Origin of the sequence: Ferruginibacter sp. SUN106 (assembly GCF_050611765.1) — a bacterium.
Classification (GTDB): Bacteria; Bacteroidota; Bacteroidia; order Chitinophagales; family Chitinophagaceae; genus Ferruginibacter.
The window spans coordinates 115,344-173,014 of the sequence record NZ_JBODJC010000002.1 but is presented as its reverse complement, the minus strand read 5'-3'; the positions used below and the strand labels follow the sequence as shown (position 1 = coordinate 173,014).

General features: G+C 38.9%; 54 protein-coding genes (2 of these 54 cut by a window edge). 28 read left to right on the top strand and 26 right to left on the bottom strand.

Features of this window, described 5'->3' with window-relative positions:
* The 4 genes from ACQ334_RS06785 to ACQ334_RS06770 form a co-directional block, all read left to right on the top strand.
* Nucleotides 1-543, top strand: the 3' portion of a protein-coding gene (locus ACQ334_RS06785) for a response regulator (protein WP_430987425.1). Its footprint begins 123 nt before the window's first position; 543 of the gene's 666 nt are visible here — the last part of the coding sequence; its start codon lies beyond the left edge, outside the window; the stop codon is at nucleotides 541-543.
* Nucleotides 544-746: 203 nt separating this feature from the next.
* Nucleotides 747-1,433, top strand: a complete 687-nt coding sequence (locus tag ACQ334_RS06780) for a response regulator transcription factor (protein WP_430987424.1) — start codon at nucleotides 747-749, stop codon at nucleotides 1,431-1,433.
* A 152-nt stretch (nucleotides 1,434-1,585) separates the two neighbouring features.
* Nucleotides 1,586-2,425: an aminotransferase class IV gene (locus tag ACQ334_RS06775; protein WP_430987423.1), complete on the top strand. Its 840-nt coding sequence runs from the start codon at nucleotides 1,586-1,588 to the stop codon at nucleotides 2,423-2,425.
* A 21-nt stretch (nucleotides 2,426-2,446) separates the two neighbouring features.
* Nucleotides 2,447-3,754, top strand: coding sequence for a cryptochrome/photolyase family protein (locus tag ACQ334_RS06770; RefSeq protein WP_430987422.1), 1,308 nt, complete (start codon nucleotides 2,447-2,449; stop codon nucleotides 3,752-3,754).
* An 86-nt stretch (nucleotides 3,755-3,840) separates the two neighbouring features.
* On the opposite strand, the gene ACQ334_RS06765 is transcribed toward ACQ334_RS06770, so the two are convergent.
* From ACQ334_RS06765 to mqnB, 3 genes are read right to left on the bottom strand one after another with little or no spacing between them, the layout of a single operon-like run.
* Nucleotides 3,841-4,623 (bottom strand): hypothetical protein, encoded by a 783-nt coding sequence (locus ACQ334_RS06765; RefSeq protein WP_430987421.1) that lies wholly within the window; start codon nucleotides 4,621-4,623, stop codon nucleotides 3,841-3,843.
* An 18-nt stretch (nucleotides 4,624-4,641) separates the two neighbouring features.
* Nucleotides 4,642-5,472 (bottom strand): 1,4-dihydroxy-6-naphthoate synthase, encoded by an 831-nt coding sequence (locus tag ACQ334_RS06760; RefSeq protein WP_430987420.1) that lies wholly within the window; start codon nucleotides 5,470-5,472, stop codon nucleotides 4,642-4,644.
* A 39-nt stretch (nucleotides 5,473-5,511) separates the two neighbouring features.
* Nucleotides 5,512-6,141: a futalosine hydrolase gene (gene mqnB, locus ACQ334_RS06755; RefSeq protein ID WP_430987419.1), complete on the bottom strand. Its 630-nt coding sequence runs from the start codon at nucleotides 6,139-6,141 to the stop codon at nucleotides 5,512-5,514.
* Between the two features lie 75 nt (nucleotides 6,142-6,216).
* On the opposite strand from mqnB, the gene ACQ334_RS06750 reads away from it, so the two are divergent.
* The 4 genes from ACQ334_RS06750 to fabD all read left to right on the top strand — a co-directional run bounded on the left by ACQ334_RS06750 (nucleotide 6,217) and on the right by fabD (nucleotide 8,966).
* The gene (locus ACQ334_RS06750) at nucleotides 6,217-6,627 is read left to right on the top strand and encodes a 6-pyruvoyl trahydropterin synthase family protein (protein ID WP_430987418.1); all 411 of its coding nucleotides are present in this window, start codon (nucleotides 6,217-6,219) and stop codon (nucleotides 6,625-6,627) included.
* Between the two features lie 233 nt (nucleotides 6,628-6,860).
* Complete coding sequence (locus ACQ334_RS06745; RefSeq protein ID WP_430987417.1) at nucleotides 6,861-7,277, top strand: 6-pyruvoyl trahydropterin synthase family protein; 417 nt, start codon at nucleotides 6,861-6,863, stop codon at nucleotides 7,275-7,277.
* Nucleotides 7,278-7,306: 29 nt separating this feature from the next.
* Complete coding sequence (gene folE / locus ACQ334_RS06740) at nucleotides 7,307-7,903, top strand: GTP cyclohydrolase I FolE (RefSeq protein WP_430987416.1); 597 nt, start codon at nucleotides 7,307-7,309, stop codon at nucleotides 7,901-7,903.
* A 172-nt stretch (nucleotides 7,904-8,075) separates the two neighbouring features.
* Nucleotides 8,076-8,966 carry an ACP S-malonyltransferase gene (gene fabD, locus ACQ334_RS06735; protein WP_430987415.1) on the top strand — a complete coding sequence of 297 codons (891 nt, stop codon included), beginning with the start codon at nucleotides 8,076-8,078 and terminating at the stop codon, nucleotides 8,964-8,966.
* Nucleotides 8,967-9,026: 60 nt separating this feature from the next.
* Here fabD and ACQ334_RS06730 read toward each other — a convergent pair whose 3' ends face one another.
* From ACQ334_RS06730 to mdh, 3 genes are all read right to left on the bottom strand, one after another.
* A complete protein-coding gene (locus tag ACQ334_RS06730) occupies nucleotides 9,027-11,513 on the bottom strand; it encodes a T9SS type B sorting domain-containing protein (RefSeq protein WP_430987414.1) in 2,487 nt (828 codons plus the stop codon).
* Between the two features lie 138 nt (nucleotides 11,514-11,651).
* Nucleotides 11,652-14,483 carry a choice-of-anchor L domain-containing protein gene (locus ACQ334_RS06725; RefSeq protein ID WP_430987413.1) on the bottom strand — a complete coding sequence of 944 codons (2,832 nt, stop codon included), beginning with the start codon at nucleotides 14,481-14,483 and terminating at the stop codon, nucleotides 11,652-11,654.
* A gap of 104 nt (nucleotides 14,484-14,587) precedes the next feature.
* Nucleotides 14,588-15,598 carry a malate dehydrogenase gene (gene mdh / locus ACQ334_RS06720; protein WP_430987412.1) on the bottom strand — a complete coding sequence of 337 codons (1,011 nt, stop codon included), beginning with the start codon at nucleotides 15,596-15,598 and terminating at the stop codon, nucleotides 14,588-14,590.
* Between the two features lie 88 nt (nucleotides 15,599-15,686).
* Here mdh and ACQ334_RS06715 point away from each other — a divergent pair, with 88 nt between their 5' ends.
* The gene (locus ACQ334_RS06715; protein ID WP_430987411.1) at nucleotides 15,687-16,289 is read left to right on the top strand and encodes a T9SS type A sorting domain-containing protein; all 603 of its coding nucleotides are present in this window, start codon (nucleotides 15,687-15,689) and stop codon (nucleotides 16,287-16,289) included.
* Nucleotides 16,290-16,292: 3 nt separating this feature from the next.
* Here the strand turns inward: ACQ334_RS06715 and ACQ334_RS06710 are convergent, their stop codons facing one another.
* Both ACQ334_RS06710 and ACQ334_RS06705 read right to left on the bottom strand, forming a co-directional pair.
* Nucleotides 16,293-16,787 (bottom strand): TlpA family protein disulfide reductase, encoded by a 495-nt coding sequence (locus ACQ334_RS06710; protein WP_430987410.1) that lies wholly within the window; start codon nucleotides 16,785-16,787, stop codon nucleotides 16,293-16,295.
* A complete protein-coding gene (locus ACQ334_RS06705; protein WP_430987409.1) occupies nucleotides 16,787-17,281 on the bottom strand; it encodes a TlpA family protein disulfide reductase in 495 nt (164 codons plus the stop codon). The genes ACQ334_RS06710 and ACQ334_RS06705 overlap by 1 nt, the downstream gene beginning before the upstream one ends.
* Before the next feature lie 215 nt (nucleotides 17,282-17,496).
* Here ACQ334_RS06705 and efp point away from each other — a divergent pair, with 215 nt between their 5' ends.
* From efp to accC, 3 genes are all read left to right on the top strand, one after another.
* Nucleotides 17,497-18,063, top strand: coding sequence for an elongation factor P (gene efp / locus ACQ334_RS06700; protein ID WP_430987408.1), 567 nt, complete (start codon nucleotides 17,497-17,499; stop codon nucleotides 18,061-18,063).
* A 228-nt stretch (nucleotides 18,064-18,291) separates the two neighbouring features.
* The gene (gene accB / locus ACQ334_RS06695) at nucleotides 18,292-18,768 is read left to right on the top strand and encodes an acetyl-CoA carboxylase biotin carboxyl carrier protein (protein WP_430987407.1); all 477 of its coding nucleotides are present in this window, start codon (nucleotides 18,292-18,294) and stop codon (nucleotides 18,766-18,768) included.
* 132 nt (nucleotides 18,769-18,900) lie between these two features.
* A complete protein-coding gene (accC, locus tag ACQ334_RS06690; protein ID WP_430987406.1) occupies nucleotides 18,901-20,238 on the top strand; it encodes an acetyl-CoA carboxylase biotin carboxylase subunit in 1,338 nt (445 codons plus the stop codon).
* 49 nt (nucleotides 20,239-20,287) lie between these two features.
* Here accC and rfbD read toward each other — a convergent pair whose 3' ends face one another.
* The 8 genes from rfbD to ACQ334_RS06650 all read right to left on the bottom strand — a co-directional run bounded on the left by rfbD (nucleotide 20,288) and on the right by ACQ334_RS06650 (nucleotide 27,837).
* Nucleotides 20,288-21,160: a dTDP-4-dehydrorhamnose reductase gene (gene rfbD / locus ACQ334_RS06685; protein WP_430987405.1), complete on the bottom strand. Its 873-nt coding sequence runs from the start codon at nucleotides 21,158-21,160 to the stop codon at nucleotides 20,288-20,290.
* Nucleotides 21,161-21,167: 7 nt separating this feature from the next.
* Nucleotides 21,168-21,722, bottom strand: coding sequence for a dTDP-4-dehydrorhamnose 3,5-epimerase (gene rfbC, locus ACQ334_RS06680; RefSeq protein WP_430987404.1), 555 nt, complete (start codon nucleotides 21,720-21,722; stop codon nucleotides 21,168-21,170).
* 120 nt (nucleotides 21,723-21,842) lie between these two features.
* Nucleotides 21,843-22,826 carry an SDR family oxidoreductase gene (locus ACQ334_RS06675; protein ID WP_430987403.1) on the bottom strand — a complete coding sequence of 328 codons (984 nt, stop codon included), beginning with the start codon at nucleotides 22,824-22,826 and terminating at the stop codon, nucleotides 21,843-21,845.
* 27 nt (nucleotides 22,827-22,853) lie between these two features.
* The gene (locus ACQ334_RS06670; RefSeq protein WP_430987402.1) at nucleotides 22,854-24,143 is read right to left on the bottom strand and encodes a nucleotide sugar dehydrogenase; all 1,290 of its coding nucleotides are present in this window, start codon (nucleotides 24,141-24,143) and stop codon (nucleotides 22,854-22,856) included.
* A gap of 30 nt (nucleotides 24,144-24,173) precedes the next feature.
* Nucleotides 24,174-25,151, bottom strand: coding sequence for a UDP-glucuronic acid decarboxylase family protein (locus ACQ334_RS06665; protein ID WP_430987401.1), 978 nt, complete (start codon nucleotides 25,149-25,151; stop codon nucleotides 24,174-24,176).
* 6 nt (nucleotides 25,152-25,157) lie between these two features.
* On the bottom strand, nucleotides 25,158-25,382 hold the full coding sequence (locus ACQ334_RS06660; RefSeq protein WP_430987400.1) for a PLDc N-terminal domain-containing protein: 225 nt from the start codon (nucleotides 25,380-25,382) through the stop codon (nucleotides 25,158-25,160).
* Between the two features lie 4 nt (nucleotides 25,383-25,386).
* Nucleotides 25,387-26,703, bottom strand: coding sequence for a UDP-glucose dehydrogenase family protein (locus ACQ334_RS06655; RefSeq protein WP_430987399.1), 1,317 nt, complete (start codon nucleotides 26,701-26,703; stop codon nucleotides 25,387-25,389).
* A 3-nt stretch (nucleotides 26,704-26,706) separates the two neighbouring features.
* Nucleotides 26,707-27,837, bottom strand: coding sequence for a DegT/DnrJ/EryC1/StrS family aminotransferase (locus ACQ334_RS06650; RefSeq protein WP_430987398.1), 1,131 nt, complete (start codon nucleotides 27,835-27,837; stop codon nucleotides 26,707-26,709).
* Between the two features lie 189 nt (nucleotides 27,838-28,026).
* On the opposite strand from ACQ334_RS06650, the gene ACQ334_RS06645 reads away from it, so the two are divergent.
* Nucleotides 28,027-29,298, top strand: coding sequence for a 3-deoxy-D-manno-octulosonic acid transferase (locus ACQ334_RS06645; RefSeq protein ID WP_430987397.1), 1,272 nt, complete (start codon nucleotides 28,027-28,029; stop codon nucleotides 29,296-29,298).
* Here ACQ334_RS06645 and ACQ334_RS06640 read toward each other — a convergent pair.
* Nucleotides 29,271-29,987, bottom strand: a complete 717-nt coding sequence (locus ACQ334_RS06640; RefSeq protein ID WP_430987396.1) for a hypothetical protein — start codon at nucleotides 29,985-29,987, stop codon at nucleotides 29,271-29,273. The genes ACQ334_RS06645 and ACQ334_RS06640 overlap by 28 nt on opposite strands.
* Nucleotides 29,988-30,077: 90 nt before the next feature.
* Here ACQ334_RS06640 and ACQ334_RS06635 point away from each other — a divergent pair, with 90 nt between their 5' ends.
* From ACQ334_RS06635 to ACQ334_RS06625, 3 genes are all read left to right on the top strand, one after another.
* Nucleotides 30,078-30,641: a thymidine kinase gene (locus ACQ334_RS06635; protein WP_430987395.1), complete on the top strand. Its 564-nt coding sequence runs from the start codon at nucleotides 30,078-30,080 to the stop codon at nucleotides 30,639-30,641.
* Nucleotides 30,642-30,735: 94 nt separating this feature from the next.
* A complete protein-coding gene (locus ACQ334_RS06630) occupies nucleotides 30,736-31,395 on the top strand; it encodes a porin family protein (RefSeq protein WP_430987394.1) in 660 nt (219 codons plus the stop codon).
* Between the two features lie 55 nt (nucleotides 31,396-31,450).
* Nucleotides 31,451-31,945: a hypothetical protein gene (locus ACQ334_RS06625; protein ID WP_430987393.1), complete on the top strand. Its 495-nt coding sequence runs from the start codon at nucleotides 31,451-31,453 to the stop codon at nucleotides 31,943-31,945.
* A gap of 75 nt (nucleotides 31,946-32,020) precedes the next feature.
* Here ACQ334_RS06625 and ACQ334_RS06620 read toward each other — a convergent pair whose 3' ends face one another.
* Nucleotides 32,021-34,984, bottom strand: coding sequence for a M4 family metallopeptidase (locus tag ACQ334_RS06620; protein ID WP_430987392.1), 2,964 nt, complete (start codon nucleotides 34,982-34,984; stop codon nucleotides 32,021-32,023).
* 203 nt (nucleotides 34,985-35,187) lie between these two features.
* On the opposite strand from ACQ334_RS06620, the gene ACQ334_RS06615 reads away from it, so the two are divergent.
* The 5 genes from ACQ334_RS06615 (at nucleotide 35,188) to ACQ334_RS06595 (ending at nucleotide 39,300) form a co-directional block, all read left to right on the top strand.
* Nucleotides 35,188-35,847, top strand: a complete 660-nt coding sequence (locus tag ACQ334_RS06615) for a heme exporter protein CcmB (RefSeq protein ID WP_430987391.1) — start codon at nucleotides 35,188-35,190, stop codon at nucleotides 35,845-35,847.
* A 96-nt stretch (nucleotides 35,848-35,943) separates the two neighbouring features.
* The gene (gene ccsA / locus ACQ334_RS06610; RefSeq protein ID WP_430987390.1) at nucleotides 35,944-36,672 is read left to right on the top strand and encodes a cytochrome c biogenesis protein CcsA; all 729 of its coding nucleotides are present in this window, start codon (nucleotides 35,944-35,946) and stop codon (nucleotides 36,670-36,672) included.
* Nucleotides 36,638-36,868 carry a CcmD family protein gene (locus ACQ334_RS06605; RefSeq protein ID WP_430987389.1) on the top strand — a complete coding sequence of 77 codons (231 nt, stop codon included), beginning with the start codon at nucleotides 36,638-36,640 and terminating at the stop codon, nucleotides 36,866-36,868. Before ccsA ends, ACQ334_RS06605 begins: the two co-directional genes overlap by 35 nt.
* A gap of 84 nt (nucleotides 36,869-36,952) precedes the next feature.
* Nucleotides 36,953-38,371: a Glu/Leu/Phe/Val family dehydrogenase gene (locus ACQ334_RS06600; protein WP_430987388.1), complete on the top strand. Its 1,419-nt coding sequence runs from the start codon at nucleotides 36,953-36,955 to the stop codon at nucleotides 38,369-38,371.
* 158 nt (nucleotides 38,372-38,529) lie between these two features.
* Nucleotides 38,530-39,300 (top strand): 3-keto-disaccharide hydrolase, encoded by a 771-nt coding sequence (locus tag ACQ334_RS06595; protein ID WP_430987387.1) that lies wholly within the window; start codon nucleotides 38,530-38,532, stop codon nucleotides 39,298-39,300.
* A 71-nt stretch (nucleotides 39,301-39,371) separates the two neighbouring features.
* On the opposite strand, the gene ACQ334_RS06590 is transcribed toward ACQ334_RS06595, so the two are convergent.
* The 4 genes from ACQ334_RS06590 to ACQ334_RS06575 form a co-directional block, all read right to left on the bottom strand.
* The gene (locus ACQ334_RS06590) at nucleotides 39,372-40,103 is read right to left on the bottom strand and encodes a 3-keto-disaccharide hydrolase (protein ID WP_430987386.1); all 732 of its coding nucleotides are present in this window, start codon (nucleotides 40,101-40,103) and stop codon (nucleotides 39,372-39,374) included.
* Between the two features lie 3 nt (nucleotides 40,104-40,106).
* The gene (locus ACQ334_RS06585) at nucleotides 40,107-40,472 is read right to left on the bottom strand and encodes a c-type cytochrome (RefSeq protein ID WP_430987385.1); all 366 of its coding nucleotides are present in this window, start codon (nucleotides 40,470-40,472) and stop codon (nucleotides 40,107-40,109) included.
* A 23-nt stretch (nucleotides 40,473-40,495) separates the two neighbouring features.
* A complete protein-coding gene (locus tag ACQ334_RS06580; RefSeq protein ID WP_430987384.1) occupies nucleotides 40,496-41,551 on the bottom strand; it encodes a sugar phosphate isomerase/epimerase family protein in 1,056 nt (351 codons plus the stop codon).
* A 138-nt stretch (nucleotides 41,552-41,689) separates the two neighbouring features.
* Nucleotides 41,690-42,847 carry a Gfo/Idh/MocA family protein gene (locus ACQ334_RS06575; protein WP_430987383.1) on the bottom strand — a complete coding sequence of 386 codons (1,158 nt, stop codon included), beginning with the start codon at nucleotides 42,845-42,847 and terminating at the stop codon, nucleotides 41,690-41,692.
* 217 nt (nucleotides 42,848-43,064) lie between these two features.
* Between ACQ334_RS06575 and ACQ334_RS06570 the strand changes: the two genes are divergently transcribed.
* Genes ACQ334_RS06570 through ACQ334_RS06550 form a run of 5 tightly spaced genes read left to right on the top strand, consistent with a single transcriptional unit; the run spans nucleotide 43,065 to nucleotide 49,351 of the window.
* Nucleotides 43,065-44,357, top strand: coding sequence for an MFS transporter (locus ACQ334_RS06570; protein ID WP_430987382.1), 1,293 nt, complete (start codon nucleotides 43,065-43,067; stop codon nucleotides 44,355-44,357).
* A 20-nt stretch (nucleotides 44,358-44,377) separates the two neighbouring features.
* Nucleotides 44,378-45,271, top strand: a complete 894-nt coding sequence (locus ACQ334_RS06565) for a hydroxypyruvate isomerase family protein (RefSeq protein ID WP_430987381.1) — start codon at nucleotides 44,378-44,380, stop codon at nucleotides 45,269-45,271.
* A gap of 51 nt (nucleotides 45,272-45,322) precedes the next feature.
* Nucleotides 45,323-47,005, top strand: a complete 1,683-nt coding sequence (locus ACQ334_RS06560) for a GMC oxidoreductase (RefSeq protein WP_430987380.1) — start codon at nucleotides 45,323-45,325, stop codon at nucleotides 47,003-47,005.
* A 32-nt stretch (nucleotides 47,006-47,037) separates the two neighbouring features.
* Nucleotides 47,038-48,714, top strand: a complete 1,677-nt coding sequence (locus tag ACQ334_RS06555; RefSeq protein ID WP_430987379.1) for a GMC oxidoreductase — start codon at nucleotides 47,038-47,040, stop codon at nucleotides 48,712-48,714.
* A 19-nt stretch (nucleotides 48,715-48,733) separates the two neighbouring features.
* Complete coding sequence (locus ACQ334_RS06550) at nucleotides 48,734-49,351, top strand: gluconate 2-dehydrogenase subunit 3 family protein (RefSeq protein ID WP_430987378.1); 618 nt, start codon at nucleotides 48,734-48,736, stop codon at nucleotides 49,349-49,351.
* A 113-nt stretch (nucleotides 49,352-49,464) separates the two neighbouring features.
* Here ACQ334_RS06550 and mgtA read toward each other — a convergent pair whose 3' ends face one another.
* The 3 genes from mgtA to ACQ334_RS06535 form a co-directional block, all read right to left on the bottom strand.
* A complete protein-coding gene (gene mgtA / locus ACQ334_RS06545; protein WP_430987377.1) occupies nucleotides 49,465-51,978 on the bottom strand; it encodes a magnesium-translocating P-type ATPase in 2,514 nt (837 codons plus the stop codon).
* A 120-nt stretch (nucleotides 51,979-52,098) separates the two neighbouring features.
* Nucleotides 52,099-52,560 (bottom strand): DUF4395 domain-containing protein, encoded by a 462-nt coding sequence (locus tag ACQ334_RS06540; protein WP_430987376.1) that lies wholly within the window; start codon nucleotides 52,558-52,560, stop codon nucleotides 52,099-52,101.
* Nucleotides 52,561-52,568: 8 nt separating this feature from the next.
* On the bottom strand, nucleotides 52,569-53,777 hold the full coding sequence (locus ACQ334_RS06535) for a peroxiredoxin family protein (RefSeq protein WP_430987375.1): 1,209 nt from the start codon (nucleotides 53,775-53,777) through the stop codon (nucleotides 52,569-52,571).
* 234 nt (nucleotides 53,778-54,011) lie between these two features.
* Here ACQ334_RS06535 and cysM point away from each other — a divergent pair, with 234 nt between their 5' ends.
* Nucleotides 54,012-54,893 carry a cysteine synthase CysM gene (gene cysM, locus ACQ334_RS06530; protein WP_430987374.1) on the top strand — a complete coding sequence of 294 codons (882 nt, stop codon included), beginning with the start codon at nucleotides 54,012-54,014 and terminating at the stop codon, nucleotides 54,891-54,893.
* A 57-nt stretch (nucleotides 54,894-54,950) separates the two neighbouring features.
* On the opposite strand, the gene ACQ334_RS06525 is transcribed toward cysM, so the two are convergent.
* The gene (locus tag ACQ334_RS06525) at nucleotides 54,951-55,703 is read right to left on the bottom strand and encodes a hypothetical protein (protein ID WP_430987373.1); all 753 of its coding nucleotides are present in this window, start codon (nucleotides 55,701-55,703) and stop codon (nucleotides 54,951-54,953) included.
* 226 nt (nucleotides 55,704-55,929) lie between these two features.
* Between ACQ334_RS06525 and ACQ334_RS06520 the strand changes: the two genes are divergently transcribed.
* On the top strand, nucleotides 55,930-57,671 hold the 5' portion of the coding sequence (locus ACQ334_RS06520) for a M14 metallopeptidase family protein (RefSeq protein ID WP_430987372.1). The gene runs 838 nt beyond the window's last position; the window shows 1,742 of its 2,580 coding nt (coding positions 1-1,742); the start codon lies at nucleotides 55,930-55,932; its stop codon lies beyond the right edge, outside the window.

Below are 57,671 nucleotides of genomic sequence, written 5' to 3'. Positions count from 1 at the left end.
AAGGATATGATGCATAAGATTGCTATTAAAAAACCCGAGGTTTTATTAATGGATATCAGGATGCCCGAAATAGATGGCATTAATGGCATTCAGCTGATACGCAAAGAATACGAGGATATCAAGATCATTGTGCTTACTATGTACGACGATCAGCAGATGATCAGCAAAATGATGGAAATGGGTGCCAACGCCTATCTTACCAAAACCACCGACCCCGAAGAAATTTACGAAGCCATACTCACCTGCATGAATGACGACTTTTATTTTAACGACCTGGTGAATAAAGCAGTGATGGGAAAGTTGATGCAGAAAAAAAATGTACGTCAGCATTACGGTACCAATACGCCGGTAAATTTTAATGAGAAGGAATTAAAAATACTCAAACTGCTTGCCGAGGATAAAACCACTGAAGAAATATCTAAAATAATTTTCCTTAGCCCACGTACTATTGAAACCATACGCCAGAATATGAAGACCAAGGTGGATGCTAAAACTATTGGCGGGCTAATAATGTACGGGATGAGGAATAAGTTGATTGAGTAATAATTCTATTTTTTGGAATAGAAATCAATCAATTCAAAACAATTAGTGATATTATATAACGGGCAATCCCATACTACATCGTAAAATTCCCATCCAAAACATAGGGTAATTACACGCTTTCTTATGTTTCATTATAATTTGAACTTGCAGTTCGGCGTTAATAGATAGCAAATCTACTAATCCAAACCAAGACAAATTATATTATGATTCCCAAAAACGATAGTGACGAGCCGATAAGAGTGATTATTGCAGATGATCATGTGCTGTACCGTGCAGGTGTTAAAACCGCTTTAAGTGCCAAGAAGGACATTAAAGTAATAGCAGAAGCCGACAATGGCATGCACTTACTGAACATGCTTAAAAATATAGCAACAGATGTAATATTGCTGGATATTCAGATGCCGGTAATGGATGGTATAACTACGTTGCCCGAAGTGAAAAAACTCTATCCCAACATTAAAATAATAATGCTGACGATGATGGATGATCACAGTATGATCACCAAACTAATGGAACTGGGTGCTAACAGTTACCTTACCAAAACCAGCGACAGCGAAATTATTTACGAAGCAATTAAAACCTGTTACGAACAGGAATATTATTTCAATTCTCTTACCAACAAGGCCTTACTTACCAACCTGAAGCAAAGGAATTTTGTAACCCCCCAAAAATTAATGCAGCAGGAAGCACAGCTGAACGATAAGGAAACCCTTATCTTAAAACTGATGTGCGAAGAAAAGAGTACCAAAGAAATTGCAGATATTGTTGATTTAAGTCCCCGTACTGTGGAAGCAATAAGGGATAAGCTGAAAGTGAAAACGGGTGCCAAAAGTACTGCAGGCCTTATTATGTATGCTGTAAAGCATAAGATATTGGATGAAGAAATGTAAATTCAATACTTAAAACTAAGTCTCTAAAACTGTAATGAAGAGGTAAATCCCGCCAGCAATGGCGGGATTTTACTTTGTATCAGTGATAAGTAAAAGAATTATAACCATCGCCAGGGGGCAACCGCTGACGGGGTTTAAGGTATATTTGCATTATGAGTTGGTTTAATTACAATGGAAAGGTATATACAGAGAATACACCAATAATTGGAGCGGCCAGCCGTGGCCTCAGGTATGGTGATGGTTTATTTGAAACCATGAAAATGAAGAAAGGGCAACTTATTTTAGATAATGAACATTTTGCCCGTTTGTGGAAAGGCATGACGGTATTGCAATTTGCCATTCCCAAACATTTTGCCCCCGAAAAACTAATCGCAGAAGTATTGCAACTGGCAAAAAAGAACGGGCATGAAAAAGCAGCCCGGGTAAGAATCACTGTTTTCAGAGGAGATGGTGGTTTATACGATGCTGCCGATCATACACCCAACTATATAATAGAAACATGGGCATTACCGGATAGCAATGGTGAACTTAACAGCAATGGATTGGATATGGGTATTTATACAGCCGTAAAAAAAAGCTGCGATATACTCAGTAACTTAAAAACCAATAATTACCTGCCCTATGTAATGGGAGCATTGGAAGCCAAAAAACAAAAATGGAATGATGCTGTGGTGCTTAATAGTTTTGACAGGATTTGTGATACTACGATTGCCAATATTTTTATTATTAAAAATGAAATGATCTATACGCCGTCATTAACCGAAGCTTGTGTAGCAGGTGTGTTTAGAAAATATATTATTGACCAGATTCCTGCTACCGGTTTTTTCTGTAAAGAAAAAGAAATAACTATAGATGAATTACTGGATGCAGATGAAGTTTTTTTAACCAACTCCATTTACAATATCCGTTGGGTAAAAAGTATTGCAGATAAAAATTTCGGCAATCTCATTACACAAAAAATTTACGCTTCATTTACGCCAACCATTTTATAATTTATTTGTTACTATTTGATTATGCCAACAGTAAATATATTCTGGTTTCGTCGTGACCTGCGCCTGCAGGACAATGCAGGGCTATATCATGCTTTAAAAAGTAACCAGCCCGTACTACCCGTTTTTATTTTTGATACCAATATTTTAGATCAGCTGGAAGATAAGTCGGACAGAAGAGTTGAATTTATTCATGCTGCATTGCAGGAGTTACAAGAGCAATTGGTAAAGATGGGATCTTCGCTGGAGGTGTACCACGGCACACCTTTATCAGTTTACAAAACCTTGCTGGCTAAATATACAATTGAAAAGGTTTTCACTAATCATGATTACGAACCTTATGCCTTAGAAAGAGAAAAAGCAATTACTGAATTATTTAAAAGCAGTGGAGCTTCTTTACACACCTGTAAAGACCAGGTGCTGCTGGAAAAAGATGAAGTGTTGAAAGATGATGGCAAACCCTATACCGTATTTACGCCTTACAGCAGAAAATGGAAAGCAGTTTTAAATGAGTTTCATTTAAAACCGTATCCCACACAAAAATATTTCGCTAATTTTTACAAACAATTGCCGGTACCGATACCTTCCTTAAAAGATATTGGTTTTAATATTGTTGATGCCCCATTCCCATCGAAGGATTTGGATAAGGAACTGGTAAAAAAATACCAGGAGCAAAGAAATTTTCCTGCCATAAAAGGTACTTCAAAATTAGGTGTGCATTTGCGTTTTGGTACTATTAGTATAAGAGCGTTGGCTACTGCAAGTAAAGACCTTTCTGAAACTTACCTGAACGAATTGATATGGCGGGATTTTTATCACATGATACTCTGGCATTTTCCGCAAGTGGGTAAAGGCAAAGCTTTTAAAGCACAATATGATACCATTGAATGGAGAAAAGATAATGGCGAATTTGAACGCTGGTGCAAAGGGCAAACAGGTTATCCCATTGTAGATGCCGGCATGAGGGAATTGAATGCTACCGGTTTTATGCATAATCGGGTACGCATGATAGTGGCTTCTTTCTTAACCAAACATTTATTGCTCGACTGGAGATTGGGAGAAGCGTATTTTGCACAGAAATTATTAGACTTTGACCTGGCTGCTAATAACGGAGGCTGGCAATGGGCTGCAGGCAGTGGTTGCGATGCTGCACCATATTTCAGGGTATTTAATCCTTACCTGCAAACACAAAAATTTGATCCGCAATTAGTATACATAAAAAAGTGGGTGCCAGAATTCCAGGAGTTCAGTTATTCCCAACCAATAGTGGAACATGAAGCGGCGAGGAAGCGTTGCCTGGAAGTGTATGCTAAAGCGCTGAAAAAAGAATAAGACGTGAGGCGTGAGTGGTCAGTCGTGAATAGTGAATCGTCAAACCTCAATAACTCACGATTGACCACTCACGCCTCATGACAACCTTATAGCAAACCGTCGCCGTAGGTATCAAATTTTCTGAAATAACTTTCCCTGTACGCAGGATTGAATCTGGAATAAAAACTGATCAGCAATATCACTTTAGTTTTTAATCTTGGATATTTTTCCACCGCTTTCCAAAAGCCTCTGTTGGGGCAAAAAAGATTTTGCGCCAGTGTGTTTAAATCGTTTTCCATGGCGGATAAAGCATACTGTGTTAGTATACCTTTTTTGCAAAGTATGGTATCAACATCTTGTGATGACTGGTTATTTTGAATAGCGCCAACGCCGCCTGCGGCATCATTGTAAACAAAGCCCGGCTCATTGGCTTTATTCCATGCAGCAGTATCTAAATATTCAGGATGGTTGCGGAATAAAATGCTGGAAAATTCATGGTGAATGGTTTGTTCAATATAGTCGTTGGTATAACCATGGGTAAGGCCATCGCTGGTAATATAAAGATTGTCCGAAGAATTGGTGCCCCCAAAAGGAGTTTTAAAAAACTCCATCTCTTTAAGAAAGTATATGGCTTTTAAATTAGCTGTCAATAAGGGAGTTGGATATTTACGCAATGCTTTTATAGCTACTTCTTTAGTACGATCGATCTCTGCGGATGCAATTTCTTTTCCGTAAGCATTAATTTCAACTGTTCTCCACGAATCCGGAAATATACTGGCAGAGTAACTGAAAACAACTGCCACGCCTTTAACAGTGGTGTCGGAAAAATTGGCAAATAAGTTACCGCTGCACAGCAACAACATTACAATCAGCAAGTGATTTTTTTTCATTTGCTAATGTAATAAACGTTATTGTAAAAAAATAGCTTCTGTATTAATAATCGTTTGGGGGCGAAGCTTTCTATATACTTCCAGTAGTTTCATGATTGCATTTCTGCCCTCTTCTCCCAGGCCGATAGAAAATTTATTTACATAGAGATCAATATGTTTCCGCATTACTTCTTCACTCATTTCCTGCGAGTGCCTGCGGATATAATCGTTGAGTTCAGGATAGTTAGAGAAGGCAAATTCAATGCTTTTTTTTATCAGCTGGTCAATTTTGTGTTGAACAGCCGTATCAATACTTCTTTCTATCACTATACCTCCCAATGGAATTGGATTACCGGTTTCTTTTTCCCAGTAATCGCCAAGGTCAATTATTTTATGCAGCCCTTTATCGGCATAGGTAAAACGATTTTCGTGAATGATAACACCTAATCCTTTATCGGCTAAAACAAAATTTTCGATCTCATCGTACCTGAGAAAAATTTTATTCTTTGCATCGGGGAAAGCCAATGAAAACAATAAATGCGCTGTTGTATTTTCTCCGGGTATTGCAATTGTATTGTTGTTTACATCCGGTATTTTATGTTTACCATTCGATATAAGTAATGGGCCTACACCATTACCCAATGCACTGCCACTATTTAGCACGGCATATTTGTGTAAAGCCAGCGGTAATACGCCATAACTTAGTTTGGTAATATCCAGTTTGCCTTCAATAGCCCATTGGTTAAGGGTTTGAACATCTTCCAGTATGGTTTCAAATTCTAATCCTTCTGTATCAATTTTATTATTTACCAATGCATCAAAAATAAAAGTATCATTAGGGCATGGCGAAAAACCGAGTGTGAATTTCATTTGTACATTATTTTATTTGGCCATCAGGCGATAGCCGTTTTAATCTTTTAATTGTCTTATCAGCTTAGTTAATTCCGCATTCAGATTTTCAAAAGCTTCTTTTATTTTCCATTTTGATTTATCTCTTTCGCCAACATAATTACTGATGGAACGGATTTGTATAAAAGGTATTTTTTCCTGTAAACAAACATAATGCAATGCTGCACCTTCCATGCTTTCTACCTGTGGATCAAATGCATCAGCCAGTTGTATTTTTTGTAAAAAGCTATCACTCACTTTATTTACAGTAACCGCTTTTACTGACTTCAGGTCTGTGTTTTTAGGCAATGTTGTGGCATTGATCAGCCAGCCGTTGGCAAATGGAAACTGATGGCCATCAATTAATCCTGAGTTGGTGAAAGGCGTAAAAATCCTTTTTTCTTCGGCACCTATATCACCAAAAGTATCCTGTTTAACTAAGACTGTTTCTCCCAGGGACAGCTCATTTGAAAAAGCTCCTGCAATGCCGGCTTGTATTACAAAATCGTAGTCTTTTTTATATAGTTTTTTTTGCAAATGATAGATGGTCGCAGGTGTTCCCACGCCTGTAATGAGAATATCAACATTGGAATACTGGTTGATAAAAAGCTCAATTTCATTTGGCGTTGCCGCTATCAGTAAAATTCGCATACTGCAAAATTCGTATTTACACTTCATATTTCAGGATTTAGGGGTTACCTTTGCCGAAATTTTTGAAAATAACCAATGGTTTACATCACCCGTATAGAGCATTTTAACGCAGCCCACAAGCTTTTTAACCCCAAATGGACTAAGGAGAAGAACGAGGAAGTATTTGGCAAATGCGCTAACGAAAACTGGCACGGGCACAACTTTGAACTGTATGTTACTATAAAGGGCGACCCTAACCCCGATACAGGCTTTGTATATGATGTAAAAAAGCTAAGTATAATTGTAAACGAACATGTAATTGAAAAACTGGACCATAAAAACCTGAACATGGATGTTGATTTTATGGCCGGAAAACTTTGCTCTATCGAAAACCTGGTTATTGGTATCTGGAACCAGCTAACCCCCCATTTGCCTCCAACTGTGCAGTTGCATTGCCTTAAATTATACGAAACCCCACGCATATTTGTGGAGTACTATGGCAATTAAGCCTGCAGGATCTCAGAAAAGAAGATTTTACGCAATCGGAAAATTAAGTTTCAGTTTACTCAAACAATTCCTAACTTTATTTGTAATTAGCTTTCGGTAGTTGATGTGTTTGAACAGCAGACTTCTGTTATAACCTTCAGCAAAAAAAGTATTGAAATATTCCACACAATTTTTCAATACGCTTGTTGATGATTTCCTGCAACAAAATTGTTTGATGTGTGTTATACAATCGTATGAATAAAAAAGTGGCCGTTTATCGTAAAGAACATTTTAATGCAGCGCACAGGTTGAATAATCCTTTATGGGATGAAGCAACTAACAAAAAAGTATTTGGTAAATGTAACAACCCTCATTATCACGGCCATAATTACGAACTGATTGTAAAACTTACAGGTGTGCCTGATGAAGCAACAGGCTATGTATACGACCTTAAACTTTTAAGTGACATCATTAAAGAAAATGTGATAGATAAGTTTGATCATAAAAATTTAAATGAGGATACTGCTGAATTTAAAAACTTAAATCCCACTGCAGAAAACATTGCAGTGGTTATCTACAATATTCTGAGGGAAAAAATTGAAACTGCATTTGATCTCCAGGTACGCTTATATGAAACCGAAAGAAATTTTGTGGAATACCCGGCAAACTAAAAAAATAAAAATCATTTAAACAGTTACTAATGGCATATTCAAAAGGGGAGAAGTACGACGAAAAAACAACAGAAGGCCTTATTAAAACTTACAGGGAAAGTATTAGCCTTTTGGGAGAAGATCCGGAAAGAGAAGGCTTGCAAAAAACACCGGAACGTGTGGCAAAAGCAATGCAGTTTCTTACACAGGGTTACCAGATGGATGCCAATGCCATTTTAAACTCTGCTAAATTTCATGAAGAAGTAAGTGAAATGATCATTGTAAAAGATATTGAACTGTACAGTATGTGTGAGCATCATATGCTGCCTTTTTACGGTAAAGCACATGTGGCTTATATTCCTAACGGATACATTACCGGTCTTAGCAAAATAGCACGGGTGGTGGATGTATACAGCCGCAGGTTGCAGGTGCAGGAAAGATTAACCCACCAGATATTAAATTCTATAAAAGAAACATTGAACCCATTGGGTGTTGCAGTGGTAATTGAAGCATCGCATTTATGTATGATGATGAGGGGAGTGCAAAAACAAAATTCTGTAACCACTACTTCTGCTTTCTGGGGTGAGTTTGAAAAGAATGAAACAAGAAGTGAGTTTGTGAAACTGATCAGTTCCAGACTGCACTAGTGTATTGGTTAATTAGTTAATTGGTTTATTTGTGGTTAAGGTGCTTAACTTCAAATAAACTTTTTTTATGCCTATATTTTTAAAGCCTGATGTTTATATCTTTGTTTTTGTAAGAGGTTAATACCAATTAACTAATTAACAAGTAAACTAATTAACCAACAAACCAACCACGATGGCACATGCTTATGTATTTCCCGGCCAGGGATCGCAGTTTTCAGGAATGGGGAAAAATTTATACGAGAGTAATTCATTAGCCAAAGAATTATTTGAACAGGCCAATGAAATCTTAGGTTTCAGGATATCAGATATTATGTTTAGCGGCAGTGATGAAGACCTGAAACAAACCAATGTAACACAACCTGCAGTTTTTTTACATTCGGTAATTGCGTATAAAACATTGGCTGATGCAAAACCCGACATGGTAGCAGGCCATTCACTAGGAGAATTTTCTGCTTTGGTAGCCAACAATACATTAAGTTTTGTGGATGCGTTAAAACTGGTTTCAATAAGAGCTAAGGCAATGCAAAAGGCCTGCGAATTAAATCCTTCTACCATGGCTGCGGTACTGGCTTTGGCTGATGATAAAGTAGAAGAGATCTGTAGTAAAGTACATGTTGAAACAGAAGAAATAGTAGTGCCTGCAAACTATAATTGCCCGGGCCAGCTGGTGATAAGCGGCAGCATTAAAGGTGTGGAAATGGCTTGCGAGCTAATGAAGGCTGCCGGTGCCAAACGTGCATTATTATTACCGGTCGGTGGCGCTTTTCACAGCCCGTTAATGATGCCTGCAAAGCAGGAATTGGCCGATGCGATAAATGCCACAGTCTTTAATGTTCCATCTTGCCCTGTTTATCAAAATGTTATTGCAAAAGCAGTAACCGAGCCTGCAGCGATAAAAAATAATGTAATTGCTCAGTTAACCGGCGCCGTTAGGTGGACGCAAAGCGTACAGGCAATGATTGCTGATGGCGCAACTCATTTTACCGAAGTAGGCCCCGGAAAAGTATTGCAGGGCCTGGTACAGAAAATTAATAAGGAAATGGTGGTGAATGGAGTGAATTAAAAAAATACCGGGCGCCAATGGCGCCCGGCAAAATAAATATGCAGGAGGTTCATTGTTTTATTACCTGATCAAAATAGTAGTTCCCTTTAGCCGGGTGATATTTCCTGTTGCATCTATTGCTTCAAGCATCCATACAAAAGTACCTGCATTTTGTTTCTTGCCCTTAAAAGTTCCGTCCCATCCGATAGCAGGATCTTTAGTAGAAAATACCAATTCTCCATAGCGGTTATAAATACTGAAGTAATGAAATTCCTGCACACCGGTAACAATGGCTTTTAAAATATCATTATCAATATCTCCATTAGGGGTAAAAGCATTAGGTACATAAATACTTGTTTTTGTATTGGGAGGTAAACCAGCCAATTTAAAATCTTTAATAGCCTGTGTACCACCGCAGGCTTCGTTAATAACTACTTTTATGGTATAGGTAACGTTTAAAGTTAAGCCTGTAAAAACGCCGGTGCTATTACTGCTTATAAAAGTAGTGCCATCATACAATGCGTAGGTTACCGTAGATCCTGCAGAAGGGGCAGGAGATAAAGAAGCCGTTGCAGACATAGTAGTAAGATTGGTAGCTACCGTTACCGTATACACGGGCAATGCGCAATACTGAGATACATCAATGGCGGTAACAAAACCGGCACCGCAGGCATAGATGAGGTTTCTGCCATGGTCATAAGCAATATCATAAACAGAATTGGTACTAAAGCCTGTAATGTTTATATCAGCTGCAGCCGCATCATCAAAAGTAACACCATTAAATTTATACACTTTAATAGTGCCGTTTGTATAGCCTATAAATACATTATTACATTCATCTGCAAAAATGCCGCCCTGCATTAAAGCTGTGGAAGGTAACACTACTGCTGTACCCGTTTCAACACCTGTTTTTTTGTTGAAGGCTTTCAGGGTCTTACCATCCCAATAAAATAAATAATCTGCATTAAGCGCCAAGCAATTGGTAGAGTTATCCAGGCCTCCCCCAAAATAGGGCCTGTTATAAGGTTCTTTTATTGTAAAGCATCCTGAAAAATTACTCCAGGCAATATTTGCCGGTGCATAGGGAGGAGTGTGTTTATATATTTTGCTATCCACACTAGGTGAAAGTACCGATGTTGAAAATATGGTGTACATATCATTACTTACGGGATCAATAATGATATCCGAAATATCGTTGTGCCCACCTGATAAGCCGGAAATATTCGATGTAGAGGGATCAACCAGCGGAGGGGAAAGAATTGCCAGTTCATTATTGGCAGAACCACCGCCACCGGCAATTAACATTTTAGGAATACCGCCATTGCAGTTCCAGAGCATCTTCCAGTTTTCACCAAAATTTAAGTTGGCATTGGTGATGTAATTATCATATACCCCGGCAGTGGTTAACCTGATCACTTTAAAACCAGATCCTGCCAGGCCCTGGCCAAGATAAATGTTACCACTGGTTTTTTCTACTACCCATCCACCTTCCGAACCGCCAAAATTCCATATGGGTAATGTTAATGCACCACTAAAGGTCCACTGTAATAAACCGGCAGCATTAAACTTTGCCATCTTTTGTACAGAAGCATCGCCGCCGCCGGATACATATACATTACCCTGGTAATCGAAGTCGATGTCTTTTGCAGCTGATGCATATTGACCGGTTAAGCTGCTGGTACTTGTAACAAAAGGATCTATAATAATTGTTTTATTGCTATCATAATTGCCACCTGTTTTAAAACCCACACCTTTACCGGTAATTTCAAAAGCAATATTTATTCTATCATTTTTATCATCAGCATAAAAACACACCGGCACCGATTGAATAACGTCATCAATATCGGAACTGATAATAAGATTGCCACCTGCATCTGTTTTTAATTTACTTACATCCCCTCTGTATTTCATTTTTATTACACTGATATCTGCTCCCGGCTTTACCAATAAACTGTATTCATAACCTTGTTTACTGGCAGAAGAAAAAGAATACTCTGCATCAATGCCGGGATAAATTTCTTTGTAAATTATTTTTTTAAAAGCCCTTGCCCTGCCCTGCAACATACCGTAGGTATGGTAACCCCCTGATAAGTCTTCAGCAATTATTTCAGGATTAGGGTTTGCATTAGCCCATTCCATGGTCACGGTCCTGTCTACCGGTAGTACTTTTTCTTTTATCTCAGCTTCACTCATGCCTTTACGTTCAAGCTTTTCTATTTCTCTGCTGGAAAGCTTTTTTAATTTGCGTTGTAAATACACTATCCCTTTTTGCGTAAATAATACAGGCATATTCAGTCCCTCATAACCGTACAATATATTGCCCATATAGTCATAGGAAGATAAAGTAGTACCATATTGCCCGATATTTTCAATGTATCGTATCCTGGTATCAAACAGATCACCAGATCCTGCAGAAGAATATAATAATGGTTTGGTTGCTGCATTAACAGCAGATGCACTCACCTTTTTATCGCCAACGGTAGTTTGTGCGGCACTGTATATCCAGGTGAAAAATAAGAGGTAGATACAGCAGCAATACTTTAAAGTAAATAGTATATTTTTTTGCATAAGGTTTGTTAAGGCATTACGGGGGCTGATAAAGGTAAGCATATATAACAAAAAAAACTGCTAAAATATTGGAAGAAATTACAATACGAAATAACCTGGTTGAAAGTCAAAAACTTAGTGCAGGGGTAGTGCAAATATTTATTTTACAATGATCACCGTTCCTTTACGTTGTACAATATTGCCTTTATAGTCCAGGCCTTCTGCTATCCAGATATATGTACCGTTTTGTTGTACGCTACCATTGATTTTTCCATCCCATCCGTAGTAGGAATCGCCGGTGGTAAAAACAATATTTCCCCATCGGTTATAAATACGGAAGTAATGAAAATCCTTAATCCCTGCAGGTATCGCTTTTAAAATATCATTTGAGCCATCATTATTGGGAGAGAACGCATTGGGCACATAAATATCAGGGCCTTTGTAAACCTTTATTTTGATATTGTCGCTGGCCTGGCAACCAATGCTGTTTCGGGCAGTAACAGTATAAGTAATGTCTTTATCCAAAGTAGTAACCGGGTTGGCAATAGCCGGATTGCTTAAGCCATAGGCAGGCGTCCATTCATATTGAGTAAAACCAATATTGTTGATGTCTTTGGCAAATAACGGTAAAGCTTGCCCTATTGCTAAAGTGGTATCTGTGCCGGCATTAACTATTGCAGGGCGGGTAACGGTAATAACTGTTGTATCTCTCTTTAATGAAACGCAACCGTTTATATCTGTAACATTTAAAAAATAGCTGATAGAGCCTGGTAACTGCTTAGCTGTGGGAGTAGCTATCCTGGCATCATCCAGGTAAGAAGCAGGGCTCCAGAAATAAGAAAGGCCACCCGAACCATTGAGTTGAATATTTTGTCCAAAACAAATGGTATGATCGGACCCGGCATTTGCCCGGGGTGCCGGGTTTACAAAAATAGTGAGCGAATCTTTTTGAGAACAGATACCAGTTATAGCTGATACCACATACTTTGTTGTTAGCACAGGTGTGGCAACAGGATTGCGGATCAGATTATTAGTTAATGCTGTGGCTGGTGTCCATACAAATGAAGCTCCATTCGATATAGCATTGAGCTGAACATTTTTGCCTTCGCAGATGGTGACATTAGGCCCGGCAACTAACGTTACGGTGTTATTTAAGGGTATAATGATATTTTGTGTGTTGGTACAGTTATTATTATCCCTTACCGTTATTGGATAATTCCCTTGATTCAGATGCAGCACATTAGTATTTTGGAAATTAATGCCATCGGCAGAAAATAAATAAGGATTGCTTCCTCCTGTAACATTTATAATTGCCACGCCATCTGCATTGCCTGAACAGGATGCCGGAGTTAAAGGGATACTTGTAATTAAAAGATCAGGGTATAGTTGAGTGATATTGATGACGAGACTGTCTATACAACCAGCTGCATCTTTTATCCTCACCGTATATATACCAACAGTCAGGTTGGTAAAAGTGCTGTCATCCTGGTAAGGAGAATTATTAATTGAATATTGAACAGGCCTTGTCCATTCAGGCCCCCCGGCTACTCTTATTTCGCCATTAGAATAATTTTTACAATTGATCTCTGTTTTTGAAATAAGATCCAGGTCTTTCCAGATAACCAGGGCAGAATCACGCCCATGACAAGTGCCTTGTGTTGCGGTACAATAATAAGTGTTTACGGCAGATGTTGGTTGCGCTACAGGATTTCTTATGGCAAGATTGCTAAGCATAGGATTAGCATCCCATTGATAGGCAGTGTACCCTGCAGAAGCGGTTAATTGTATTGCTACATGTTTGCAAATAACAGCCGTATCCGGTGCAATGCCTAAGGTATCATAATCCCGTATTTGAATAATGGAGCTGTCTGATGGCGCACCAGGATTACACCCTGCAAGTGCATATATTTTTAAGGTTTCAATTCCTTCGGGAATATTATCAACTACGGGTATAATATTTACAGTTACCTCAGTTTGATTGGCAGGGATTGTGACGACTGTAGGTAACAGCTGGTAGTCGACACCGTTAACCGCTGTGCCACCATAAGAAAGGGTAACAGAGAGCGGGCTTAAATCTGCTTCTGGTCTTTTTACCTTAAAAGATCCTGCTGAACAACCTTCTACCAGGTAACTGTTATTCTGCTGATCAACCTGCGTAGTGCTCTTTAAACTAATTGCGTTGGAAGAAAGGCTTTTTGCTTCCAGGAAAACGCCACTATCAAATGCGCCATCTCCCACATCGGCAATAGCCAATTTTAAATGATAGGTTTGACAAGGTTGAACTGCTGCGACGGCGGTAAGTACAGTAGTGTGCCCATTGTACGTAAAATAAGTGTTAGTGTAATTTTTTACATAGTATTGCGGGTAGAAGATGCTGCATGTTGCTCCATCGTTCACATGATTGATAGTTACCGCATCGGTGGTGCCTGGTATTAATGCAATATTAGTGAGAACAGGAAACCCCGGGCCGCTTATAAAAAAAGCAAATACATCATTAAACTGGCAAACGTAATCGGGATATTCTTCAGATCCAAATACGTAATTGAACTTAACAGTGTCTCCCAAAGGAACAAAATCAAATTCAAGTACACAGGCATCATGTGTTTCGTCTTTTGGTATGCCCAGTAGCCTGGCAAGGTCTCCATCTCCGGGCAACGCCTGGTTGGTATTGGCTAATGCGTCTATTGCCATTTTAATACCATTTCCATTTACCCCCCAGTCATTAAGGCCCTCCCCGGTTTTTGCCTTTCCATTTGTTAACACTATTCCGCTACCGATGCCAATTTTAGTTCCTGATAAATTATTAAAAAGGCCGGTTGCCATGGGATCTGCTATTAGCTTTATATTACTTACGGTTACACCGGCACCTAATAATTTTTGTACTAAAGCCTGGGCATTACTTTCAGATATAACCTGCAATTGTGCAACAGCAATATTATAAAACAATACACCTGTAATAAGGAAAAAAACTGCTTTAGGAAAGGCTCTCATGAAACTTTGCTGTTAGTAATGTAATATATTACAATAATTGCGCAGATACAAGAAAACCCATCAAAAGATGGGTTTTCCTGGTAGATTTAATATAAGACTGCTGGTTAAAGTGTAGCCAGCACATCATTCATACTTCTTACAGCGGCAGCGCTTTTTTCAAAAGCTGCTTTTTCGGCATCATTCAATTTAAAATCAATGATCTTTTCCCAACCGTTTTTACCGATGGTTACCGGTACGCCTAAGCAAATATCTTTTTGGCCATATTCGCCTTCTAAGGCTACACAGCAGGTGAATAATTTTTTCTCATCACGTATGATGCTTTCTACCAAAGCCGCTCCTGCTGCGCCTGGTGCGTACCATGCAGAAGTGCCGATGAGTGCAGTTAAAGTAGCGCCACCCACCATAGTATCTTTTACAATTTTCTCTTGTTGTTCAGCAGTTAAAAAATCGGTAACAGGTGCACTGTTCCAGGTGGCTTTGCTGATCAATGGAATCATAGTAGTATCGCCATGTCCGCCAACAACAACTGCATTTAAATCAGCAGGGCTGCAGCCTAAGTGCTGGCTCAGTTGATATTTAAAACGGCTGCTGTCTAATGTGCCGCCCATTCCAATGATCCTGTTCTTTGGTAAACCGGTAGATTTTAAAGCCAGGTAAGTCATGGTATCCATCGGGTTGCTGATAACAATGATGATAGCGTTAGGAGAATGTTTTAAGATGTTTTCGCAAACACCTTTTACAATACCTGCATTTACACCAATCAATTCTTCACGGGTCATACCGGGTTTACGGGGTAAGCCACTGGTGATCACTACCACATCGCTGCCGGCAGTTTTGGTATAATCATTAGTGCTGCCTACAATTTTGGTGTCAAAACCCAAAAGGGTAGCGGTTTGCATCATGTCCTGTGCTTTACCTTCGGCAACGCCTTCTTTAATATCCAGCAATACCAGTTCGTTACACAATTCTTTACGGGCAATATTATCGGCACAGGTTGCTCCCACGGCTCCGGCACCTACTACAGTTACTTTCATATGATCATTTTTATGTTTAAGGAAATTATTTTCGCCGCAAAGGTAATTGATTAGTGCATTGGTGATATTGACTGTCATCATGTTTTTTAAACCAACCATAAAATCTTTTAACGATTTGCTAAGATTGTTTGGAACATTTTTGCGTTAACAGGTATAACTTATTCAAGCCATGATCAAACCTTTTATCCTCACTTGCTTTGCGGCAGCATGCCTCTATTTGTTTGCCGCAGCAATAGCTCCCGGAATTTCGGTAGTGTATGACTCCAAAAAGAAAGCCGTTAATATTAAGTGGCAGCAAAAAGCACCCGGTATTAAATCTTTCATTATTCAGCGAAGCGCCGACAATAGCAACTGGACGGATATTGCCAGGCAGGAAACCGTCAATTTTAATCCGGATAAAACCTATTTTTTTGCAGATACTAAAATAGCAGCAGGTGAAAATTATTACCGCCTGAAATGCATTACTGAAAATGGGCAGACGGAATATTCTAAAAGTATTATGGTTATTACCGGTACCTCAGAAAATAGTTGGGTGATGTACCCGGTACCCGTAAGAGATGTACTTACATTGCAATATAAAGGAGCACAAAAAATCAGCGGGGTGGTAAATGTTTTCATCAGTAATATTAATGGCAGAATAATAACCCGTGTAAGAAGCGCCTCATTAAATACGGTTATCAGGATACCGGTAGATAACCTGGGCAGCGGTATTTATGATGTAAGAATTATTATTGAAGATGAAGTGGTGTGGAATCAGCGGTTTGTAAAATAGGATTTATTTTTTCAGCGCTTCCAGAATTTCCTTCTTCTTTACACTTCCCTGGTTAAAATATACCAGTTGATTTTGTTTATTATAAAAAGCTAAAACAGGGATGGTTTTGGGTTGGTAAAAGCCACCAAAAAAGTATTTGATATCTCTGCCGATATAAACAGAAGGATATTGCTCTAAATGAAATTTATCGTAAAATATTTTTATTTTCTGCAGCAGTTCCGTAGTTGCCAGAATCAGGTTGGTTGAATCTGTAATCTCAGGTAAGGTAAGCATCAGCTGCAGTTGATCCTGGCAGTGCCCGCATTCGGGATTAAACAACATGATGATGGTGTTTTTATTTGCCTTAAGAACAGTTTGGGTAAATGCAACAGAATCGGCATTCAGCAAAGTAAAATTTGGCAGGGCCTTATTTTTCAGGTAAGGCGGAGTGGTATCGTACTGCGAAAATGCAGCAGTACTGAAAAATAATACGGTAAAAAAAATAATCAGTTTCTTCATTATTTTATAGCTGCAGCAATTTCTGCTATTGGTGTACTACCAGTAAATGAGGTTACAAAATTCCCTTTTTTATCATATACAAAAATAGAAGGGAAGGAACGTATCTTATAAAATGTACCTAAAAAATAGCTCGGGTCTCTGCCCATGGTAATATTAGGAAAGTCAGCGATTTTATATTCGTCATAAAATTTTCTGATGTAAGCATAATCTAATGGCGAAGCCATAACGATCTGTGCTTTTTTGAAAAGTTTTATACCAGCAGTAAGTTCTTTGGTTTCCATCTGGCAATGCTCACAATCAGGGCTGAACATCATGATGATGGTAGCCTTTTTCTTTTTAAGGTCGGCTTTAGTAAAGTAACTGCTGTCTTTTACATTAGTTAATTTAAAAGAAGGTACCATAGGAAAGCGCAGGTATAATATGGATGTATCTACCTGTGCAAAACTTATTGCACTTATGGCTACTGCCAAAACCAAAAGAATATATTTTTTCAAAGCCTAATTTTTTATAAAACTAAATTTTTTGATTGAGAATGAAATGTTAAGAGGGAGAAAAGTTTAGAAGTTTAGGGTTTAGGAAGTTTAGAGGTTCAGAGTTGCAGTGTTTAAACCCAAAACCCCTAAACCTCCTCATAAAACAGAAAACTTAAAAAGACAGCCGGAAACAGCTTTTTTTCTCTACTTTTGCAGCCACTTAAAAACAAAGCATCATGGCAACTACAGCAGATATGCGTTCAGGACTGATCATCAAGGTGGATGGCAGTTTATATTCAGTAATTGAATTCGGGCAGAATAAAACAGCCCGTGCAGCAGCAAAAGTTTGGGCAAAATTAAAAGGTGTGGACAATGCCCGTACTATTGAAGTAACCTGGAATAGTGGTGAAACCATTCATCCGGTAAGGGTGGAAAAGAAAGCCTACCAGTATTTATACAAAGATGATACCGGGTATAGTTTTATGGATACCGAAACTTTTGAACAGATCACTGTTCCGGAAGCTATGATTGATGCGCCTAAATTTTTGAAAGATGGCCAGGAAGTAACTGTGTTGATCAATGGAGAAACCGACCAGCCAATGGGGGTGGAATTACCTGATAAGATTGTATTACTGGTTACTTATAGCGAGCCGGGCATGAGGGGAGATACTGCAACAAAAACTTTAAAACCAGCTACTGTTGAAACAGGCGCTACGGTTAACGTTCCTTTATTTGTTGATGAAGGAGAGTTGATAAGGGTAAATACAAAAACAGGCGAATACGTAGAAAGAGTAAAAGCTTAAGCAATAATTTTATACCTGAAAATGGATAGCGGTTTTTACTGTTATCCATTTTTAATTTTATACGATTTTTATGTGTTTTTTAGGGTTTTTTGCACATTTTTAGCCCATTTTAGGCAAAAAAAGCCCATTTCTGATTTTTTTTATTTTAAGAAAACTTGCATTTTTGAATAATCATTTACTACCTTAGCAGTCCCCTATAATTATCCATTTACTAATCAAAAATTACACATGGACATTAAACAGATTCAGGAGCTTGTAAAGCTCATCAACAAAACCAATATCGGCGAAATTACCATTGAAGAAGAAGGGGTAAAAATAACCGTTAAACAAAAAAAAGATCCCGTACAACATATTGTAGCTAATGCAGGAGCGCCGGTTTACTCTGCTCCGCCACCAGCACAGGCTCCGGCTGCAGCCGCCGCTCCGCCACCAGCAGCAAAACCTGCTGAACCTAAAGCCGATAACCTGATAACAATTAAAAGTCCGATGATCGGAACTTTTTATCGCCAGAGCGGTCCGGGTAAACCCATTTTTGCCTCTGTAGGAGATGAGGTTACAGTGGGTAAAGTGGTTTGCATTATTGAAGCCATGAAACTCTTCAACGAAATTGAAAGTGAAGTAAAAGGAAAGATTGTAAAGGTATTGGTAGAAGATGCCAGCCCTGTGGAATATGATCAGCCTTTATTTTTGGTAGATCCTTCTTAGTCGTGAGTGGTTGAGTGGTCAGTCGTGAGTGGAGCTTTTAGATTGAAAAGCTTTTAAATTCACGAACTGCAAATACTCTCGCCTCACAATTCACTATTCACGTTCCACCATTATTAATTTCAAATGATCAAGATGTTTAAAAAGATATTGATTGCCAATCGTGGGGAAATTGCACTTCGTGTAATACGTACCTGTAAGGAAATGGGCATCAAAACTGTTGCCGTTTATTCCACTGCTGATAAAGATAGTTTACATGTAAAATTTGCTGATGAAGCCGTTTGTATTGGTAAACCAGCCAGCAGCGAAAGTTATTTGAACATGGCACATATTATGGCTGCCGCCGAAATTACCAATGCCGATGCTATACATCCCGGGTATGGTTTTTTAGCAGAGAATGCCAAGTTTGCAAAAATTTGTGGCGATCATGGTATTAAATTTATCGGCCCAACGCCGGATATGATCAATGCGATGGGGGATAAGATAACCGCCAAGCAAACGATGATCAATGCAGGTGTTCCGGTAGTACCTGGTGTGGAAGGTTTATTGGAAAGTGTGGAACATGCAAAATCTGCAGCTAAAGAGGTAGGCTATCCTGTAATATTGAAAGCTACTGCCGGAGGTGGTGGTAAAGGTATGAGGGTGGTATGGCATGAAGAAGAAATTGAAAAAGCATACGAGAATGCCAAGACAGAAGCTGCGGCTTCTTTTAAAAATGATGGCATCTACATGGAAAAATTTGTAGAAGAGCCACGTCATATTGAAATACAAATTGTAGGCGACCAGCACGGGCAGGTTTGTCATTTAAGTGAAAGGGATTGCTCTATTCAACGCCGTCACCAGAAATTGGTTGAAGAATCGCCATCGCCTTTTATGACGCCGGAGCTAAGAGAAGCGATGGGAAATGCAGCTATTAAAGCAGCAGCGTCTATTAACTATGAAGGCGTTGGCACCATTGAATTTTTAGTAGATAAGCATCGCAATTTCTATTTCATGGAAATGAACACCCGTATACAAGTAGAACATTGTGTAACTGAAGAAGTGATCAACTACGATTTAATTAAAGAACAAATTATGATTGCCGCAGGCGATAAACTTACCGGTAAAAATTATATCCCGGTAATGCATGCTATTGAATGCCGCATTAATGCCGAAGATCCTTATAATGATTTTCGCCCCAGCCCCGGAAAAATTACAGTTTTACACCAACCCGGCGGGCATGGCGTAAGGGTAGATAGCCATGCATATGCAGGTTATGTAATTCCTCCTTATTACGATAGCATGATCGGTAAATTAATTGCTGTGGCACAAACCAGGCAGGAAGCTATTGATACCATGAGCAGGGCTTTGAGTGAATATGTAATTGAAGGTGTAAAGACAACTATCCCTTTTCATTTACAACTGATGAAGCATCCTGATTTCAGGAGTGGTAACTTTACCACTAAATTTTTAGAAGGGTTTACAATGCAATAAGCATCTGTGATGATATTTAAAACGAAGGCTGCACATTGTGTGGCCTTCATTATTTTATTAAAGCCAAACATTTTTCCAGGCTTTCCCTCCATCCGGGAATTGTAATACCTAATGCTTCTTTAATTTTTGTAGTATCCAAAGCTGAGTACTGCGGCCGTTTTACCGGAGTGGGATATTGCGAAGAAGGAATAGGATTTACGGCACAAGCACTTCCAGCGAATTCTTTTATTGCAAGAGCAAATTGGTACCAATTGATAACACCTTCATTACAATAGTTGAATATTGGATATTGAACATTCAACATTGAACATTTCTCGATAATCTCCATGATACATGTTGCTAAATCTGCTGCATAAGTAGGGCAGCCCAATTGATCATCCACTACATTTACGCTTTCTCTTTCTTTCATCAACCGCAGCATTGTCTTTACAAAATTATTGCCAAAAGAAGAGAATACCCATGAGGTTCTTATGATTATTACAGCAGGATTGTTTTGTACAGCCAGTTGCTCGCCCTGCAATTTTGATTGCCCGTAAATACTTACCGGGTTAGTAGGGTCTGTTTCTTTATAAGGATGTTTGCCGGTGCCATCAAAAACATAGTCGGTAGAAATATGAATGAGCTGAGTTTTATGCGATGCACAAACAGCCGCAAGGTTGCCAACAGCAGTAGCATTAATTAAAAAGGCTGCATCGCTTTCGGTTTCTGCTTTATCAACTGCAGTATAAGCCGCACAGTTAACGCAGTAATCGATAGTATTATCAGCAAAGTATTTTTTTACCGATTCCGCATCTTCAATAGCAATAACATCACGTGTTGCAAATAAAAAATGATATTGTGGATACAATGCGGCCAATGCCTGGAATTCTTTTCCAAGTTGGCCATTGGCGCCTGTAACTAAAATGGTATTATGTGTTGCCACTTATTTTTTAAAAAGTAAAATTAGTGATGCAGTTATGCAGTAAGGGATGATTCGTATCTTTTTCTGAAATGATGGCTTTGTCAGCAGGTATCTGCCAATCGATATGTAAAGCAGGGTCGTTGTACATTATACCACCTTCGCATTCTTTATGGTAAAAATCATCGCATTTATAAAATACTTCTGCTGTTTTGCTTATCACAGAATAGCCATGAGCAAATCCTTGTGGTATCAGTAATTGTTTTTTATTGGCTGCAGATAATTCAATGATAAATGCTTTTCCGTAAGTAGGAGAGCCATTGCGGATATCAACCGCTACATCTAAAATACTGCCACTTAGCGTTCTTATTAATTTTGTTTGTGCATGAGGGTTTAACTGGTAGTGCAATCCACGTATTACACCATAAGATGACTGCGCCTGGTTATCCTGTACAAATTTTATACTAATACCTTCTGCAGCAAAAGTGTTTTCATTATAACTTTCAAAAAAATAACCACGGCTGTCTTCAAATACTTTAGGTTCAAAAACCAATAAGCCGGGAAAGTCTGTTTTTATAAAAGGCATTTTTTAATGGATAATTGATAATGATGTAATGAATAATGTTTTCTGCTCAAACAACTTTCAGGATAATCAAATACTCTTTACAATTAAAAAATTATTCATTATCCATTAATACATTATTCATTAACTATAAAGTTGTTTAAAATAATTAATAGTCTCTATCAGGCCGTCTTCAAATTTTTTCGTTGGCTGATAGCCTAATAAATTTTTTGCTAATGAAATATCTGCCAGGGAATCTCTTATATCACCAGCCCTCGGCTCACGATAAGTGGCATTAAAGCTACTGTTCAATTGTACCTGGCAGGTCTTGTATAAATCATTTACCGTAAATCTTTCTCCAACTGCCACATTGTATACTTGTTTAAAAGCAGCTTCATTATCTGTAAGCATGCCTTTGACATTTACCTGCACTGCATTTTCTACAAATGTAAAATCCCGTGTTTGTTCTCCGTCTCCATTAATGTAAACAGGAGTTTTATTCATAATGCCTTTTACAAATAAAGGAATAACTGCCGCATAAGGCCCATCAGGATCCTGCCTTGGTCCAAAAATATTAAAGTACCTGAAGCCCATTAACTTGATATTATACACATCTGCAAAAACCTGGGCATATAATTCATTTGTTTTTTTTGTTGCAGCGTAAGGCGATAAACAATTTCCAATACGTTCTTCTTTTTTGGGTAAGGTAGGTTCGTCGCCATATACAGAGGATGAAGAAGCGTACACAAATGTTTTTACGTTATTATCAACTGCAGCTTTAAGCATATTGGCAAAGCCTCCTATATTCACTTCAGTAAAATACAATGGTTCTTTAATGCTCCTGGGTACAGAGCCCAGAGCCGCCTGGTGGCTTACATAGTCAATACCTTCGCATGCTTGTAAACAGGTGGCTGCATTCCTGATATCTCCTTCAATAAATTCAAAGCCGGCATATTGTTTTAATATATCGAGGTTACTGTTGAACCCGTTCACCATATTATCCAGCACCCTTACTTTTTTAGCACCATTTTTAAGCAGGTATTCTGCAATATGCCCACCAATAAAACCTGCACCACCGGTTACTAAAAAATTACTGTTACTTAAATCTTTGGTATGAAAATTATTCATTTAGTCATTATTAATTAGTCGTTATTACTACAGGCTCCAGTAATTCCTGCTGCTTATCTTTCCTCTGTAAATACCTTTTAAATCTGCTACTAAAGCATGTGGTTTTGTGATGGAACTAAAATAGGCGTCATCTAATTGTTTGTAAGCATTATGCGGCACTGTTACAATTACTGCATCATAGTCGTTGCTTAGTTGTGGTGTTAACGAAAAACCATATTCATGCTTAAGCTCATCACTTTCTGCATGAGGGTCGGCAACATCAACATTTAATGAATACGATTTTAATTCCTTTACCACATCAGCCACTTTACTATTCCTGATATCGCTTACATTTTCTTTAAATGTGGCACCCATCACTAATACCTTCGCATCTTTTATATTACCATTGTGCTGAATAATATGTTGTAATATTTTCTTAGCCACATACCCGGCCATGCCGTCATTAATAACACGTCCGGCTAAAATTACCTGACTGTCGTAACCTAATTCTTTTGATTTGTAGGTAAGATAATAAGGATCCACACCAATACAGTGGCCGCCTACAAGGCCGGGCTGAAATTTTAAAAAGTTCCATTTGGTGCCTGCAGCTTCCAGCACTTCATAGGTATTAATATTCATCTTGTCGAAGATGATACTGAGTTCATTCATCAAGGCAATATTAAGATCACGTTGTGTGTTCTCAATAATTTTTGCAGCTTCTGCCACTTTAATAGAAGAGGCTTTGTGTACACCTGCTTTTACCACCAGTTCATAAACTTTTGCAATCACATCTAAACTTTCGGTATCGCAACCACTTACTACTTTTACAATACTGGATAAGGTATGCTCTTTATCTCCCGGATTAATTCTTTCGGGAGAATAACCTAACTTAAAATCAACGATATTTTTTATGCCACTTAATTTTTCAATAATGGGTAAACAATCTTCTTCCGTGCAGCCGGGATAAACCGTACTTTCAAATACAACATAATCATCTTTTTTTACCACTTTGCCGATAGTTTCGCTGGCTCTTTGTACAGGTACAAGATCGGGCACATTATGCTCATCAACAGGAGTGGGAACGGCAACAATAAAAAAATTGGCCTGTCTTAAAACATCAAGGTCGTTGGTAAATTCAATATCACAATTATCAAAGGCACTGCTTTCCAGTTCCTGGCTGGGATCAATTTTATTACGCATCATTTCCACCCGCTTTGCATTAATGTCAAAGCCAATCACTTTAATTTTTTTTGCAAACTCCAGTGCAATAGGTAATCCCACATAGCCTAAGCCAATTACGGCAAGTTTCTTTTTTTTCTCAATCAGGTGCTGGTACATAACTAGTAATAAAAAATTAATAATGAATAATTAGCCCTTGCGTTCAAATTCTTTGGGCAGTTTATACAACTCTTCTTTGGGTAAATTTTTAAAATAATCGTACGTAATTTTTAAACCTTCAGCCCGGGCCACTTTTGGTTGCCATCCCAGTAATTCTTTTGCTTTGGTAATATCCGGCTGTCTTTGTTTAGGATCGTCGGTAGGCAATTCTTTGTAAACAATTTTTTGTTTAGTGCCGGTAAGTTTAATGATCTCTTCTGCAAAATCTTTTAATGAAATCTCATCAGGGTTGCCAATGTTTACAGGCTGTGCATAATCACTCATTAACAGTCGGTAAATACCTTCCACTAAATCATCCACGTAGCAAAAGCTTCTCGTCTGGCTGCCATCGCCAAATACTGTAAGGTCTTCGCCACGTAATGCCTGGCCGATAAATGCAGGCAATGCCCTGCCATCGTTTAGCCGCATACGTGGGCCATAGGTATTAAATATCCTGATGATCCTTGTTTCTACCTGGTGAAAGGTATGATAGGCCATGGTTATAGCTTCCTGGAAACGTTTGGCTTCATCATATACACCTCTTGGCCCAACCGGATTTACATTACCCCAGTATTCTTCATTTTGAGGATGTACCAAGGGGTCGCCGTATACTTCGCTGGTGCTGGCTACTAATATTCTTGCTTTTTTTGCTAATGCTAATCCTAAACAATTGTGCGTTCCTAATGAACCTACTTTTAAAGTTTGAATAGGGATTTTTAAATAATCGATGGGGCTGGCAGGAGAGGCAAAATGTAAAATGTAATCCAGCTTACCGGTTACATGAATAAACTTAGATACATCATGATGATAAAATTCAAACTCCTTTAACTTAAACAGATGTTCAATATTTTTAAGATCGCCGGTAATTAAATTATCCATGCCTATTACATGAAAACCTTCTTTGATAAACCTATCGCAAAGATGGCTGCCTAAAAAACCAGCAGCACCTGTTATTAATACACGTTTCATTTAATCTTACAATTGATTGTTAGTAATCCTTTGCCCAAGACCCATAAAAAAATATAAAAGAGAACCCAGCACAGGTAAAAAAATAATCACCACTACCCATGTGAGCTTAGTTACTGAATCTTTAAAATTGCTTTGTAAAACGCTAACTAATGCAATAAGCCAAAGCAAAAAAACGATGAGGCATGCAATGCCCCATACAGCTAAATTAAACTTTGGTTGCAGCAGTTCCATATTTTTATTTTTGGTTCACTACTTTTCTTCCCACGCTCACATAATAAAAACCCATTTCTTCCATCTGTTTTAAATCAAATAAATTTCTGCCATCAAATATGGCTTTGTTTTTTAGCAAAGCGGTGATCTTATCAAAATCGGGAGTTCTGAATTCACTCCATTCTGTAGCAATTACTAAAATATCCGCATCCACTAAAGAATCGTACTGTCTTTCAGCAAAAACAATTTTATTTCCCAGTAATGCTTTTACATTATTCATAGCTTCCGGATCGAAAGCCTGTACAATGGCACCCGCTTTCAGCAATTCTTCAATTATATACAAGGCCGGTGCTTCCCTGATATCATCTGTATTAGGTTTAAAAGCCAAACCCCACAAGGCAATTTTTTTACCTTTCAGCTCATTATTGAAAAACGTTTTTATAGCAGGTAATAGATGTAGTTTCTGTTTGTCGTTTACTTCCATTACTGCATTTAGTATTTTAAAATCGTAGTTGATATCGTTTGACGATTTTACCAATGCCTGTACATCTTTAGGAAAGCAGCTGCCGCCATAACCGATGCCTGGAAATAAAAAGCGTTTACCAATTCTCTCATCACTGCCAATGCCTTTGCGTACCATGTCCACATCAGCACCTAAACGTTCACACAACTGTGCAATTTCATTCATAAAAGTGATCTTGGTAGCTAAAAAAGAATTGGCAGCATACTTGGTTAGCTCGGCACTTTTTTCATCCATAAAAATAATAGGATTGCCCTGGCGTACAAAAGGAGCATACAGGTCATTCATTAATTTTTTTGCCCTTTCCGATGTAGTACCAATAACCACTCTGTCTGGTTTCATAAAATCATCTACTGCCACACCTTCACGTAAAAACTCAGGATTGCTTACCACATCAAATGCAACGGTGGCATTTTTTGCAATGGCAGCATGTACTTTATCTGCAGTACCAACAGGTACCGTACTTTTATCAATAATAACTTTATAATCGGTAATTATCTTGCCCAGGTCATCAGCTACACCTAAAATATATTTCAGGTCGGCGCTGCCATCTTCACCCGGCGGGGTGGGCAAGGCCAGGAAAATTATTTTAGCATCTTTAACAGCTTCATCAAGAGAAGTGGTAAAATGTAAACGGCCTTCTTTCTGGTTACGTAAAAATAATTTTTCTAAACCTGGTTCGTAAATAGTGATATGACCGGATGATAATTTATCAACTTTACTTTTATCAATATCCACACAAATAACATTGTTACCTGTTTCGGCAAAGCATGTGCCGGTTACTAACCCTACATATCCTGTTCCTACAACTGCAATTTTCATGTGCTATTTATTTACAAATTCTAAAACTTTATTTACAATAAATGTTTGTTGTTCTTCATCCAGTTCTGTATGAATAGGAAGGCTGATCACTCTTTCGGTTAACCAGTCGGTAACTGGCAGGTTAAAGTTGCTTCCGCCAAAAGCATCAAACATTTTTTGCCTGTGCGCAGGCACGGGGTAATAGATCATAGATGGTACACCATTGTCGGCTAAAAACTGGTGTAATCCATCTCTGTCAACACCTTCAACCAATAAAGTATATTGATGAAATACATGTTTATTATCAGCAGCTCTAAACGGAGTGGTGATCTTTTTATTATCCACAAAAGCATTATCATAAAAATCAGCTGCTTTCACCCTGGCAGTAATGTATTCATCCAGGTGTTGCAGTTTGATATCTAAAATAGCAGCTTGAATAGCATCTAACCTGGAATTACAACCTACCACATCATGATAATATCTTTTGCTTTGTCCGTGTGATGCAATCATTTTTAATACAGACGCTAATTCATCGTCATTGGTAAATATGGCACCGCCATCGCCATAAGCACCCAGGTTTTTGCTGGGATAAAATGAAGTGCAGCCAATATTACCAATAGTGCCGGTCTTTTTTGTAGTGCCATCGCTGAAAGTATAATCATTGCCGATTCCCTGTGCATTATCTTCAATCACAAATAAATTGTGTGCAGCAGCAATTTTCATAATGGCGTCCATATTAGCTGCATGACCATATAAATGCACTGGTACAATCGCTTTTGTTTTTGGTGTGATCGCTTTTTCGATGGCTGCCGGATCAATACAAAATGTTTTGGGATCTACTTCTACAAAAACAGGTTTCAATCTTAATAGTGCAGCTACTTCCACAGTAGCAATGTAAGTAAATGATGGAGTGATCACTTCGTCGCCGGGTTCCAAACCCAACGCCATCATGGCAATCTGAAGAGCATCGGTACCATTGGCGCAGGGTATACAATGTTTACTGCCGTGGTATTTTGCAAGGTTATCAGCAAAAGTAGTTACCACTTTTCCGCCAATAAAAGCAGAGCTCTCCAAAACGCTTATTACTGCGGCATCTACTTCTGTTTTTATCTTGTGATACTGGGTTTTAGTATCTACCATTTGTAAGGGCCTCATAAAGCTTATTTTAAATGTGGGCAAAGATAACATTCAGTGGGCAGTTGGCAAAGGGGAAATGGCAGTTTGGAGTTGACAGTTTATAGTTTTTAGTTGACAGCATTAATATTGTAACCCGGCTAAATTAGCCGAAAGCTTAAAACCATAGTGTAATAATCTTTTTTGTATAGATTTGCTTTAAAATAACGCTTGGCCAAACTAATTTATAACCTGTTTCTTTTTCTGTACTCCACAGGCATACGTATTGTTTCTTTGTGGAATCCTAAAGCCAAAAAATGGCTGGAAGGAAGAAGAAATATCTTCGCTACCATCAATTCACGATTCACCACTCACCACTCACGAACGGTTTGGATGCATTGCGCCAGCCTGGGAGAATTTGAGCAGGGGCGGCCGGTTTTGGAAAGCCTGAAACAACAAGACGCCAGCCTTACTATTGTGCTTACATTTTTTTCGCCCAGCGGCTACGAAGTAATGAAGGATTACAAAGGTGCCGACCATGTTTTTTATTTACCTATGGATAATATTTTTTCGGCAAAGAAATTTATTGATGCCATCAATCCAACGCTGGTGTTGTGGGTAAAATATGAATACTGGTTTTATTATTTGCAGGAATTGAAACGGCGGAATATTCCGGTGCTGCTGGTGTCTGGTGTGTTTAGAAAAAGCCAGCCATTTTTTAAATGGTATGGAGGTATCTGGAAAAAAATGCTGGAGAATTTTGATCATCTTTTTGTACAGAATGATGCTTCTGAAAAGTTATTGCAAACCATAGGTGTAGTTGAAAATGTTTCAATAAGTGGGGATACCAGGTTTGACCGTGTTATTGAAATTGCGAAACAATCATTAAACGCAGAAATTATTACCTCTTTTTGTGCAGGTAGCACCATTATTGTTGCCGGAAGCACCTGGGAGGATGATGAAATTATTTTAGCGGCTTACGGCGATGAAACCAATCACCAGCAAAAAATAATTGTGGTGCCCCATGAATTAGATAAAGCACATCTTGATAATGTAAAAAAGATGTTTAAAAAATCGGTTTGTTATACCGAAGTTGAAAGTGATGCCGCACTATTAAATGCTATTTCCGGTTACAATACTTTGATCATTGACACTATTGGCATGTTAAGCCGGCTATACAATTATGGCCATATTAATTATATTGGCGGTGGTTTTACCAATGACGGTATTCACAATATTCTGGAAGCAGCTGTTTGGGGCAAGCCTGTAATTATTGGAGAGAACTATGAAAAATATTTTGAAGCGGTAGACCTGGTGGAATGTGCTGCTGCAGAAAGTATCGGTGACGTGGTGGAATTAAAAGAAGTGATTGATAACTGGCTTACGGATACAATTGCTTATAATGAAAGTGCTGCTGCCGCAAAAGAATATGTGTATGCAAAAGCAGGCGCCACCAAAAAAATAATAGAGTATATTTATATAAAACGCCTTTTAACCAATTGAATAAATTGCTTTACAATTTCGTTGTCTTCGCTCCAGCCGATCTTGGTTTTTAATTCTCTTTGAATCCAGTATTCGGCTTCGGCTAATATTGAAAAACCGTTGATGGTTTTGATACTTCTTTCGTACATGCTTTCATCGCCACGGAATAATTCGTTGATGTATAAAAAACGATCGTTGATGCCAATAGCTTTTTTCAGGTCACGTATGGGAGACTCAGTTAAAGAATCGCCAAGATCAATTTTAGATTGTCTTAATTTATCGTTTAAGGAAGCAGCATTGGCACCGATAGTTTCATGCACTTCTCTTTTTTGTACAGGCGTTTCCTGTAAGTGATGTGTTAATGTAGGAATATCCTGTTCCTGCTCTTGTTCAAAAATTATCTGCGGTTTATTCTGTACACTTATCTTCTGCATAGCTTCAGCATTGCGCCTTATCTCTTCCAGTTCTGCTTCTATTTCAGCTTCGTCCACCTGCAATATTTCAACTGTTTTTTCTTCTTCTCTTTTTACTGCGGGTAAAATAGTTTGTGGAATATCTACATTAACAGCAGTGGTATCCGGTGCAGCAGCCTCCTGTAATTGGAAAAGCTCCAGTTCCAGCATTTGCACTGTTAAGAGTAACTGGCCTGCCGGTACTTTAGCGGCAAACTGCTCCTGTAATTTTTTTATGAGTGTGTCCACTCTTTGCATGAATAATTATACTTTTGATGCCCTGTAAGTTAAACTGTACCCAATTTTTGGTGGCCTAAGTTACAACTACAATTTTAAAAAATTATACTAATGTTTATAGAACCCAATTTTGGTGGCGGACGAAGGGGCTGGATAGAAGTGATCTGCGGAAGTATGTTCAGTGGCAAAACCGAAGAACTGATAAGAAGGCTAAAGCGGGTGAAGATCGCTAACCTTAAAGTGGAAATATTTAAACCCGCCATAGATGTACGTTATGATGCCGAAAAAATTGTAAGCCACGATACCAATGCTATTCAATCCACTCCCGTGGAAAGTTCACAAACTATTTTGCTGCTGGCACAGGATGTGGATGTAGTGGGTATTGACGAAGCTCAATTTTTTGATGCAGAAATTGGCAATGTATGCGAATTGCTGGCTATGAAAGGAGTTCGGGTAATTGTAGCCGGGCTGGATATGGATTATTTAGGTAAGCCCTTCGGGCAAATGCCCAGCCTTTTGGCCAAAGCCGATTATATCACCAAGCTGCATGCTATTTGTGTAAAATGCGGCAATATTGCCAATATCAGTTACCGTAAAGAGGCCAAGGGGCCGCAGGTTTTGCTGGGCGAAAAAGATATTTATGAACCCAGGTGCAGGCATTGTGCACAGGAATAGTTATAACTTTATTACGGTGCAACGTTTTGCTTAATAAAAGTCTCATCAGTTGTAGTTATTTACTTCAGTGTACAGATCTTTTAAAACGCCATTTATGATAAAGCAGCTTTTTTTCGGACTGTTTCTTTTTACTTTATGCACCCGGGTTTCTGCCCAAAAAAATAATATTGAATATGGCTTTCAAAGCGGTGTAAATCTCAGCTCGGCTTATGGTGATAATGTGGGCAAAGAACAAAATGGCATAATAGCAGGATTGCATATTGGTGGCCATATTAAAGTAAATGTTACCAATCATTTTGGTGTAAAAGCTATCCTGGCTTATCACCAAACCGGTTCAACATGGGGAGCCTTATTATTTGAAAATAGCACAGCCACTGGTTTGGTAGCTGGTGAACTGCACAACAAATTGAATTACCTCAATCTTCCTGTTCTTGCCGAATACTCCACCGGAAAAAAAGTAAAATTTAATGTGAATGCTGGCGTATTTGCAGGCTATTTACTAAAATATACCATGGTAATAAAAACGGAAGAACCTGGCATATCAGCCCAAAGAACTTCACCCGGCAACCGAAAGGCAATAAACTTTGGTGTATCTGCAGGTACAGGAATTCAGATACCGATTGCTACTACAATAAAATTAGATATTGGCCTGCAGGATAACTTGGGGCTTTCTAATACCTACAAACAAGGTAATGGTACAGCAAAAATAAATTCGTTTACTGTTATGGCGGGGTTGACATTTGCTTTACAATAAAATTGCAGGTTGAACAGTATGGGCTTATTTTACTTTCCTTTTTTAATTTGATGCGATGAAATATTCTATTATTATTACAGTGCTTGTTGTATTCATCTCCTGCAATCAATCCACCGGTAATAATAAAGTGCTGCAAAACCGTATTGATAGTTTAGAGAAAAAGTTAGCGGATACTTACAAGCCCGGCTTTGGAGAATTTATGAGCAGCATACAGGTGCATCATGCCAAGCTATGGTTTGCCGGGCAAAATAAAAACTGGGCGCTGGCCGATTTTGAGATACATGAAATAATGGAAGCGGTGGAAAACATTCAAAAGTACCAGGCCGAAAGAAAAGAGTCGGAAAAAGTGATCATGATCAATCCTGCTTTGGATAGTGTGAATGCTGCCATAACAAAGCAGGACCCTGTTCAATTTAGAAACAGTTATGTGTTGCTAACCAATACCTGCAACAATTGCCACCATGCTGTAAATTTTGAATTTAACGTGGTTACCATTCCTGATAAACCACCATTCAGCAATCAGGTATTCACTATAGAAAAAGCTAAATAAAAAGTAAAAAAGCACAAATAAAAAAACGTCCTCAATTTTATTTGAGGACGTTTTTTTATTGAGGATAAAACAAATTTATTGCTTTACAAACTTAGAAGAAAGCACTTTTTCTCCATTGTTGATCTTAAGCATGTAAACACCTTTTGGTAATGTTGAAATATTTACCTGTTGTACATTGCTGCTGATCTTTTCTTCCATCACAACAGCTCCACTTATATTCACCACTTTTAAAGTAGCTTTCGGAGCAATTTCGCCCAGTACGCTTACATTTAAAATATTGGTGGCAGGGCTTGGGTACACTTTCAATAAACCGTTTCCGGTAATTTCAGTGCCGTTACCAATGATGCTTGCAGTACCTAATTGCACTTTTAAAGTATAGCAGGTAGATGCATTATTGGCATTGTTGTAACCAAACACTCTTGCATAATAAGTACCTGCAGTATAGGTACGGGTAATGGTTTCACTTGTGGTACCACCATTTTGAGAAATCGCTAATTGTGTACCTGCACTGTTTACAACTGTAAGATCGTAATCAGCAGGCAATGTAGTTAATGTGATTGTGGCAGTACCTCCGTTGGTAATTACAAATTTGTAATAATCATTATCACCACTCGGGCTAATTAAACCGGTAACGTTGGTGTTAAACGGAATTACTGCTGCGCCGGAAATAGTTCCGTTAGTAGACACATCCAATGCACTCTGACAACTTGTGGCTACTGTGGCAGTAGCTTTTATAGTATAGCACGTTGCACTGTTGGCACCGTTGTAGCCAATAACTTTAATGTAATAAGTGCCTGCTGCCTGGCTGGTTAAGGAAACAGTTTCTGTTGCAGTACTGCCTGTACTGGAACCAATTTGTGTGCCTGCACTATTGTAGATATACAAGTCGTAATCCACACCACTTGGTCCAACCAGGTTGAACACATTGCTACTGGTAGCAGTAGTAACAATGGAGAAGTAATCAACATCAGTGGCGGAACTTATAGCAGCAGAATTAGTAACACCCGATGTTATACTTGCAGCAGTGGCTTGTGTTTCATTCGGCTCAAATGCACCAGCACAACCCGATGCAACGGCAGTTGTTGTAAACGAAGCAGTAGCCGCAGTGCTGGTAGAAGCTGAACAATTAGTAGTTACTCTCCAATCATATGCAGTAGAAGCAGTAAGGCCTGTTACAGGAACTGAAGTAGCTGTTGTTGCAGCAGCAAGAGTTGTCCATGTGGAAGCAGAAGATAATTTATACTCTACTAAATAACTTACTGCATTAGAACCAGCGGTCCAGCCTAAAGTAGCACCGGAACTGGTGATGGCAGATGCAGTTAATGCAGTTGGTGTACCGCAGGCCGAGCTGTATGCAGCACCAACACCTACTGCATACCATGCGTTGGTGGTGGCAATAACTTCCGCACTTCCTGCGCCATATAGATCAATGGCAGATTGAATAGCATAAGTTCTTGCATTGGCATAAGTGGAAGTAGAAATTAAATAAGTGGTGTTAGTTCTGTATGCAATAGCTGCGGCTTTATCAATACCAATACCTGTTACCGTGTAGGCGCTGCCGATATCATTGGTACCGCTGCCGCCTTGCGACAAAAGATAAAACCAGAAATTTAATACACCACTGTTAGTGTGTACGCCACATTGGTCGTTGTTATTAGTAGGAGTACAGCTGGTTGTGTTTACCCAAAATGTACCACCATAAGTATCGGGCTGACTGAATTGGTTTGGATTGGCCATATTGCGGAATGCTGCTCCAATATTTTCACCTATCATCCAGTTACCTCCGGTGCCTTTCGCATAAAATTCAATAGCCGTTCCAAAAATATCACTGAAGCCTTCGTTCATAGCGCCCGATTCTTTGGAGTATACCAGGTTAGAAGTTCTTTCAGTAACACCATGAGTAATTTCATGGCCGCAAACATCTAAAGCAGTTAGCGGGGTGTAAGTAGTGCTGCCACTTGTGCCGCCATCACCGTAAGTCATTCGGGTACCATCCCAAAAGGCGTTGATATTATTGCCATAACCAAATGCTACTAAGTTGGTGTGCACATAACTGTTTAAAGCAAAGCCAGCATTATCGACACTGTTACGGTTAAATTTAGTAAGATAAAAATCATAGGTTTTTTCGGTGCCCCAATGGCCGTCCGTTGCATATTGATCTTTATTGGCATTTACATTATTCCAGTTATTATCGGCATCAGTAAAATCAACTGCTGCTCCGTAATTGGTTCCTGCCAATCTCATATCATAAGTGTTGATACCATTACCTCTGCCGGTTTCTCTTAAGCGGTAAGTAGTACCGGTAAAATCAGTAGTAATAGTTTGCGTACCGGTGTAGGCGGTTACAGCTGTTCCTGTTGCATTAGTGGTATGAATTAATTCTCTCTTACCTAAAATGCTGCCATTAACAGCATCTACAAATACAATCTGCCTGCTCATAGGGTACTGTGCGTAAATGTCTAATTTATAGGCTAACCTCATCGATGCAGGTACCACTTCGTTTTCGCCACTGTACCATACTAATTCAGATTTAGGATAGAAGGTAGCTTTAAAATCATTTTGTTCTCTTTTAATAAAAGCTTCCTCTGCAGGAATTTGCCATTTGTACGATTGTGCACCTACAGCAGCCATTGCTTTTTGTAAAGCAGCAGTAAAGTTAATAGCAGCAGCGTTTTTTAGATCAGCAGGAAAATCTTTAACCCATTTTCCATTCTGGCTCATTACAGCATTGCCTTTTACATGCATTACATAAACAGCATTCTCTACGGGAATGCCTAAATAACTTTGCTGGTAACGAAAATGTTCCATGCTAAGGTTATCTTTTTCTGAATGCGTAAGCAAGGCGCTTGAAGAAGAAGTGAAACTGCCCTTGTCATCAGCCAGTATTACGGAACCTTTGTTAAATGCAGCGGGAGCATTTTTAAAATCAATAAATTCAGGATACATGCCGGGGTTGCCTTTTACAAAATCCTGTGCTTTGGTATCCATTGCGGATAGCAGTCCTGATGAGATCAGGAGGGTGATTAAAATTTTTTTCATTGTTTGTTTGTTAAGTTAGGAATAGAAGAAAAATATTTTGTAATATAGATGGAATAATTATTTGATACAAGAGTAGAAATACGGTGGGAGAATTACTGTGGATAACATTGGGTTAACTAACAACTGTTAGTATCGTTGATTGCACTGTTATTCCCGGTTTAAATTTTATTCGGGTTTTTATTGAATGTTAGTAATTTGCAGTAATGTTTAAAAGGATCTACGCTTTGTTACATAAAGATGTATTGCTTGAGTTCAGGCAAAAACATACTTTTTATGGTATTGTCCTTTACATTGCGTCCACCGTTTTTGTTATTTACCTTTCTTTTCCCGATAAGCCCGATGGGGCAACCTGGAACAGTTTATTCTGGATCATTCAATTATTCATTTGTGTAAATGCTGTAGCCAAAAGTTTTTTGCAGGAAGGGAAGGGGAGGATGTTGTATTTCTATTCCATTGCCTCACCTGCCGAGTTTATCATCAGCAAAATAATTTACAATGTTCTGCTAATGGTGCTGATGAGCAGCATTAGTCTGGTATTGTTCTTTTTCTTTTTAACCAATCCGGTAAGTAATTCCCTGCAGTTTACAGGTATTGTAATTTTAGGCGGTATCAGCATCAGCCTGGTATTTACTTTAATGAGTGCCATTGCAGCAAAAGCACAGCAGAATGCAGCGCTTATTGCCATAATGGGTTTCCCTATCATACTGCCACAATTATTAATGCTGATGAAACTGAGTAAAGTTGCATTTGCCGAAGTATTCCGGGCAGGCGCAGTAATGCAATTAAGCCTGTTAATTATCGGGCTGGATGTACTGGTGGTGGCCATGGCCGTGGTACTTTTTCCTTACCTGTGGAAGGACTAAAATAAATAAGCCTGCAGAAATACTAAAAAACAACAAACTGGTAACTGCAAACTCAAAACTCTGCCCTATCTTTGCGGCACTAAAAAAAATCTTCTTTTGAAGAAAAGCTGGTGGAAAATATTATCCTTTGTTTTGCTTATCTACACGGTAGTAGCAGGTTTTTTAATGAAGGTTCCCGATCTGCCCATTATCCATCAATCTATCCGCAATTTGTATTTTCATGTATGCATGTGGTTTGCAATGATGATCCTCTTTATTGTAAGTTTTGTGTACAGCATTAAATATTTACGTGACTCCAGTTACCGCAATGATATTTTTGCCAAAAATTTTGCAGCCGTAGGTGCATTTGTAGGTATACTTGGTTATGGTACCGGCGCTATCTGGGCCAATTATACCTGGCTTACTGATCAGAACCAAAGTTTGGGTAGCGTACTTAAAGAACCTAAATTATTAGGTGCGGCTATTGCTTTATTAATCTATGGTGCCTATTTTGTATTAAGGGGAAGCTTTACCGATATTGATAAAAGAGCAAGGGTAAGTGCAGTATATAATATTTTCGCTTTTGTAATGTTGTTTCCCAGCATCTGGATCATCCCGAGAATGGTGGGCAGCTTACATCCCGGCGCACCGGGCAGCGACAGTGGTAATCCGGCTTTAAATGCACAAAAAGATCTTGATGCAGCCATGCGTATGATCTTTTATCCTGCAGTTATCGGGTGGACATTATTGGGCGTATGGATCGCTACATTAAAAATAAGAATACAATTACTAACAGATAAAACACTATTAAATGAAGAAGTATCAATGGACATCGATAATAAATAAGGTGTTATTAATGTTTGTTTCTTTGTTTTTTTGTGCCGTTGCATTTGCACAGGATAAACCCGGGGTGGAAGAAGTAATGAGAAGCAATGGAAAAATTTATGTAGTGGTGGCGGTTTGCCTTACTATATTGATCGGGCTTTTCCTTTATGTTTTTTTAGTAGATAGAAAAATAAGTAAAATAGAAAAAGAAAACTAAACCGACCTGCCAGCCGGTTATAATAATTCGCCTGAATTATACATTTTTAAAACAACGATTGCAAAAAACTAAACTACAACTTTTATGTCAGCAGAAACTACGTACAGTTTTTTTCACAGTGTGGAACAAAGCTTTGACAAAGCAGCAAAATTCACTACATGGGATAGTGGGTTATTAGAACAGATCAAACAATGTAACTCGGTATTGCGTATGCACTTTCCGGTTAAAGTAAATGATAAGATAGAAGTAATTAAGGCTTATCGTGTACAACACTCTCATCATAAAGCACCTTGTAAAGGCGGTATACGTTACAGTCCTGAAGTAAATTTAGATGAAGTAATGGCATTGGCTGCATTGATGACTTTTAAATGCGCTATTGTAAACGTGCCATTTGGTGGTGCAAAAGGTGGTATCACCATCGACCCTAAAAAATACACTGCTTACGACCTGGAAAAAATAACCCGTCGTTATACAGCAGAGTTAGTAAAGAAAAATTTTATTGGCCCCGGCATTGACGTACCTGCCCCGGATTACGGAACAGGTGAAAGAGAAATGGCATGGATAGTAGATACGTACCAATCGCTTAAACCAGGTGAGATTGATGCAGCAGGTTGTGTTACCGGTAAACCAATTACACAGGGTGGTGTACGTGGCCGTAAAGAAGCTACCGGCTTAGGTGTATTCTTTGGTATACGTGAAGTATGTAACATGGAAGACGTGATGAAAAAACAAGGCTTAACCGTTGGCGTTGTTGGAAAGAGAGTAGTAGTACAAGGATTAGGAAATGTAGGCTATCATAGCGCTAAATTTTTCCGTGAAGCAGGTTCAAAAGTAATTGCCCTGGCAGAATACGAAGGCGCCATTTTTAATGAAGACGGATTAAATGAAGATGAAGTTTTTCAACATAGAAAAAAAACAGGTTCAATTTTAAATTTCCCCGGTGCTACCAACCTTGCAAAAAGTTCGGATGCATTGGAACTGGAATGTGATATTTTAATTCCTGCGGCATTGGAGAATGTTATTAACGGAGATAATGCACCAAGAGTAAAAGCAAAAATTGTTGGCGAAGCAGCTAACGGCCCTTGTACACCTGAAGCAGATGAAGAATTTACAAGGCGTGGTATTTTATGTGTACCGGATATGTACCTTAATGCAGGCGGTGTTACTGTTAGTTATTTTGAATGGTTGAAAAATTTAAGCCACGTACGTTACGGCCGTTTGGAAAAACGCTTTGCCGAAAATTTAAATGGTCATATATTGGGGCAGATAGAAGAACTAAGTGGTAAAACGGTAAGTAAAAAAGAAAGGGACTTTATTATGCATGGGCCGGAAGAACAGGACCTGGTACATAGCGGCCTGGAAGAAACGATGATCACTGCCACAAGGGAAATCATGCAGATATGGAAAGATAACCCAACCATACCTGACATGCGTACCGCAGCTTATGTAAGTGCTATTAACAAAGTGGCGCAGAGCTATAATGAGCTGGGTATTTTTCCATAATTGGTACGTTGAAATTTTATTTCGACACATTGTACATCGAAACGCAGTTTCGATACATATGATTAAATAAAACCTAAAAAAATACTTGTGTACTTTCTGTATTGTACACAAGTATTTTTTATTTTTAAACATAATTTCTTACGATTAAAACTTGCATTATGAAAAATAAGTTCCTGTTATTGCTTTCTACATTACTATTTTCAGTGCTGGTTTCTTCCGGCCAGGAAATTGACCCCAAGCTTACAGAAGTGTATGCGCCTGTTCCACCAATAGTAAAACCGGGAAAGACCAATAGTGATGCTCCTTCTGATGCCATCATTTTATTCGGCGGAAAAAACCTGGATGAATGGGTTTCTGTAAATGACAGTACCAAGCCTGCACTATGGACAGTGAAAAAAAATAATGTTACTGTAAAAAAAGGTACCGGCAATATCCAAACCAAAAGAAAATTTACCGATTACCAGTTGCATATAGAATGGCGCATTCCTGAAAATATTACCGGTAGCGGACAGGCACGTGGCAACAGTGGTGTTTTTTTAGCCAGCACTGGCCCTGGTGACGAAGGTTATGAAATACAGGTACTGGATTGTTATGAAAACACTACTTATGTAAACGGGCAAACCGGAAGTATATACAAACAATCTATTCCTTTGGCAAATGTTTGTAAAAAGCCAGGTGAATGGCAATCGTATGATATTGTATGGACAGCTCCAAGATTTAATGAGGATGGTACTGTAAAAAACCCGGGCCGTATTACCGCTATTCAAAATGGGGTACTGGTACAAAATAATACAGAAGTAAAAGGCATTACTGTTTACCGTGGAAAACCTTATTATAAAAAACACGGAGCGGCACCAATTAAATTACAAGACCATGGAGATCCCAGTGAGCCGATCAGTTACAGGAATATCTGGGTGAGGCCGTTGTAAGCATAAGAAAGTAATAGTATAAAAAATAAGCACTCTTTTTGGAGTGCTTATTTTTTATCGGGAATATCCTTTTACAACTTCTTAATTTTTATATTTCTGTACCAAACCAAATTACCATGATCCTGTAATGCAATCCTGCCTTTTTTATAAGTGCCAAAGCCGGGCATGGTTTTAAATTTACTTCCTGCCACCAAAGCTTTCCAGCTATCATCCCACATTGTAGTACTTACTACATTGGTGCCATTCAGGTAAAAATCCAGTTTGCCATCTTTAGATTTTATTTCCACTTCATTCCAATCGGCAACCGGCTTAACGGTTTCTTTGCTACAGGAAATTAAATCGTACAAATCTCCGGCACGGTGCTTGGTAATTTTTCCGTCAGGATGGCCATCATTATCTAACACCTGCATTTCAGGACCGGTTTCGTATGTGTTATGGTATTTAGCAGTGTCTTCATTTACATAAAATATAATACCACTGTTACCGTTAGCCGCAATTTTCCATTCTAATTTCAAATCAAAGTTATCGTATTCTTCATTTGTGGTAAGGTCGCCACCTTCGCCTTTTTGGGTAGTATCTATGTAAACAGCGTTGTCAGCCACTTTCCATCTGCCTGTAGCGGAGCCTTTGCCATAGGCGTGCCAGCCGGCAGTGGTGGTACCATCAAATAATGTAACCCAGCCGGTAGTATCTGCGGCGGCAGGTTTTATTGCAGCAGCAGTATCGCCGGTTTTAGTTTCAGCACTATTACAGGCCATTAATACAGCCAGCGAAGCAATCGGAATTAAGAGTTTATTTTTCATAATTTATTTTTCATCTTTTAGTGACAGAACATATTTTACCATTAATACAGCGTCTTCTTTAGAAACTTCGCTATGTCCTGCCATAGGTACCTGGCCCCAATTACCGGAACCGCCTTTTATTACTTTTTCAGCTAGGGTATTAATATTGGCTTCAGTATTTTCGTACTTCTGCCCAATCAGATTAAAAGCCGGGCCAACTGAAGTTTCTTTTATTTTATGACAACCAGCACAATTGGATTTACCTACCAGGTCCAGTCCTTTTTCAATATCAGGATTACCTGCTGCTGATTTTGAATCGCCACCTTTTTCACCTCCACCGCACGAAAAACAAAATGCGGCAATTGAAAGCATTAGAATAGTTTTTTTCATCTGTCTTTTATTTTATGTTTTATTTATTGCAATCCTAAGATCGTTTTATTAAAATCAGTATTGTTACCTGTCTCTGCAAAATCATCAAAGGCTTTTTCTGTTACCCTGATGATATGGTCTTTAATAAATATGGCCCCTTCCTTAGCGCCATCTTCGGGATGTTTAATGCAGCATTCCCATTCCATCACAGCCCAGCCTTTGTAACCATACTGTGTTAATTTGCTAAAGATAGTTTTAAAATCAATTTGACCATCACCCAGCGAACGAAAACGTCCGGCCCTGTCGATCCAGTTTTGAAAACCTCCATATACACCTTGCTTACCGGTTGGATTAAACTCTGCATCTTTTACATGAAACATTTTAATGCGTTCATGATAAAAATCGATGTATTGTTTATAATCTAACTGCTGCAACATGAAATGTGAAGGATCGTATAATAAGCAAGCTCTTTTATGGTTATTCACTTTTTCTAAAAACATTTCGTAGGAAATACCATCATGCAGATCTTCACCGGGATGGATTTCGTAACATACATCTACACCACATTTGTCAAACTCATTTAATATCGGTAACCAGCGCCTGGCTAATTCGGTAAAACCATCTTCCACCAAACCGGCAGGTCGCTGCGGCCATGGGTACACGGTATGCCATAGCAACGCACCGCTGAAAGTAGCATGTGCATTCAATCCTAAATTTTGTGAGGCCTTTGCCGCATACAATAATTGTTGCACTGCCCATTCCTGTCTTGCTTTGGGATTATTCTTTACAGCATCAGGTGCAAAGCCATCAAACAAAGCATCGTAAGCAGGATTTACTGCTACCAATTGCCCTTGCAGGTGTGTAGATAATTCTGAAATTTCTACACCACAGGCATTGATGGTGCCTTTTAATTCATCTGCATAAGTTTTGCTTTCGGCGCACTGTTGCAGGTTGATCAACCGGCTTTCCCAGGTGGGGATTTGTACGGCTACAAAACCCAGATCTTTTGCCCATTTGCAAATAGATACTAAATCATTAAAGGGAGCTTTATCACCCATAAACTGGGCTAAAAAAATACCAGGGCCTTTTATTGTTTGCATTGTTATACTCACAGAGGATTTTTTTAATGAATAAAAATAAATTTTTCTTTTGCCACCACATAGGAACATAGGGCACATAGAAAATACATAGAACTACTATGTGAAAACCTATGTGTTCTATGTTCCTATATGGTTAAATTATATGGTAAACTCTCTCCATTTTTCATTGCTCTGCGATGATGCTACCACATTCTCCACAAATGCCATTCCTCTTATTCCTTCTTCCACTCCCGGAAAATCCAGCCACTCTTCTTTGGGTATTTCTCCATTTATTTTTGCCCTCACAGTTAAAGCAAAGTTGCGGTATAAATTTCCAAAGGCTTCTAAATAGCCTTCGGGGTGCCCTGCAGGAATCCTGGTATTATGTGCAGCAAAAGAACTGTTGTAAGCACCACCGGTTCTGTAAATTTCGGCTGGTTTATCTAACCATTTTACTTTTAAAGTGTTGGCATCTTCCTGTTGCCATTCCAGGCCGCCTTTTTCACCATACACTCTTATCTTAACATTGTTTTCTTCTCCGGCAGCAATTTGTGTTGCCATTAAAACGCCGCTTGCACCATTGTTGAATTTTAAAAATGCAGCACCATCATCATCCAGCAGTCGCCCTTCTACAACAATATTTAGGTTAGAGCAGATTTGTGTGACCTGCAAGCCGGTTATATATTCAGCCATATTAAAAGCATGTGTGCCGATATCACCCATACAACCCGCTTTACCACTTTTCTTGGGGTCAGTACGCCAGCTGGCTTGTGCCTGGCCTGTACCTTCTAAAAAAGTACTCAGCCATCCCTGCGGATATTCTACATATACTTTTCTTATTTTTCCTAAAACGCCACTCTTTACAATTTGTTTTGCCTGTTTTACCATGGGATAACCTGTGTAAGTATGACACAATAACAAGGTTAAACCAGTAGCAGCCAATTTTTCTTTTATTTGCTTAGCTTGTTCTAAAGTAAATGTGATAGGTTTTTCAATTACCACATTAAAGCCTTTATCTAATGCCATCATTGCCGGATCGAAGTGCACAAAATTGGGGGTAACGATACTTACAAAATCAATTCTTTTATCTGCAGGCATTGCGGCTTCCTGTTCCAGCATTACTTTATAATCAGTATAGATTCGGCTCTCATCTAAAAACAATAACCTGCCTGACTCTATAGCAGTTTCGGGAGTTACACTTAAGGCACCCGCCACCATTTCAATTTGCCCGTCCATATTTAATGCCAGGCGATGCACTGCTCCAATAAAAGCGTCTTTACCGCCGCCGATCATGGCCATTCTTAATTTACGCTGCATGATAGTATTTTGTGTTTATGTGATATTATTTTAATTCTGCAAACAAGTTGTTTCAGGGATGGGCATTAAAAATAGAAAAAAATATTAAAGTACCTGCCAGATATTTTTTAAATTAATCGCAACCGTTTGCGGAAAGTTTTTTGGGGCATTTGATTTTTTGATGATTATTAAAATTATATTTACGAAGTAAAGCTGGTCTCACTTTTTAAAAAACGATATGCAAGCTATAGACAGAAACAAACTCTTTGTTGCCAGTTGCCTGGCATTATTAGTAACCTCTCTTTCATTTGGTATCCGTGCAGGATTATTAGGCACCTGGGGTACACAATTTAATTTGGATAAGGCCGAAATATCAACCATTACAGCTACTGCTTTCTGGGGATTTCCGCTGGCAGTGATCATTGGCGGAATGATCGTTGATATTATTGGTATGAAGAAACTCCTGGTAATGGCTTTTATATTTCACCTGGCAGGAATTCTGCTCACCATTTTTGCAGGAAGTTTTGGCAGCCCCTACTGGGCATTATTCATTTCAACTTTACTGATTGGTATTGCCAACGGCACTGTGGAAGCAGCTTGTAATCCATTGGTAACTTCCTTGTATACTGATAATAAAACAACAAAACTCAATCACTTCCATTTGTGGTTTCCCGGTGGTATTGTAATTGGTTCACTGGTGGTTTATTTCTTCGGACAAAAAATTACCGGTACTGATACCATCAGCAACTGGAAGATACTGGTGAGTGTAATGCTTATTCCTACATTATTATATGGCTGGCTTTTTTTGAAAGAACAATTTCCTGTTACGGAAAGAGTAGCCAGTGGCGTATCTACTGCAAGCATGTATAAAGCATTGGCAAGCCCGCTTTTTATTTTTATGATCATTTGTATGTTTGGTACAGCCATCACAGAATTATTTACAGGGCAATGGATAGGCGTGCTGTTAAATAATGTTACTACCAATGCATTATTAATATTGGCTGTATCTACCGGGGTAATGGTTATCGGCCGTGCATTTGCAGGCCCGGTTGTGCATAGCCTTGCACCACAGGGTGTATTGCTGATGTCTGCAATTTTAGCCGCTCTGGGCTTATACATTTTAGGCCATTCCGGTGGTAGTATGGTTTTTGTTGGGGCCTTGATTTTTGGAATGGGGGTTTGTTATTTCTGGCCTACCATGCTGGGGTTTGTGTCGGAAAACTTACCTAAGACTGGTGCAGTGGGTTTAAACCTGATGGGAGGTGCAGGTATGTTTGCGGTTTCAATTTACACTATGTTTATGGGTACTGTATATGATAATAAAATTGCAGCGCATTTACCTGCAGGTGCCGATCTTAAAGTATATAATAGCCCTGAAGCTACTGAAGCAATGAAAGCTGCCCTGGCAGAAGCCAATAAAACTGCAGGCCCTGAAATTATCAATACGACCCTGATTCTCCCTGTAATTTTAATTGCTGCATTTGCAGGATTATTCTTTTACATGCGCAACAAAAGTAAAGTGGCTTTATAATCAACTACATTATTTAAAAAATGGAAAATCAATCTTCAAGAAGACAATTATTAAAACAGTTAGCAGTAGGCTCTTTAGCGGTGGCTGCAAGCCCGATGGCTGCTTTAGCTGCTACTGATAATACAGAAGACATGTATAAACTCAAAGGCAATATCAACCACTCTGTGTGCAGGTGGACCTATAATTTTTTACCACTGGAAGAACTGTGTGGTGCAGCCAATAAAATAGGGTTAAAAGCAATTGACCTGGTGGGCCCTAAAGAATGGAATGTTTTAAAAGCACATGGTTTGGATTCTTCAATGTGCAATGGCGCAGAAATCAGTTTAACAGAAGGATGGAATCACACCGAGAATCATTCAACATTAATAAAAAATTATACCGACCATATAAATTATGTTGCTGATGCCGGCTATAAAAATTTAATTTGCTTCAGCGGCAGCCGTAAAGGTATGGATGATGAAACAGGATTGAAAAATTGTGCCGCAGGATTAAAACAAATTATAGCGCTGGCAGAAAAGAGAGGCGTCATCATTCAAATGGAATTACTGAACAGTAAAGTAGACCATAAAGATTATATGTGCGATAAAAGCGCATGGGGTGTTGAATTATGTAAACGTGTAGGATCAGAAAATTTTAAATTATTGTATGATATCTACCATATGCAGATTGATGAAGGCGATGTGATAAGAACAATAAAAAATAATTACCAGTACTTCGGGCATTATCATACAGCAGGTGTACCAGGCCGCCACGAAATTGATGAAACACAGGAACTATATTACCCGGCTATTGCCAAAGCAATATTAGCTACGGGTTTTAAAGATTATATCGCACAGGAATTTATTCCTACCGGAAAAGATAATGCCGAAAAAATTAAAGCATTAAAAGCGGCAGTGAAATTATGTGATGTATAAAGTGTGGGGTCTACAATCATAAATCTAAAAATCTAAAATCATAAATCGATTATGGCAGATAATACTTACGACGCAATTGTAGTTGGCTCCGGAATAAGTGGCGGATGGGCTGCAAAAGAACTTACAGAAAAAGGCCTGAAGGTTTTAATGCTGGAAAGAGGTAAACATGTGGAGCATGTGAAAGACTATGTAAATGCTACTAAAGAAATGTGGGAATTTCCGCACAGGGATAAACCCACACAACAAATGATAAAAGAACATCCTGTTTTAAAAAGGGATTATGCATTGGGAGAACAAACCTTAGGTATGTGGGTGAATGATACTGAAAGCCCTTATACCGAAACCAAACGTTTTGATTGGTACAGGGCTTATCATACAGGAGGCCGTTCCTTACATTGGGGCCGCCAGAGCTACCGCTGGAGTAAAATGGATTTTGAAGCCAATGCAAAAGAAGGCATTGCTATCGACTGGCCTATCCGTTATGATGAACTTGCTCCGTGGTATAGTTATGTAGAAAAATTTGCGGGTATACAGGGTAGTAAGGAAGGCCTGGATGTATTACCTGATGGAGAATTTTTACCAGCGATGGATATGAACGTGGTGGAAAAAGATCTGTCAGCAAAACTAAAAGAGCATTACAGTGGTAAACGTCATATGTTTATCGGCCGCAGTGCTAATATCACCGAAGCAAGGCCTGAGCAAGGCAGAACGAACTGCCAATACCGTGACCGTTGCTGGCGTGGCTGTCCGTTTGGTGCGTACTTCAGCACACAATCGGCTACATTGCCTGCAGCAAGAAAAACAAACAATCTTACTTTGGAAAACAATAAGATTGTTACCAAACTTATTTACGATAAGAATTCAAAAAAAGCAACCGGTGTGGAAGTACTGGATGCCGAGACCAACAAGACATACACGTACAATGCAAAAATAATATTCCTCTGTGCATCATCATTTAACAGCACGTGGGTTTTAATGAACAGCGCTACCGATATATGGCCTGATGGATTAGGCAGCAGCAGTGGCGAACTCGGGCATAATGTAATGGATCATCATTTCAGGTTAGGTGCAAGTGGAAGAGTGGAAGGGTATGAAGATAAATATATTTACGGCCGCAGGCCAACCGGTATTTACATTCCGAGGTTTAGAAATGTATATGATGATAAAAGAGATTACCTGCGAGGCTTTGGCTACCAGGGTGGCGCCAGCAGGGGCAGGGGAATTGATGTGGCAGAATTAACCATTGGTGCCGAACTAAAAGATGCCTTAAGTGAACCAGGTAGCTGGCACATGGGCATTACTGCATTCGGAGAAATGTTACCTGATCATGCTAATAAGATCACACTGGATAAAACTAAAAAAGATAAATGGGGTTTACCGGTGTTGAATTTTGATGTGGAAATAAAAGAGAATGAAAAGAAGATGCGGATAGACATGATGAATGATGCCAAAGAAATGCTGGAAGCTGCAGGAGTAAAAGATGTGAATGCGTATGATAACGGTTATGCGGTAGGCATGGGCATACATGAAATGGGCACTGCACGTATGGGCAGAGACCCTAAAACATCAGTGCTGAATGGCAACAACCAGGTATGGGATGCTATGAATGTTTTTGTAACCGATGGCGCCTGCATGACGAGTGCAAGTTGCGTAAATCCTTCATTAACTTATATGGCATTAACTGCAAGAGCAGTAGATTTTGCAGTAAAAGAATTGAAAAAAGGTAACCTGTAAATCAATTATTCATTACTAATTAGTCATTTAATATGCCAGGCAATACATACGATGCAATAGTAGTTGGCTCCGGTATCAGCGGGGGCTGGGCTGCTAAAGAACTTTGTGAAAAGGGATTAAAAGTATTGTTATTAGAACGGGGAGGCCCACACGAACATATTAAAGATTACAAAAGCGCCACAAAAAACATCTGGGAGTTTGAGCATCGTGGCAACACCACTGCCGAGCAAAGAAAAAAATACCCGGTGATACACCGTGGCTGGGCTGCACAGGAACAGGTGATGGATGCCTGGGCCAATGAAGAAGATTGTCCTTATACCGAAGTAAAACCTTTTACCTGGTGGCGCAGTTACCGCTTTGGCGGCCGCTCTGTTTTATGGGGCAGGCAAAGTTATCGCTGGAGCCCAATGGACTTTGAAGCCAACGCTAAAGATGGCATTGCTGTGCCATGGCCAGTAAATTATGATGAGATTGCTCCATGGTATGATCATGTAGAAAAATTTGCAGGCATTGCCGGATCAAAAGAGGGAATTCCTAATTTACCCGATGGGCAATTTTTACCACCCTTTCCAATGAATATGGTAGAGAAAGACGTGGCAGCAAAAATAAAAGAAAAATTTAAAGAGCGTCATATGATCATTGGCAGGGTGGCCAATATCACCGTTCCATTTCCTGAAAGGCCGGGCTGCCAGTACCGTGACCGTTGCTGGGAAGGCTGTCCGTTTGGTGGTTATTTCAGTACACAATCATCCACTTATCCTGCTGCATTAAAAACAGGAAATTTAACCGTACGTCCTTATTCCATTGTATCGCAGGTATTGTATGATAAGGATAAGAAAAAAGCAACTGGTGTTGAAGTGGTGGATACGCAGGATAACAAAACTTATGTATTCAATTCCAAAATAGTTTTTCTCTGTGCCTCTGCATTAAACTCTGCATGGATATTAATGCGTTCGGCAACCAATGTATGGGCCGATGGGTTGGGCAGCAGCAGTGGCGAACTGGGGCATAATATCATGGACCACCACTACAACCTTGGTGCCAGCGGAACTATTGAAGGGTATGAAGATAAATATTATTATGGCAGAAGGCCAACGGGATTTTATATTCCACGCTTTGCCAATGTGGGTACTGATAAGAGAGATTACCTGCGTGGCTTTGGGTACCAGGGTTCGGCCAGCCGTAGTGGTTGGAGCAGGGAAATTGCTGAATTGAATATTGGCGCTGAATTTAAAGAAGCCCTGACTGAACCGGGAGGATGGCGTATGGGTGCTACAGGCTTTGGAGAAATTCTGCCTTATCATGAAAATAAAATAACACTGGATAAAACTAAAAAAGATAAATGGGGATTGCCGGTGTTATCGATGGATGCTGAATTAAAAGAAAATGAAATGAAGATGCGGAAAGATATTGTGGCTGAAATGGTGGCCATGCTGGAGGCCGCAGGAGCAAAAGGAATTAATACTTACGATAGTGGCCATGCAATGGGACATGGTATTCACGAAATGGGTACAGCACGTATGGGCAGCGATCCTAAAACATCGGTGCTGAATAAATGGAACCAGGTGTGGGATGCACCCAATGTATTTGTAACTGATGGATCATTTATGGTATCATCTGCATGCCAGAATCCATCCTTAACGTACATGGCATTTACTGCAAGAGCAGTAGATCATGCGGTGGAAGAATTAAAAAAACAAAATTTGTAATACTCATAAAATAAAAATTATGGAACGCAGGGAACTTTTAAAAATGATAGCTGTATTAACCGGTGGTGTTGTAATTGGTGGTGACGTGTTTTTATCTGGCTGTACAAATAAAGAAGCAGATGCTTCAACTTTTTCGGCCAGTAATATTGCATTACTTGATGAAGTAGGCGAAACAATTATTCCTACCACTTCAACACCGGGAGCAAAAGCCACCAAGATCGGTGAATTTATGAAAACCATTGTAACAGATTGTTATAATGCTGATCAGCAAAAAGCTTTTGGTGATGGCTTAGCAGGTTTAAATGCAGCCTGCGAAAAAGCTAATGGCAAATCATTTATGGATGCTACACCTGATCAACGTAAAGCATTTTTGATCGGGTTAGAAAAAGAAGCTAAAGAATACAACAAGCAACGTGATGAAAAAGAAAAAGACGCCAGGGAAAAAGCAAGGAAAGATATGGACCCTAATTTTGTAAGCGCTCCTTCTCATTATTACAGCATGCTGAAGCAATTAACTTTGTGGGGCTACTTCAGTTCAGAAATAGGTAGTAAACAAGCGTTGCGTTTTTTACCTATTCCAGGACATTATGATGGTGCATTACCTTATAAAAAGGGAGATAAGGCCTGGGCTATTTAAAAAATATTCCTGTATAAATAATTAAATGCCGTTCAAAACCAAATGAACGGCATTTAATTTTCATTTTATGCACCCGCAAAAGGAGACGGAAAATTATCAGATTCTCTAAAAACTTATATCGCTGCCTTTCTGAAAAAAATTACTTTAATAATATCAGCAGTAATTACATACAGCAGCAGAATACCTGCAATAATGCCCAGCAGCTTTAACGGCGGTACTACAAAGCCCAGCGCTGTTGCAAAAGGTGTAAAGGGTAAAATAATAGTTACCACTAAGCTCAATGCACTTAAAGCAATCAGCAGTTTACCCGGCACACTTTTTAAAAGCGATTTGTGTGTACGCACTACAAACAGTATCAGTAACTCTGTGCAGATAGATTCAATGAACCAACCTGTTTGAAACACGGTTTCTGATTTGAATAACCGGTATAGCAGGAAGAAAGTGATATAATCAAAAACAGAACTATGCAAACCAAAAACGATCATAAAGTTTTTTAACTGCTTCAGGTTCCATCGTTGCGGTACTTTCAGGTCGGCTTCATCTACATTGTCGCCGGCCACAGCCATATAAGGAAAATCAGTAAGAAAATTGGTGAGTAATATTTGCTGTGGCAGCATAGGTAAAAATGGTAGTAGTAATGAAGCGCCGGCCATACTGAACATGTTGCCAAAGGTTGCGCTGGTATTGGTGTAAATGTATTTGAGAGTGTTTAAAAAAGTTCTTCTCCCTTCTAAGATGCCTGCATTTAAAACAGCCAAGTCTTTTTCCAGCAATACCACATCAGCAGCTTCTTTGGCAACATCCACTGCATTATTGGTGGAGATACCTACATCTGCTGCATTGATCGCAGCTACATCATTTATACCATCACCCATATAAGCAACGGTATTGCCAGCCTTGCGTAATGCTTTAATAATATTTTCTTTTTGCTGCGGTTCTATCTCTGCAAATACATTGGCTTTTTGTACCTGCTGTACTAAAGCTTCGGGGCTCATCTTTGCAATTGCTGCACCGGATATCACAATGATCTTATGTAAACCGATCTGTTCGCCGATATAGGCAGCCACTAATTTATTATCACCAGTGATCATCTTCAATTGTACACCATTATTGTTCAGTTCTTTTATCACATCAATAACACCCGGCTTTATAGGGTCCTGTAACAAAACAAAACCTGCAAAGATCATTTGCTGCTCATCTTCTTTAACCAGTTTAATTTGTTGTGCACAATCTTTATAACAAACACCTACTGTACGAAAACCTTTACCACTGTATTGCTGGTACAAATCGTCTATATTTTTTTTATAAGATTGAATGGGTGCCGTTGATCCGTCTGCAAGTAATACTGTATCACAAACCGCAATGATATTATCGATAGCTCCTTTACTGATCAACTGGTGTTTATTATCTTTCACAACAACAACACTCAACCTTTTCCTGATAAAATCATACGGTATCTCATCTGTTTTTTCGTAACCATCAGCAGTAACATGATCCATTGTTTTTAATGCATCATCCATCGGGTTAGAAAAACCGGTTTCAAAAAAAGCATTTAAATAAGCCAGTTGTTTTACAGTTTCATTTTCATTGCCATCAATACCAGTAATGCCGGAAATTTTTAATACACCTTCTGTAAGGGTGCCGGTTTTATCAGAACAGAAAAGATTGATTTCTCCCAAATTCTGAATAGAAGATAATTTTTTTACGATCACTTTTTGTTTGGCCATTCTTTTAGAACCTGCACTCATAGCCACAGTCATAATCGCAGGTAATAATTCCGGTGCCATGCCAACAGCCAAAGCCAATGCAAAAAGTAAAGAATCAATTAAGGGTTTATGAAAATAAATATTGACTGCTAAAATTATTACTGCTAATACCAACGTGATCTGCATTAATAAATAGCCAAACTTGCGGATGCCTTTTTCAAATGCAGTTTCTTCCGGTGCTTTGGTGAGGCTTGCAGAGATGGCGCCGAATACTGTGTCTTTACCTGTGAATACAGCCACTGCTTTTCCTGTACCGCTTACAATACTGGTGCCCTCAAACAATACATTGGTTCTTTTGCTCATGCCGGTATCAGCTGCAATAACGCCTGCTTCTTTTTCCGCAGGATAAGTTTCGCCGGTGAGCGTAGCTTCATTTGCATGCAGGTCTTTCTCTTCCAGCAACAAACAATCTGCAGGTATAATATCACCGGCAGCAAATACTATAATATCCCCGGGTACAATTTCTTCGGAGTAAACATTTACAACAGTATTGCTGCGTTGCACTTTTACTTTACTGCGGATAAGAGAACGTAATTTTTCAACAGCAAGCCCGGCATGCCGTTCCTGTATAAAACTCATAATGCCGGTGGCTAATAAAATAAAAAGTATAATGAACACATCAGAAGTTTCACCGAGGAAAGCTGAAAGAATAACAGCTGCCACCAACAATAAAGTAAGCGGACTTTTAAACTGGGCGAAAAATAAAATGATATCTTTTACAAACTGTGGTTTTTCTTTTTCTTTTTTTGTGGAAGAAGCAAGTCGTTGAGCCGCATCTGCAGCAGAAAGGCCTTCTGCTGTTGATCGTAGTGTTTTTAATACATCGGAAACTAGGTATTGCCAGTATGCCTTCAGGTCCATATAGCTTAATTTTTTTAAAATTAAACTAAAGGCTTTGCAATACAAGAGTTGTTTTGTTATTCAAAACTTAACGGATGCAAGAATGATCCGGGCAGGGTGAGAAAATATACCTTGCAGGTATTAGTTTACCGCCTGTTTTCTGCTTTTTAAAAATAGCCTGTTATAAAAAGTGTACGCATAACAACCTGCGCAAAAGCCAAGAAAGGACTCTAAAAAAGCAAATACTGTAAGTATAACAGCAAGTACAATGCCGGCAGAAATAAAATTAAAAAGTGTTGCAGCCAGGATAGCAACAGAAAAAATAAAACCAATTTTTGCAGCAAATCTTTTAGGCGCCTGGTCAATAGGTTTTGGTTTTATAGAGAAGAGTTGCACTTCTTTTTCACTAAGGATATTCAATAAACTGTATTTGCCGAAATTAAAACCACGCAGAAAAAAATCGATACTTAAAAATGCAGGTATGATCCAATGGGGAATTATAAGATAAACAACTGCCAGTATAAAAACATTTAATGCCGTAAGCCTTACTTTATTTTCATTTACTGTTATAAAATCAACAGGGCATTCTAATTCTGTAGCCATAATTTTTTTTAATTTTCGAGTAATAATTTAGTGATGGTGTTTTCAAATTCTTTTTTGTACACCACATAATGTGCACCGGTTGCCGGGCCGGTAAAGCCGGTATCGAGTTTCCTTATCTTTCCTTTTTTATCTAATATTACAGCAGAAGGGAAAAATCTGATCGGTGTTAGTTCAGGCAAAGTTTTTTCTGTGCGTAAAGAATCAGTAACCGTAACACCGGTATTTAAAATACTGTACTGTACATTAAACCGTTGTTGAAATTTTTGTAAACTTTTTACGGAGCGTTCCCAATCAGTACTGTATTCATAGGCCAATGCAATGATCTCAACACCACGTTGTTTATTTTTATTATAGTATGCACTTAAGAATGCAGTTTCATCCATACAGTTGGGGCACCAGCTGCCCATTAATTGTACTATCACTACTTTGTTTTTGAACTTTACATCATCAATAGAAACAGGTTTGCCTTCCAGATCTTTAAAAGTAAAATGTAATTTTTCTTCGCCGGGTTTGGCATACATGGCTACTGTTTCTTCTGTTACTTTTGCCTTGGCATCTTTTATACCTTGCCAGGCTTCTTTGTACAATGCGCCTGAATAAAATGTACCTGCGGAAATTGTGGTGCTGTTTTCAATTACCGCAGTAATTAAAAATGCGTGGCTGCCATCAAAGCAGGAGAGGTACAAAGAATCTTTTGTAACTATACCCTCTAAATAACGATAATCGCCGGTGGGGTTAAGAAATGTACCGCTAAGTGTATTACCGTTTTGCTGCAGTTCTGCAACAGATAATTCACCGGGTTTATTATTGGCGAATGTTACAGACCATTTACCTGAAATATTTTTACCCGGCGTTGACGTAGTTGTAAATCTTTTATTAACCGCTTCTGCAGTAAAAGGCATTGCCTGCGTTTTTAGTGCACCGCCTTTTAACCATACACCACTTAGTTTTCTATTACTGTATTGTAACCGGAATTGCGATTCAAAAACCGGCATCTGAATAATGAATGAATCTCCTGCGGCAGTGATATTATCCACCCTTATTTTTTCGGTAGCGTTGTGAATATACCAAACCGGTTTACCGTTTTCTTTTTTCCATTCAAAAGTGAAAGGAATACTCTTGCCATCGCTGCGGTGCAATTGTGCACTCCACCAGCCCTGCTGTGCTATCACGGCCGGGCTTAAGGCAATACTTAAAGCCAATATCAATAGTTTCATGCTAATTTGTAACAGGTTTGTTTCGTGCAACTGCAAATATAGCAATACTCTATCAAAATAATAGACTTTATACAGCAATTTAACATCCTTATTTCTGTGTAATTTGTGCAATCTGTGGCCACCCAAATAAAATTTCGTTTTTAGTAAGCGGTTTTGTTAAAAGCCTGTCAATTTTGTAGACTAATTAATTATTTCGTTTGCATATCAATTTATTTTACTGATCAAACAAAAGCTATGGCAGGTATTTTAGATTTAGTAGGTAACACACCATTGGTAGAATTAAAGAAGCTCAACCCTAATCCCAATGTAAAAATTTATGGCAAGCTGGAAGGTAATAACCCGGGAGGCAGTGTAAAAGACCGGGCTGCTTATGGAATGATTAAAGGAGCAATAGACAGAGGCGAAATAAAAGAAGGCATTACTTTAATTGAAGCTACCAGTGGTAATACCGGCATTGCATTGGCCATGATCGCCAGTTTGTTTAACGTGCCTATTGAACTGGTAATGCCCGAAGATGCTACAAGAGAAAGGGTTTTAACTATGGAAGCATTTGGTGCCAAAGTAATTCTTACGCCAAAAGAAAGATCAATGGAAGGTGCTATTGATTATGCTGCTGCACAATTAGCAAAAGGCGGTTATCATAATCTTAATCAATTTGGAAACCCTGATAATCCAGGTATGCATTATAAAACTACTGGTCCGGAAATATGGAGAGATACCAATCAAAAGATCACACATTTTGTCTCTGCGATGGGCACCACCGGAACTATTATGGGAACATCCCAATTTTTAAAAGAACAAAATCGGGGCATACAAATTATAGGTTGTCAGCCAACAGATGGTTCTAAAATTCCCGGCATACGCAAATGGCCCGAAGCATACCTGCCAACAATATTTAATAAAAGCCGTGTAGACCGTGTGATTGAAATTGCAGAAAAAGATGCCCGTGTAATGGCGAAGAAATTAGCCCGGGATGAAGCCATCTTCAGTGGAATGAGTAGCGGCGGTGCAGCACATGCGGCTATTGAATTGGCAAAGGAATTACAGGAAGGTGTAATTGTTTTTATTGTTTGCGACAGGGGGGACAGGTATTTGAGTAGTGATTTGTTTGATTAAGCCATCATTATCATTTTACAGAGGAATTCGTAGCAAAAAAGAATGCAAGCCGATTAATCAATGATGTGAATCACCATACTTTTCCAGCGCTTCTTTCCAATCCATTTTTTTTACTTTAAGTAAACCGCTTTCTGCTTTTTCAGCTTCGTACATATCTATATTATCAATCTCGGTTGATTGTTGTTTTAAATTACCTACAATTACGTCAAAGGTGTGTGCATAGTCGGTGTTGGTAACCAGCCAGTGTACATTTCCTTTTTGGTCGGAGATAGAAGAAAAGCTGCCCGGCTTTGCAGTTTCTTCCAGGGTTTGTTTAATGAACATATAATCGCCTTCATCTTTTATCCTGTCGTATTGTTTTAATAACACTTCACCATTTAATATCCTGTGGCACGAAACCATATTGCTGTGTCCGTGTGGAATGATAGCCCTGCCTTTTTTCATACCGAAGATGCGGCCTGTAAAAGCATACTGCTCCGAAATGCCTTTTACTTTTGGTAACACCGGATCTTTTACATTCACGCCTTTGTCGGGGTATTCAAAACCTTTCATTGCATTATCGTAGTCGATCAATTGCAGCAAGTCTTCCAATGGTAGCCTGTTATGAAACTCGGTTATTTTCTCCTGCCATTGCATGGGAGTTATCCTGTCTGTTTTCAGGTCTTTACACATTAACTGTAGTTCCTTCAGCCACTTTGTTGAGATCTCTTTCAATGGTGCAGCAAATAAATTGTTGGTAAACAACATATCCAGGAATGCAATACTGGTGAGGGTCATTAAAGTGTCCCTGGTAAACTCTCGTCTGTTCACGGTAAAAATTTTTTGTCGTAATAAAATTTGGAAAACCGGTTACGGATATAACCGGGTATAAATATACAATAAGGTTTTGCTTTAAGAAATTACAGGTAGTTAATTATTTGTTGAGGTATTCGTATTAGTGATTCGCAACCGGTCTTCGGGGAATAATCAGCACAGGCAAAATTGCTTTTGTATTTTCCCTCAAACAACTTATTTTCAATCTTCAACTAAACTACTTATGAGAAAGCTGTTTTTAGCTGCTATACTTTTTTTTATAGCGGTACAAACCATTGCACAGGACCTGGGTTATTATTTACCCAATGATGTTACTTACAATCCGGCGATACCTAAACCAAAAGATATTATTTTTCATGAAGTGGGTGAATGGCATGTTACACACGACAGGCTGGTGAATTATATGAAAGCGATAGCCGCTGCTGCACCGGAAAGAGTAAAACTGGAAACAATGGGCTTTACCTATGAACAAAGGCCGCAGGTATTGCTGATAATTACATCTCCAAAAAATCAACAACGTTTAGAAGAGATAAGACAACAACATTTATTATTGAGCGATCCAACAAAATCTGCTTCGGTAAGTATTGACAACATGCCCATTGTTGTATGGATCGGGCATTCCATTCATGGTAATGAACCCAGTGGTGCCAATGCAGCTTTGTTGAGTGCGTATTACCTGGCTGCAGCGCAAGGCAAACAAATTGACGAACTGTTAGATCATGTAGTAATACTTTTTGATCCATCTTTTAACCCTGATGGATTGCAACGTTTTTCTACCTGGGCCAATCAGCATAAAAGCAAAAATTTAGTTACCGACCCTAACAGCAGGGAGTTTAATGAAGTATGGCCTGGCGGAAGATTTAATCATTACTGGTTTGATTTGAACAGGGACTGGTTGCCGGCTGTACATGTGGAAAGCCAGAACCGGTTGCAATGGTTTCATAAATGGAAACCGAATATTTTGACTGATCATCATGAACAGGGCAGTAATGCTACTTTCTTTTTTCAGCCCGGTGTGCCTGCAAGGGTAAATCCATTAACGCCGGAAAAAAACCAGGAGCTTACCAATAAGCTGGCAAAGTTTCATGCAAAGGCATTAGATAAAATTGGTAGCTTATATTTTACCAAAGAAAATTATGATGATTTTTATTATGGCAAAGGTTCTACCTATCCTGATATTAATGGTGCTATCGGTATTTTATTTGAACAAGCCAGTAGCCGTGGCCATGCGCAGGAAACAGTGAATGGCATTCTGAAATTTCCTGCTACTATAAAAAATCAATTTACAACAGCACTCTCTACTTTGGAAGGCGCTGATAATTTGCGTAAAGAATTTTTAGAATGGCAGAGAAGTTTTTATATCAATTCATTAAAAGAAGCTGCCACAGCACCGGTACAGGCATATGTTTTTGGTGATGGCAACGATAAAAATAAAACGGCATTGTTTGTGAAAATGTTATTACGCCAGCAGGTGGCTGTGTACAAGCCAAAAAATGATATTACTGCCAACGGGAAAACATTTAAAACGGATGATGCATTTGTAGTACCCATGCAGCAAACACAATTTAAAATACTGCGTACTATTTTTGAAAAAACATTGAATTATAAAGACAGTATTTTTTATGACATCACCGCATGGACAATGCCACTGGCTTTTGGTTTGCCTTACGGTGAATTGAATGCAACGCAATTCAACATAAATTTACTGGGACAAAAAATTACAGAAGCCGGTGATCTTACAGCAACAGTAACTGGTGGTAAAAGTAATTATGGTTACCTGATGGAATGGAGTGAGCTGTTAGCTCCAGCAGCTTTATATGAATTGCAGCAAAACAATATCATCACCAAAGTAGCTACAGAAAAATTTGAAATTCCTGTAAGTGCAGGTAATAAAAATTTTAATGCCGGTACCATTTTAATTGCGCAGAATAACCAGGCGATGGATGCGGATAAATTATTTTCGTT

Excerpts from the sequence above, each read along its gene's own strand:
- folE (WP_430987416.1), top strand. The coding sequence starts at position 7,307 with ATGGCATATTCAAAAGGGGAGAAGTACGACGAAAAAACAACAGAAGGC.
- ACQ334_RS06670 (WP_430987402.1), bottom strand. The coding sequence starts at position 24,143 with ATGTACCAGCACCTGATTGAGAAAAAAAAGAAACTTGCCGTAATTGGC.
- ACQ334_RS06580 (WP_430987384.1), bottom strand. The coding sequence starts at position 41,551 with ATGCAAACAATAAAAGGCCCTGGTATTTTTTTAGCCCAGTTTATGGGT.
- ACQ334_RS06590 (WP_430987386.1), bottom strand. The coding sequence starts at position 40,103 with ATGAAAAATAAACTCTTAATTCCGATTGCTTCGCTGGCTGTATTAATG.
- efp (WP_430987408.1), top strand. The coding sequence starts at position 17,497 with ATGGCAACTACAGCAGATATGCGTTCAGGACTGATCATCAAGGTGGAT.
- ACQ334_RS06775 (WP_430987423.1), top strand. The coding sequence starts at position 1,586 with ATGAGTTGGTTTAATTACAATGGAAAGGTATATACAGAGAATACACCA.
- ACQ334_RS06715 (WP_430987411.1), top strand. The coding sequence starts at position 15,687 with ATGATCAAACCTTTTATCCTCACTTGCTTTGCGGCAGCATGCCTCTAT.
- ACQ334_RS06625 (WP_430987393.1), top strand. The coding sequence starts at position 31,451 with ATGAAATATTCTATTATTATTACAGTGCTTGTTGTATTCATCTCCTGC.
- ACQ334_RS06540 (WP_430987376.1), bottom strand. The coding sequence starts at position 52,560 with ATGGCTACAGAATTAGAATGCCCTGTTGATTTTATAACAGTAAATGAA.
- ACQ334_RS06660 (WP_430987400.1), bottom strand. The coding sequence starts at position 25,382 with ATGGAACTGCTGCAACCAAAGTTTAATTTAGCTGTATGGGGCATTGCA.
- ACQ334_RS06575 (WP_430987383.1), bottom strand. The coding sequence starts at position 42,847 with ATGCAGCGTAAATTAAGAATGGCCATGATCGGCGGCGGTAAAGACGCT.
- ACQ334_RS06535 (WP_430987375.1), bottom strand. The coding sequence starts at position 53,777 with ATGAAACTATTGATATTGGCTTTAAGTATTGCCTTAAGCCCGGCCGTG.
- accC (WP_430987406.1), top strand. The coding sequence starts at position 18,901 with ATGTTTAAAAAGATATTGATTGCCAATCGTGGGGAAATTGCACTTCGT.
- ACQ334_RS06650 (WP_430987398.1), bottom strand. The coding sequence starts at position 27,837 with ATGAGGCCCTTACAAATGGTAGATACTAAAACCCAGTATCACAAGATA.
- ACQ334_RS06770 (WP_430987422.1), top strand. The coding sequence starts at position 2,447 with ATGCCAACAGTAAATATATTCTGGTTTCGTCGTGACCTGCGCCTGCAG.
- ACQ334_RS06600 (WP_430987388.1), top strand. The coding sequence starts at position 36,953 with ATGTCAGCAGAAACTACGTACAGTTTTTTTCACAGTGTGGAACAAAGC.
- ACQ334_RS06780 (WP_430987424.1), top strand. The coding sequence starts at position 747 with ATGATTCCCAAAAACGATAGTGACGAGCCGATAAGAGTGATTATTGCA.
- ACQ334_RS06615 (WP_430987391.1), top strand. The coding sequence starts at position 35,188 with ATGTTTAAAAGGATCTACGCTTTGTTACATAAAGATGTATTGCTTGAG.
- ACQ334_RS06665 (WP_430987401.1), bottom strand. The coding sequence starts at position 25,151 with ATGAAACGTGTATTAATAACAGGTGCTGCTGGTTTTTTAGGCAGCCAT.
- mqnB (WP_430987419.1), bottom strand. The coding sequence starts at position 6,141 with ATGCGAATTTTACTGATAGCGGCAACGCCAAATGAAATTGAGCTTTTT.
- ACQ334_RS06605 (WP_430987389.1), top strand. The coding sequence starts at position 36,638 with ATGAAGAAGTATCAATGGACATCGATAATAAATAAGGTGTTATTAATG.
- ACQ334_RS06570 (WP_430987382.1), top strand. The coding sequence starts at position 43,065 with ATGCAAGCTATAGACAGAAACAAACTCTTTGTTGCCAGTTGCCTGGCA.
- ACQ334_RS06635 (WP_430987395.1), top strand. The coding sequence starts at position 30,078 with ATGTTTATAGAACCCAATTTTGGTGGCGGACGAAGGGGCTGGATAGAA.
- mgtA (WP_430987377.1), bottom strand. The coding sequence starts at position 51,978 with ATGGACCTGAAGGCATACTGGCAATACCTAGTTTCCGATGTATTAAAA.
- ACQ334_RS06560 (WP_430987380.1), top strand. The coding sequence starts at position 45,323 with ATGGCAGATAATACTTACGACGCAATTGTAGTTGGCTCCGGAATAAGT.
- ACQ334_RS06630 (WP_430987394.1), top strand. The coding sequence starts at position 30,736 with ATGATAAAGCAGCTTTTTTTCGGACTGTTTCTTTTTACTTTATGCACC.
- cysM (WP_430987374.1), top strand. The coding sequence starts at position 54,012 with ATGGCAGGTATTTTAGATTTAGTAGGTAACACACCATTGGTAGAATTA.
- ACQ334_RS06565 (WP_430987381.1), top strand. The coding sequence starts at position 44,378 with ATGGAAAATCAATCTTCAAGAAGACAATTATTAAAACAGTTAGCAGTA.
- ACQ334_RS06710 (WP_430987410.1), bottom strand. The coding sequence starts at position 16,787 with ATGAAGAAACTGATTATTTTTTTTACCGTATTATTTTTCAGTACTGCT.
- ACQ334_RS06675 (WP_430987403.1), bottom strand. The coding sequence starts at position 22,826 with ATGAATAATTTTCATACCAAAGATTTAAGTAACAGTAATTTTTTAGTA.
- ACQ334_RS06555 (WP_430987379.1), top strand. The coding sequence starts at position 47,038 with ATGCCAGGCAATACATACGATGCAATAGTAGTTGGCTCCGGTATCAGC.
- ACQ334_RS06550 (WP_430987378.1), top strand. The coding sequence starts at position 48,734 with ATGGAACGCAGGGAACTTTTAAAAATGATAGCTGTATTAACCGGTGGT.
- ACQ334_RS06595 (WP_430987387.1), top strand. The coding sequence starts at position 38,530 with ATGAAAAATAAGTTCCTGTTATTGCTTTCTACATTACTATTTTCAGTG.
- mdh (WP_430987412.1), bottom strand. The coding sequence starts at position 15,598 with ATGATGACAGTCAATATCACCAATGCACTAATCAATTACCTTTGCGGC.
- ACQ334_RS06640 (WP_430987396.1), bottom strand. The coding sequence starts at position 29,987 with ATGCAAAGAGTGGACACACTCATAAAAAAATTACAGGAGCAGTTTGCC.
- fabD (WP_430987415.1), top strand. The coding sequence starts at position 8,076 with ATGGCACATGCTTATGTATTTCCCGGCCAGGGATCGCAGTTTTCAGGA.
- accB (WP_430987407.1), top strand. The coding sequence starts at position 18,292 with ATGGACATTAAACAGATTCAGGAGCTTGTAAAGCTCATCAACAAAACC.
- ACQ334_RS06585 (WP_430987385.1), bottom strand. The coding sequence starts at position 40,472 with ATGAAAAAAACTATTCTAATGCTTTCAATTGCCGCATTTTGTTTTTCG.
- ACQ334_RS06725 (WP_430987413.1), bottom strand. The coding sequence starts at position 14,483 with ATGAGAGCCTTTCCTAAAGCAGTTTTTTTCCTTATTACAGGTGTATTG.
- ACQ334_RS06620 (WP_430987392.1), bottom strand. The coding sequence starts at position 34,984 with ATGAAAAAAATTTTAATCACCCTCCTGATCTCATCAGGACTGCTATCC.
- ACQ334_RS06745 (WP_430987417.1), top strand. The coding sequence starts at position 6,861 with ATGAATAAAAAAGTGGCCGTTTATCGTAAAGAACATTTTAATGCAGCG.
- ACQ334_RS06730 (WP_430987414.1), bottom strand. The coding sequence starts at position 11,513 with ATGCAAAAAAATATACTATTTACTTTAAAGTATTGCTGCTGTATCTAC.
- rfbC (WP_430987404.1), bottom strand. The coding sequence starts at position 21,722 with ATGCCTTTTATAAAAACAGACTTTCCCGGCTTATTGGTTTTTGAACCT.
- ACQ334_RS06765 (WP_430987421.1), bottom strand. The coding sequence starts at position 4,623 with ATGAAAAAAAATCACTTGCTGATTGTAATGTTGTTGCTGTGCAGCGGT.
- ACQ334_RS06750 (WP_430987418.1), top strand. The coding sequence starts at position 6,217 with ATGGTTTACATCACCCGTATAGAGCATTTTAACGCAGCCCACAAGCTT.
- ACQ334_RS06760 (WP_430987420.1), bottom strand. The coding sequence starts at position 5,472 with ATGAAATTCACACTCGGTTTTTCGCCATGCCCTAATGATACTTTTATT.
- ACQ334_RS06655 (WP_430987399.1), bottom strand. The coding sequence starts at position 26,703 with ATGAAAATTGCAGTTGTAGGAACAGGATATGTAGGGTTAGTAACCGGC.